The following is a 55770-nucleotide window of genomic DNA, read 5'->3' on the forward strand; positions in this document are numbered from 1 at the left end:
GGAGTCGATCAGCTTGCGCCACAACTTCTTGTCGAACCGTTGATCGAGCCCGTCCAGTTCGCGTTGATGCTCCGGTGTGCACACCGAGTCCACGATGGTGTCGACCAGCCCACCGAGGTCGATGGCCGCTTCGGTTGTCGTGAAGTCCATAGAATGTTGTCCTTTTGAAAATAAACAGTGGGGTCAGCGGTTGCGCGGCAGTCCGAGCGCGACCATGCCGATGATGTCGCGCTGGACTTCGTTGGTGCCGCCGCCGAAGGTCAGGATCAGGCACGCACGATGCATCCGCTCGACCCGGCCGCGCAGCAGCGCGCCCGGTGAATCCTGGCGCAGCGTCGCGGCGGTGCCCAGCACCTCCATCAGCAGCCGGTAGGCCTCGGTGGCCAGCTCGGTCCCGAACACCTTGGCGGCCGATGCATCGGCGGGCGAGAGGGCTTCACTCGAAGACGACGCGAGCTCCCAGTTGATCAGCTTGAGCACCTCGGCCTTGGCGTGCACCCGGGCCAGGTTCAACTGCACCCATTCCGAGTCGACGAGCCGGGCCCCGCTGGAGTCCTTGGTGTTCTGCGCCCACTCGCGCACCTCGCGCAGGGCCAAAAAGATCGGCTGCGGCGACACCAGGGCGACCCGCTCGTGGTTGAGCTGGTTGGTCACCAGTTTCCAGCCGCCGTTCTCCTCGCCGATCAGGTTGCTCACCGGGACCCGCACGTCGGAGTAATAGGTGGCGCTGGTGTCCACGCCGGCCATGGTGTGCACCGGCGTCCAGGAGAAGCCTTCGGCGGTCGTCGGCACGGTCAGCATCGAAATGCCGCGGTGCTTCTTGGCGTCCGGGTTGGTGCGCACCGCCAGCCACACCCAGTCCGCATAGGCGATCAGGCTGGTCCACATCTTCTGGCCGTTGATCACGTAGTCGTCGCCGTCGCGGACCGCGGTGGTGCGCAGGTTGGCCAGGTCGGTGCCGGCGCCGGGCTCGGAGTAGCCGATCGAGAAGTGCAATTCCCCCGCAGCAATGCGCGGCAGGAAGAACTTCTTCTGTTCCTCGGTGCCGAACGCCATGATCGTCGGCGCCACGCTGTTGATCGTCAGGAACGGTACCGGCACGCCGGCGACCGCGGCCTCGTCGGTGAAGATCAGGGAGTCCATCGGGGAACGGTCCTGGCCGCCGTACTCCTTGGGCCAGTTCAGGGTGAGCCACCCGTCCTTGCCCATCTGCGCGACGGTGTCGCGATACGCGGTGCCGGTCCCGACCTCGCCCTGCGTCGAGCTCAGTGCCTCGCGACGCTCGGGGGTCATCAGCGTGGTGAAGTACGACCGCAGCTCGCGACGCAGCTCCTCCTGTTCAGGGGTGTAACTGATGCGCATTCCAAGCCGTCCTTCGCTTAAACGTCTGTCTAAATAAGAGGCCGCGTCACGGGCCGCGGCTCGACCAACGGATACCCATTCGCCTTCCCGGTTGTAACACGTTCTAGTCTGGGAATCCAGCGACCGTTTCCCCTGAGACATCGGGGCCCTATGGTGTAGCTACATACTGACGGGGCGTGTGCTCAGGTCGAAGGCCAGGCGAGGAGGGTGCCGTGCGGGTGATCGTGGATCGTGACCGGTGCGAAGGTAACGCGGTGTGCTTGGGAATCGCACCGGACATCTTCGACCTGGACGATGAGGACTATGCCGTCGTGAAGATCGATCCGATTCCATCCGACCGAGAGCAGCTGGCCGAACAGGCGATCGCCGAATGCCCGCGCGCAGCCCTGTTGCGCAGCGACTAAACACAGACTAGAGGTATTCATAAATTGACTAGCAGCACAAACGTGACCGATCTGTCCGGGAAGGTCGCGGTGGTGACCGGTGCCGCCGCGGGGCTGGGACGAGCCGAAGCGCTCGGCTTAGCCCGGCTCGGCGCCACCATCGTCGTCAATGACATCGCCGCCGCGCTGGATGCCTCCGACGTCATCGACGAGATCAACTCGGTTTGTTCGGACGCCGGCTCCAAAGCCGTCGCGGTGGCCGGCGACATCAGCCAACGCGCGACCGCCGACGAACTGATCGCCTGCGCCGACGGCCTCGGGGGCTTGGACATCGTCGTGAACAACGCCGGGATCACTCGCGACCGGATGCTGTTCAACATGTCCGACGAGGAATGGGACCTTGTTATCGCGGTGCACCTGCGCGGCCATTTCCTGCTGACGCGCAACGCGGCCACGTACTGGCGCGCCAAAGCCAAAGACGCCAAGGACGGCGAGGGAAAGATCTTCGGCCGGCTCGTCAACACCTCGTCGGAGGCGGGACTGGTGGGCCCGGTGGGGCAGGCCAACTACGGTGCGGCCAAGGCCGGCATCATCGCACTCACCATGTCGGCCGCGCGGGCGCTGGGCCGCTATGGCGTGTGCGCCAACGCGATCTGTCCCCGGGCCCGCACGGCGATGACCGCCGACGTCTTCGGCGCGGCACCGGACACGGAAGGCGACGTCGACCCCCTGTCGCCGGAGCACGTGGTGAGTCTGGTCAAGTTCTTGTCATCGCCGGCCGCCGCGGAGGTCAACGGTCAGGTGTTCATCGTTTACGGCCCTCAGGTGACACTGGTCTCCGCGCCCACGGCGGAGCATAAATTCACGGCCGACGGGCCGGCTTGGGAGCCGGGCCGGCTCAGCGACACGCTGTATGAATACTTTGCTGGACGTGATCCAGAGCGGGGCTTTTCCGCGGTCGGACTGATGGAGCAATAGCCGGATAAAGCTACTTGACAACCAGGAATCGCCAAGTAGAACTTGTGTCAGTTTGAAGCAAAGCGGTACCGGTGAGCTGGCCAAATTAACGCTTTCGACACAGAAATGCTGTTCATTGACACGGTGTACTTTATCTGGGTTAATATGGTCCGGCTCACACCGAGCCGCTTGTGACTGAAGACCGCGTAGAGGCGACGTACAGGATTCGCCGCGAGCAGCGAAGGGGGGCACCAAGTTGATCGAACAACTTACGGTTCCCGCCCGCGCCGTCGGCGGGTTCTTCGAGATGATGATCGATACCGGCCGTGCGACTTTCCGACGGCCGTTCCAATTGGGTGAGTTCCTCGAACAGACCTGGATGATCGCTCGCGTGTCGCTGGTTCCGACGCTGCTGGTGTCGATCCCGTTCACCGTCCTGGTCGCGTTCACCCTCAACATCCTGCTCCGCGAAATCGGGGCCGCCGACTTGTCCGGCGCCGGAACGGCATTCGGCACCATCACCCAGCTGGGCCCGGTGGTGACCGTGCTCGTCGTCGCGGGCGCCGGCGCCACCGCGATCTGCGCCGACCTGGGTGCCCGCACCATCCGCGAAGAGATCGACGCGATGCGGGTGCTCGGCATCGACCCGATCCACCGGCTCGTCGTGCCACGGGTTTTGGCCTCCACGGTGGTCGCGCTGCTGCTGAACGGTTTGGTGTGCGCCATCGGTTTGTCCGGCGGCTACGTGTTCTCGGTCTTCCTGCAGGGTGTCAACCCGGGTGCGTTCATCAACGGGTTGACGGTGCTTACCGGACTGCGCGAGCTGGTTCTCGCCGAAGTCAAGGCGCTGCTGTTCGGTGTGATGGCCGGGCTGGTCGGGTGTTACCTCGGCCTGACCGTCAAGGGTGGGCCCAAGGGCGTCGGCAACGCGGTCAACGAAACCGTCGTCTACGCATTCATCTGCCTGTTCGTCATCAACGTGGTGATGACCGCCATCGGCGTGCGGATCTCGGCCAAGTGATGAGGCGGATGAGTACCCGATGAGCTACGACGTCACCTATCGGCTCCGTAACCTCGCGTCGAGGCTGCAGGGGCCGGTTGACGACTTCGGTGAGCAGGCGCTGTTCTACGGCCAGACCATGCGCTATGTCCCCAACGCGCTTACCCGGTACCGGCGGGAGACGATCCGGCTGGTGGCCGAGATGACGCTGGGCGCAGGGGCGCTCATCATGATCGGTGGCACGGTCGGCGTTGCGGCCTTTTTGACCCTGGCCTCCGGTGGAGTCATCGCCGTGCAGGGTTACTCCTCGCTGGGCAACATCGGTATCGAGGCGCTGACCGGGTTCCTGTCGGCGTTTCTGAACGTCCGTATCGTGGCGCCGGTGATTGCGGGTATCGCGTTGGCGGCCACCATCGGTGCCGGCGCGACCGCCCAGCTGGGCGCCATGCGGGTTTCCGAGGAAATCGACGCCGTCGAAAGCATGGCGGTGCACTCGGTGTCGTATCTGGTGTCAACCCGACTGATCGCGGGGCTCATCGCGATCATCCCGCTGTATTCGCTGTCGGTGCTGGCCGCGTTCTTCGCCGCCCGGTTCATCACGGTCTTCGTCAACGGCCAGTCGGCGGGCCTGTACGACCACTACTTCAATACATTCCTCATCCCGTCGGACCTCCTGTGGTCGTTCCTACAGGCCATCGTGATGTCGATCGCGGTGATGCTCGTCCATACTTACTACGGCTACAACGCATCTGGTGGTCCGGTCGGAGTCGGCATCGCGGTCGGCCAAGCCGTGCGGACCTCGCTGATCGTCGTCGTCGTCATCACCTTGTTCATCTCACTCGCCGTTTACGGCGCGTCCGGTAACTTCAATCTCTCTGGGTAAGGGGACGATGTCACAAGGCGTATCGCGACGGTCAACTGTCCGGCTGGCAGCAGCGCTGCTGGCCGCTTTGATGGTGGCATTCGCCGTCCTGACATACCTTTCCTACACGGCGGCTTTCGCCTCGATCGACACCGTCACGGTCTCCGCGCCGCGGGCCGGGCTGGTGATGGACACGGGCGCCAAGGTCAAGTACCGAGGCATCCAGATCGGCAAAGTCACCGACATCAGCTACAGCAACGACCGGGCCCGCCTGACGCTGGCCATCGACAGCGATGAGATGCACTTCATTCCCTCCAACTCGACGGTCCACATCGGGGGCAACACCATCTTCGGCGCCAAGTCGGTGGAATTCATTCCGCCCCAGGCGCCTTCGCCGACGTCGCTTCGCCCGGATGCTCTTGTGCAGGCCTCGGCGGTGCAGCTGGAAGTCAACACGCTGTTCCAGTCGCTCGTCGACCTGCTGCACAAGGTCGACCCGGTCGAGTTGAACGGGACGCTGAGCGCATTCGCCGAAGGTCTCCGTGGCCATGGGGATGATTTGGGCTCGCTGCTGTCGGGACTGAATACCCTGACGCAGCAGACCAATCCGAAGCTGCCCGCCCTGCAGGAGGACTTCCGCAAGACCGGGGTCGTCACCAACATATACGCCGACTCCGCCTCCAATTTGAATACCGTTTTCGATAATTTGCCGACGATCAACAAGACGGTCGCGGACCAGCAGAAGAATCTCAACACCACGCTGTTGGCCACCATCGGCCTCGCCAACAACGCCTATGAGACGTTGGAGCCGGGCGAGCAGAATTTCATCGACGCCATCAACAGGCTGCGGGCGCCGATCAAGGTGGCCGCCGACTACTCACCCGAGTTCGGCTGCCTGTTCGCGGGCATCGACCGAGGCATCAAGGAGTTCGGTCCGTCGCTCGGTATCCGCAAGGCGGGCCTATTCACGTCGTCGAGCTTCGTGTTGGGCTCGCCGTCGTACACGTATCCGGGGAGCCTGCCGATCGTCAACGCCTCGGGCGGCCCGAACTGTCGTGGATTGCCGGACATCCCGAGCAAGCAGAACGGCGGATCGTTCTACCGCCCGCCGTTCCTGGTCACCGACAACGCCTACATCCCCTACGAGCCGTTCACAGAGGTGCAGTTTGACGCGCCCTCGACGCTGCAGTTCTTGTTCCACGGCGCTTTCGCGGAACGGGACGACTTCTGATGGCGGCCTCGGGGATGCCCTCGCACCGGTCGATGGTGACCAAGGTCAGCATTTTCGCGGTAGCCATGCTGATCGTGGCCGCCGGTTTGGTGGTGGTCTTCGGTGACTTCCGGTTCGGTCCCGAAAGCACTTACCATGCAACCTTTATCGACGCGTCGCGGTTGAAGGCGGGCCAAAAGGTTCGCATCGCGGGGGTACCGGTGGGTTCGGTAGAGGGCGTCAAGCTCAACCCGGACAATAGCGTCGACGTGAAGTTCGGAGTCGACCGCCGCTACACGTTGTACTCGTCGACGCGCGCGGTGATCCGGTACGAGAACCTGGTCGGCGACCGGTTCCTGGAGATCACGTCGGGCCCGGGGGAGCTGCGGAAGCTGCCGCCGGGCGGGACGATCAATTCTCAGCACACCCAGCCCGCCTTGGATCTCGATGCGCTGCTGGGCGGCTTGAAGCCGGTGATCAAGGGTCTGGACGCCGACAAGGTCAACACCATCAGCAGCGCTGTCATCCAGCTGCTGCAGGGCCAGGGTGGTGCGTTGTCAAACGTGCTGGCCGACACCAGGTCGTTCTCGTCGGCGCTGGGCCAGCGCGATCAGCTCATCGGTGACGCGATCACCAGCCTCAACACGGTGCTGGGCACCATCGACCAGAGGAGCGCGCAATTCTCCACCAGCGTTGACCAGCTGCAGCAACTGATCACCGGGTTGGCGAAGAACAAGGACGCGGTTGCCGGCGCCATCCCGCCGCTGGCATCGACGACGACGGATCTGACCGAGCTGCTGAAGAACTCGCGCCGACCGCTGCAGGGCATCTTGGAAAACACGCGGCCGCTGGCCACCGAGCTGGATGACCGCAAGGCCGAGGTCAACAACGACATCGAGCAACTGGGCGAAGACTACCTGCGGTTGTCCGCGCTCGGCGCCTACGGGTCGTTCTTCAACATCTACTTCTGCTCCGTGACGATCAAGATCAATGGACCGGCCGGCGGCGACATCCTGCTGCCGCTCGGTGGCCCGGTGGATCCCAGCAAGGGGAGGTGCACTTTTGCCAAATAAAGGAGAAGTGCCGAATACAGGAGAAGTGCCAAGTACGCAACGGCGTGAACGCGATCCGCTCCGCACCGGCGTCTTCGGTCTGGTGCTGGTGGTCTGCGTGGTACTGCTGGCATTCGGCTACGCGGGGTTGCCGTTCTGGCCGCAGGGCAAAACGTACGACGCGTACTTCACCGACGCCGGCGGCATAACGCCCGGCAACCCCGTTTACGTGTCGGGCTTCAAGGTCGGCAAGGTGCGGTCGGTGGGTCTGGCCGGAGACAGCGCCAAGGTGACCTTTTCTGTCGATCGGCACGTCACCGTCGGTGACCAGTCGTTGGCCGCGATCCGTACCGATACCATCCTCGGTGAGCGCTCCATCGCGGTGAGCCCGGCCGGCGGCGGCAGGGCGACCACCATTCCGCTGAGCCGGACGACCACGCCGTACACGCTCGCCGGCGCGCTCGAGGACCTTGGTCAAAACGCGAGCAATCTGAACAAGCCGCAATTCGAACAGGCCTTGAACGTTCTCACCGACACGCTGCACGACGCCACCCCGGAGCTGCGCGGCGCGTTGGACGGGGTGACGTCGTTGTCGCGCACCCTGAATCGGCGTGACGAGGCGCTGCAAGGCCTGCTGGCACACGCGAAGTCGGTGACATCGGTGTTGTCGCAGCGCGCCGAGCAGGTCAACAAGCTGGTCGACGACGGCGACCAGTTGTTCGCCGCGCTCGACGAGCGCCGCGCCGCACTGGGTCGGCTGATCTCGGGCGTCAACGATGTCTCGGCCCAGATTTCCGGCTTCGTCGCCGACAACCGCAAGGAGTTCGGCCCGGCCCTGAGCAAGCTCAACCTGGTGCTGGACAACCTCAACGAGCACCGCGACTACATCACCGAGGCCCTCAAGCGGCTGCCCTCCTACGCCACCGAGCTGGGCGAGGTGGTTGGCTCCGGACCCGGATTCAACGTCAACGTCTTCGGTGCGATACCGGCGCCGCTGGTTGCGGCGATGTTCGACTTCTTCTACCAGCCCGGCAAGCTGCCGGCGAGCATCGCCGACTACCTGCGCGGGAATATCCAAGAACGCTGGATCATCAGGCCGAAGTCGCCATGATCACACAGACTTTTGACAGCCGACGGCTGCGTAACGTCACCATCATCGCGCTGGTCGCGGTGTTGCTGGGGGGCGTCTACATGCTGTTCTCGTCCGGCGGCAACGGCCGAAAGATCGTCGGCTACTTCACATCTGCTGTCGGGCTCTATCCCGGAGATCAGGTCCGCATTCTCGGAGTCCCGGTGGGCTCGATCGACACGATCGAGCCGCGGCCTTCCGACGTCAAGATCACCATGTCGGTATCCAGGGACGTGAAGATCCCCAATGACGTCAAGGCCGTCGTCATGTCGCCGAACCTGGTGGCGGCCCGATTCATTCAGCTCACCCCGGCCTACACCGGCGGGGCGGTGCTGCCCGCCGGGGCAAGCATCGACCTGGCTCGCACCGCGGTCCCGGTGGAATGGGACGAGGTCAAGGAGTCGCTGACCCAACTGGCCGTCCAGCTGAGTCCGGCGGCCGGAAAAATGCAGGGGCCGCTGGGCGCGGCGATCAACCAGGCCGCCGACACCCTTAACGGCAAGGGCGAATCGTTCCACAACGCGCTGCGCGAGCTTTCGCAAGCCGCTGGGCGGCTTGGGGATTCGCGCAGCGACATCTTCGGCACGGTCAAGAACCTGCAGGTCCTGGTCGACGCGCTGTCGAAGAGCAACGAACAGATCGTGCAATTCGCCGGAAACGTCGCATCGGTATCGCAGGTGCTCGCCGACAGCTCGCGCCACTTGGACACCACCCTGGGCACGCTGAACAAGGCACTCTCGGACATCCGAGGGTTCCTGCACGAAAACAACTCGACGCTGGTGGGTACGGTCGACAAGCTCAACGACTTCGCCCAGACGTTGAGTGACCAGAGCGAGAACATCGAGCAGGTGCTGCATGTGGCGGGCCCGGGTATCGCCAACTTCTACAACATCTACGACCCCGCGCAGGGCACGCTGAACGGCCTGCTATCGCTACCCGAATTCGCCAACCCCGTGCAGTTCATCTGCGGTGGGACCTTCGACACCGCCGGCGCCGGGGGGCCACGTGCTCCCGACTATTTCAAGCGCGCCGAGATCTGTCGTGAGCGACTGGGGCCAGTGCTGCGCCGGCTCACCGTCAACTATCCGCCGATCATGTTCCACCCGCTCAACACCATTACGGCGTATAAGGGTCAGGTGATTTACGACACCCCGGCCACCCAGGCCAAGGCGCAGACACCGATTCCACAGCTGACCTGGATACCGGCCAAAGGCACGCCGCCAACGCAGAACACAACGGATTTGCAGAGCCTGCTCGTCCCGCCTCCCCCGGGAGCTAGCCCCGCTTCAAGCCCGGCGCCGGCTGGCGCGAGCCCCGGTCCCGCGCCAGGTCCCATCCCGGGCTCCGCCTTCGGTCCCCCGCCGGGACCCCCGCCGGCCGCAGCGCCAGGCCCGTCGGCGCCGGCCGAGGAGGGGAGCGGCGGATGAAGCGAATCTGGTTGCGTGGCAGCGCTTTAGCGGCAGGCAGCGCGCTGCTCGCCGGGTGTCAATTCAGCGGGCTGAACTCGCTGGCGTTGCCCGGCACCGCCGGCCACGGCGGCGGTGCATACACGGTCACCGCCGAGATGCCCGATGTGGCGACCCTGCCGCAGAACTCGCCAGTGATGGTCGACGACGTCACCGTCGGCAGCGTCTCCGGCATCCAAGCCGAGCAGCGACCCGACGGAACCTTCTATGCCGCAGTCAAGTTGGCGCTGGACAAGAATGTGGTGCTGCCGGCCAACGCGACGGCGACCGTTGCCCAGACGTCGCTGCTGGGCTCGCTGCATATCGACCTGGCTGCCCCGAAGGAAAAGACGGCGACCGGCAGGCTGGTCAACGGGTCGAGAATCACCCAGTCCAGCACCGGCCGATTTCCCACCACCGAAGAGGTGCTTTCGGCCCTCGGGGTGGTGGTCAACAAGGGCAACCTCGGTGCGCTGGAAGACATTACTAATGAGACATACCAGGCCATGGCGGGCCGGCAGAGCCAGTTCGTCGACTTGGTGCCAAGACTGGCGGAATTGACGGCGGGGCTCAACCGGCAGGTCGACGACATCATCGACGCGGTCGACGGGTTGGACCGATTCTCGGCGAGCCTGGCGCACGACAAGGACAACCTGGGTCGGGCGTTGGACACGCTGCCCGAGGCGATTCGCGTGCTCAACAAGAACCGGCAGCACATCGTCGACGCGTTCGCCGCGCTGAAGAAGCTGGCCAACGTGACGTCGCACGTGCTCTCGAAAACCAAGGTGGACTTCGCCGAAGACCTTAAGGGCCTGTATTCGGTCGCCAAGGCTCTCAACGACAACCGAAAGAATTTCGTCACCTCGCTGCAGATATTGCTGACATTCCCGTTCCCCAACTTCGGCATCAAGCAGTTGGTGCGTGGTGACTACCTCAACGTGTTCACCACCTTCGATCTCACCTTGCGCCGGCTCGGCGAGACGTTCTTCACCACGTCGTATGCGCTCGATCCGAACATGATGCACATGAACGAGATCCTCAACCCGCCCGATTTCTTGACGGGTGAGCTGGCCAACCTGTCCGGACAGGCGGCCGATCCGTTCAAGATCCCGCCCGGCACGGCGTCGGGACAATAGGGGGCCGCGCGAATGCTAGACAGACTGACCAAGATCCAGCTCAGCATCTTCGCGGTGATCACCGCCGTGACGCTGATTGTGATGGCGATCTTCTACCTGCGGCTGCCCGCGACGTTCGGGCTCGGGACCTACGGCGTCAGCGCCGACTTCGTCGCCGGTGGTGGCCTCTATAAGAACGCCAATGTCACGTACCGCGGTGTGGCCGTCGGCCGGGTCGAGTCGGTGGGACTGAGCCCCAGCGGCGTTATCGCCGAAATGCGGCTGAACAGCGGGACTCCCATTCCGTCGAACGTCACCGCCTCGGTGAAGAGCGTGTCGGCCGTCGGCGAGCAATACATCGACCTCGTGCCGCCGAGCGACCCGTCATCGGCCAAGCTGCACAACGGATCCCGGATCGACCGGCAGAACACCCGGATCGGCCAGGACGTCGCCGACCTGTTGAAGAAGTCCGAGACGCTGGTCAACAGCCTCGGTGACACCCGGCTGCGGGAACTGTTGCACGAGACGTTCATCGCGGCCAACGGATCCGGTCCCGAGCTCGCCCGGCTTATCGAATCGGCCCGCTTGCTGGTGGACGAGGCCAACGCCAACTATCCGCAAGTCTCGCAGTTGATCGATCAGGCGGGTCCGTTCCTGCAAGCCCAGATTCGCGCCGGCGCCGACATCAAGTCGCTGTCCGATGGGCTGGCGCGGTTCACCTCCGAGGTGCACCAGGCCGACCCCCAGCTTCGTTCGACGCTGGCGACCGCCCCGGACGCGATCGACGAGGCCGATACCGCGTTTTCCGGCATCCGTCCCTCCTTTCCGGCGTTGGCGGCGAGCATGGCCAACCTGGGCCGGGTGGGCGTCATCTATCACAAGTCGATCGAACAGCTGCTGGTGGTCTTGCCGGCGCTATTCGCCGCGATCATCACGGCGGCGGGCGGCTCTCCCCAGGACGAGGGCGTCAAGCTGGACTTCAAGATCGACCTCGGCGACCCGCTGCCGTGCTCTGTCGGCTTCGTGCCCCCGCCGCTGATGCGCACGCCGGCCGACGAGACGCTGCGCGAGCTCCCGAAAGACATGTACTGCAAGACCGCTCAGAACGATCCCAGCGATGTTCGCGGTGCCCGCAACTATCCGTGCCAGGAGTTCCCCGGCAAGCGTGCGCCGACGATTCAGCTGTGTCGTGACCCGAAGGGCTACGTGCCGGTTGGCCGTAACCCCTGGCGCGGTCCACCGGTCCCCTACGACACACCGGTGACGAATGGGCTGAATATATTGCCGCCCAACAAGTTCCCGTACATCCCCCCGGGCGCTGATCCCGACCCGGGCACCCCGATCGTTGGGCCGCCCCCGCCCGGTGTGATACCCGGCCCGGGTCCGGTGCCGCGTCAGCCGGCGTATGTTGTTCCACCGCCCAACGACAGCGGGCCGCCGCCGGGCAACCCGTCGTGGATGCCGCCGGGACTCCCGCCGGCGCCGCCGCTTCTTCCATATCCGAAGTGGTTGCCTCCGCCAGCGCCACCGGAGGGGATCAATCCTCCGCCGGCGGGCCCGGGCCCGGAGAAGTCGTGGGGGCCGCCGCCCGGCCCGCAGCCACAGGCCAGCGGTCCGGCCTACACAACCTATGACCAGCACACCGGAGCCTTCGTGGATCCGGCAGGTGGCACTGGTGTTTTCGCGCCCGGCGCCAGCGGGGCCTCGAGTGCCGAGAATTGGGTCGACCTGATGCGTGATCCGAGGCCGATGTAGTGGCGGACGACCGAGCGACGCCACCGCGCGTTCGTCGGCGGGCATCACGTGCGGTGGGCCCGGCGAGTAGCTCGAGCGAGGCCGTGACGGTTCAGGTCGACGTTGCGGCCGAGCCGAAGCAGCCGGCGAAAACCGTCACGGCCCTCAAGCCCGTCAAGCCGCCGCCACGGCGGCCCGCCCACCGGGCTCTGGTCGGGTGGATCTCATTTGCCGCCGCGCTGTTGGCAATTGGCGCGCTGGCCGGGTGCCTGACCTTCCTGGTCACCCAGCACCGCCACGCCGAGGCCGAACAAGCCCGCGATCAGCGCTTCGTCGACACCGCCACCCAGACGGTCGTCAACATGTTCAGCTACAAGCAGGACAACATCGACGACAGCGTGAACCGGTTCTATAACGGCACCAGCGGTCCGCTGCGCGGCATGCTCGGCGCCAACAACAACATCGAGAATCTCAAGGCCCTGTTCCGCTCCACCAACGCGACATCGGAGGCAGTCGTCAACGGTGCCGCTCTCGAGGGCATCGATTCGGTTACCGACAACGCGTCAGTGCTGGTGTCGGTGCGGGTGACGGTGGCCGACATCGATGGGGTCAACAAGCCGTCCATGCCGTACCGGATGCGGGTCATCGTGCACGAGGATGACGCTGGGCACATGACCGGCTACGACATCAAATATCCGGACGGGGGTAACTGATGCGCTGGCCCCGATTTCCGAGGTGGCTGATCGCCGTCACGGGCTGCCTGGTGGTGGCGGGCATCGTCGGGTTGTCCGCGGCGGCGGGCTGGTTCTACTGGGATCGGGTGCAGGCCCGCGGCGAGCAATCGGCGCGGGCGGTGTTACCGCGGCTGGCTGTCGTGGAGATACCCGCGGTTTTCGCCTACGACTACCAGACCGTCGAACGCAGCCTCGCCGGGGCGTATCCGCTGCTGACGCCCGACTATCGCCAGGAGTTCCAGAAGAGCGCCAATGCGCAGATCATCCCGGAGGCCAAGAAGCGCGAGGTGGTCGTGCAGGCCAATGTCGTTGGTGCCGCGGTCATGTCCGCCACGCGGAATTCGGCCTCGGTGATGGTCTACTTGAACCGCACCGTGACGGACAAGTCGCGGCAGCCGCTCTACGACGGCAGCCGGTTGCGGGTGGACTTCAAGAAGATCGGCGACAAGTGGCTGATCGCCTACATCACACCGATCTAGCCCCGGCCCCATGAAGCCCTAAACCGGTAGTCACACCGGCCGCACGCCAAGCTCAGTAGCAAATCGCAATGTCGTTGCATTGCAACGGGTAACGCTGGACGGGGCTGGGCGCGGGCCCAACGAGTACCAGCGAGAACGGTTGCTTGGTCATCGAGGGTTCCAGACCGCATTCGGCGCCGTGCAGGCTGGTGTGCGTGCCACTGAGCGTCTCGTTGTCGAAAGCGTAGGTTTCGGTGGATGCGGCGGTGCCGCCGCCTGGGCATGAAACGCCCTCGGGAATCTTCGCCTGGAAGGTCCAAAGCCCGCTCACCAGCCGGGCCCTGCCGCTGAAGTTCTGCACCTTGTCCTGGTGGCCGATCTGTTCGGATGTCGCGCTCACCACATTCAAGGCACAAAAGTCCGCCATGATATCGGGGTTGGAATAGTCCTTGTAGTAGCGGCTTCCGTTTACCTGATCGCAGAGCGCCGTGACCTGCCAGGTGACCCCGGACACGCCTGCCTGGTTAAAGGAGTAATTGCCGTCCGCCGGCGGTGCGACCGCATTCGCCGGGCTACCGGATTCCAGCGCGATACCCACTGCGACCACCGAGAAGATGCCGGCGCCCGCGGCCAGTCCCCGACGAAGATTCACGACATTCCTCCATTCATGCTGCAATGAGTATCACAGCGTTTCGCCCGGAATACCATGGGATTTGCAGAGCTAAATCCGAGCTAAATCGAGTCGCGCGGATGCGACTCGGCGAGCGCATCGAGAAATGACCGCGCCCAGCGGTCGACGTCATGGGCGAGCACCTGGCGCCGCAGCGCGCGCATCCGGCGACGCCCCTCCTCGGCGGATTGGTTGAGCGCCGCCTCGATCGCGTCCTTGACCCCCTCGAGGTCGTGGGGGTTGACCAGATAGGCCTGTCGGAGTTCGGCTGCGGCCCCGGTGAATTCGGACAGGACCAGCGCGCCGCCGAGGTCGCTGCGGCAGGCCACATACTCCTTGGCCACCAGGTTCATCCCGTCGCGCAGCGGGGTGACCAGCATGACGTCGCTCGCCACGAAGAACGCGACGAGTTCTTCGCGCGGAACCGGACGGTGCAGGTAATGCACCACCGGGTGACCGACCTCGGCGTACTCGCCATTGATGTGGCCGACCTGGCGTTCGATGTCGTTGCGCAGAATCTGGTAGCTCTCCACGCGTTCGCGACTGGGTGTGGCCAGCTGCACCAGCACGGTGTCATCCCGTTTCGCGCGGCCCTCGGCGAGCAACTCGGAAAAGGCTTTCAGCCGAACGTCGATGCCCTTGGTGTAGTCGAGCCGGTCGACGCCGAGCAGGATCTTGCGGGGGTTGCCCAGCTCGGCCCGGATCTCCCGGGCGCGACGCCTGACGTCGCGATGGCGGGCAGCGTGGTCGAGGGCGGTGGAGTCGATGGAGATGGGAAAGGCGCCGACCCGAACGGTGCGGGACCCGAGCTCCACCTCACCGAACCGCGACCGCACCCCGACCGATCCCCGAGATGTGTTGACGCCGATCAACTGCCGGGACAAAAACAGGAAGTTCTGGGCACCCCCGGCCAGATGGAAGCCCACCAAATCGGCACCGAGTAGACCCTCGACGATCTCGGTGCGCCACGGCATCTGCATGAACAACTCGACCGGCGGGAACGGAATATGCAAGAAGAAGCCGATGGTCAGGTCCGGCCGTAGTTCGCGCAGCATCTTGGGGACCAGTTGCAGCTGGTAGTCCTGCACCCACACGGTCGCGCCGCGGGCCGCGGCGCTGGAGGTGGCCTCGGCGAAGCGGCGGTTGACGTCGACGTAGCGCTCCCACCATTCGCGGTGGTAGATCGGTTTGACGATGACGTCGTGGTACAGCGGCCACAGCGTGGCGTTGGAAAATCCCTCGTAGTACTCGGCGACGTCGTCGGAGCTGAGCCGCACCGGACGAAGCTCTAGGTCATCCTCGACGATGGGTTCGGCGTCCACGTCTACCGCGTCGTCATCGGACCCGTCGTCGATGACGCCCGGCCAGCCGACCCACGCCCCGCGCCGGCGACGCAACAGCGGTTCCAGGGCCGTGACCAACCCTCCGGGGCTGCGCTTCCAGGCCGTGGTGCCGTCGGGAAGCCGCTCGAGATCGACCGGCAGCCGATTGGCAACCACCACAAAGTCGGAATTACCGAAGTGCTCGGGCTTGGACGTCTTCTTCGACGACTGGCCTCGGCTGGGAGCCATTTAGGTGTCGAGTTTGGCCGGTCCAATACCGAGCATGGACAAGAAAACGCGGCACTCGTCGGCGTCGTTCGCGTACGCGGCGACGACCCGCCTGGCCTGGCTTGCGGTGCTGTCGGCCAGCGGCTCCACGTCACCGATTTCGCCAGGTTCAGATTTCGTAGGCATGACTTAACTGTAGGCGACGCTTCTATTGGCCCGCAGCCGTCTGGGACTTGCGGGCGACGATGGGCATGGGCCGGCCCAAACTGTCAGCGGTGTGCGATCCCGCACCTGAACGGCGGCCGGCGTTCATGCACGCGTCCGAATTTGTTCACGAAATGTCAAATATCCCGGCCGCCGGGAAGGAGATAATTTCAGCAGAATTAGAGCCCGATTACCTCGGCGCGCCCGCCGAAGTTTGCGCAATCCGGATCGGCGGCCGGACGGGGCCACCGGCGCGCCGCGGCGGCACCGATCACCCCCGCGACGTGGTAAAACCTCGCCACGTTGCTGATGCTCGGCTGATTCAGTTGCGCAAGGGCAAAGTAAGGCGTCGTCACAACAAAGGCATTATCCTGGGCCGACGGCCTTTTTTGGCATTCCCCTGACGTCCGAGACTCCGGGACAGGAACAATGGCTCTCACTCCGGCTGATGTCCACAATGTCGCGTTTTCGAGGCCGCGAATCGGCAAGCGTGGTTATGACGAGCAAGAGGTCGATCTCTTCATCGACCTGGTCGAACAAGAGCTGCTTCGGCACATCGCGGAGGACACCCGACTTCGCAATCTGTACGCCGAACTCCGCGATCGGGGCCCTGATCAAATCGGCCGCGGCCGTCCTGGCGGCCGCATTGGATCGGCCATAGTTCGGCTCTCGGCGGACAACCCACCGGCGACCCGCTTACACACTCGCCGTAATGTGTAAACACGGCGGATCCGACAACAAACGAGGTGGGCGGAATGACACTCTCCGACCAAGCCGGCGCCCGGGCCGGTTCCAAGTCGACCGACGCCGACGAGCTGGTGGCCTACGAAACCCTCGATGAGGGCCGTATCGCCCGGATCTGGCTCAATCGGCCCGAGGCCCATAACGCGCAAAACCGCGGTCTGCTGGTCCAGCTCGACGAGGCGTTCTTGCGCGCCGAGGCCGACGACACGGTGCGCGTGGTGATCCTGGCGGCGCGCGGCAAGAACTTCTCCGCCGGTCACGACCTGGGCTCGGAGCTGGCGCTCGCGGAGCGGCAGCCCGGACCGGGGCAGCTCCCGAGCTTTCGCATCAACGGCGCGACCCGCGATCCGGTCGCGGAGAAGACCTATCTGCAGGAGTGGCATTACTTCTTCCAAAACACTTGCCGCTGGCGTGATTTGCGCAAGATCACCATCGCCCAGGTGCAGGGCAACGCGATCTCGGCGGGCCTGATGCTGATCTGGGCGTGCGACCTGATCGTCGCCGCCGACAATGCCAAGTTCAGCGACGTGGTGGGCGTGCGCATGGGGATGCCGGGCGTCGAATACTACGCTCACCCTTGGGAATTCGGGCCCCGCAAGGCCAAGGAGCTGTTGTTGACCGGTGATGCGCTCGATGCCGAGGAGGCCTACCGGCTTGGCATGGTGTCCAAGGTTTTCCCGGTTGACGAGCTGGCCGACAAGACGCTGGAGTTCGCGCGGCGCATCGCCGAGCGTCCCACGATGGCGGCCCTGTTGATCAAGGACTCGGTCAACGCCGCCTCCGACGCGATGGGATTCACCGAGGCGCTGCGGCACGCGTTCCACATTCACGAGCTGGGGCACGCACACTGGGCGGCCCACAACGAGAACAGATACCCGATCGGCCTGCCGCCCGACGTCGAGGACTGGCGCAACGCCAAGCCGACGAAGCTGGCCCGCCGCGACACGCCCTAACACCTGCCGTCCCGCCGGGCACGTCCGCGGCGACCAAACCCCTTCTCGGCAGAGGCCAATGTGGCTGGTGTGACCGCTGGCCTACACTAGAGCCCGTTTCAGTTTCGGCGTAAGGGGCTCGGGGTGCAGCTTTCTTTCGAAGACCGGACGTACCTGGTCACCGGTGGCGGCAGCGGGATCGGCAAGGGTGTGGCCACCGGGCTGGTCGCGGCCGGGGCCGCCGTGATGATCGTCGGCCGCAATCCCGACCGGCTGGCGACCGCCGTCAAAGACATCGAGGTGCTCAAGGCCGACGGCTCGATCCGCTATGAGCCCGCCGACATCACCAACGAGGAGGAGGCAGCCCGCGCCGTGGACGCCGCGACGGCGTGGCACGGGCGGCTGCACGGCGTGGTGCACTGCGCGGGTGGCTCGGAGACCATCGGCCCGATCACCCAGATCGACTCCGACGCCTGGCGACGCACGGTCGACCTCAACGTCAACGGCACCATGTACGTGCTCAAGCACGCCGCGCGTGAACTGGTGCGGGGCGGCGGCGGCTCGTTCGTCGGGATCTCGTCGATCGCGGCCAGCAACACCCACCGCTGGTTCGGCGCCTACGGGGTCACCAAGTCGGCCGTCGACCACATGATGATGTTGGCCGCCGACGAGCTCGGCCCCTCGTGGGTTCGGGTCAACAGCATCCGCCCGGGCCTGATTCGGACGGATCTCGTTGTGCCCATTACGGAGTCGCCGGAGCTGAGCGCGGACTACCGCCATTGCACGCCGCTGCCGCGGCCGGGTGAGGTGGAGGACGTCGCCAACCTGGCGATGTTTTTGCTCAGCGATGCGGCCAGCTGGATCACCGGACAGTGCATCAACGTCGACGGCGGCCACATCTTGCGGCGCGGCCCCGACTTCTCGGCGATGCTGGAACCCGCGTTCGGTGCCGACGGGCTACGCGGGGTGGTTTAGGAGCACAGGAGCGGCAGATGAAGCGACTCGAGGGCAAGCGGATCCTGGTGACGGGCGCCGCTTCGGGGATCGGCCAGGCCACCGCGCTGCGGTTGCTCGACGAGGGCGCCACCGTGGTGGCGTCCGACGTCGCGGAAGACGGCCTGGCCGCTACCCGGGCGCGGGCGCAGGAGGCCGCGACGGCCGACCGCCTCGCCACGATGCCGATGGACGTCGGCGACGAGGATTCGGTGATCGACGGCGTGCGCGGGGCCGTCGAGACGCTCGGCGGCCTGGATTCCCTGGTCAACGCGGCCGGCATTCTGCGCGCCGCCCACACCCACGAGACCAGCCTCGAACTGTGGAACCGGATCGTCGGCATCAACCTGACCGGAACGTTTCTGGTGGTGCGCGAGGCGCTCCCATCGCTGTTGGCGAATCCGCGCAGCGCGATCGTCAACTTCAGCTCCACGTCGGCGTCCTTCGCCCACCCCTACATGGCGGCCTACGCGGCGAGCAAGGGCGGAATCCAGGCCTTCACCCATTCGCTGGCACTCGAGTACGCCAAGGAGGGCCTGCGCGCGGCGTGCGTGGCGCCCGGCAGCATCAAGTCCGGAATCACCGATGCCACAGGCGGATACATCCCGAAAGACGCCGACTGGTCGTTGTTCCCCAGGCTCATGCCGATCCTGCCCACGACCGTCGAGTCCAGCGGAGCCGGGATGGCCGAGCCCAGCGCGATCGCCGGTGTCATCGCCATGCTGGTGTCCGACGACGGGGCCTGGATCACCGGCACCGAAATCCGCATCGACGGCGGCACGCACGCCTGAGTCGACTCGGTGCGCTTACGGGTAATGGGTCCGATTTGAATCAATCAATTTGAGCCGCGATGGCGATCTCCAAGCGCTGCTCGGGCGTGAGCCTTGGGGCCCATCATTCACATTCACATGGATCGCTTCGTGCTCATTGCCTGGTCGTCACACTCTCTGTCGAGTGGATAAAAGCCAGTTCAGGGGCATGTACCTCGACACCTTCACCGTGCCTGTGCGAAAATCACACACATGGACCACGCAACGCTTGGACGTCGGGTTGCCCAGGCGCGTGAGGAAGAGGGCATCTCTCAAGGAAGGTTGGGGGAACTCGTGGGCCTCGACCGCACGGCCATCAATCGTGCCGAAAGCGGTGACCGCAAGCTCACCATGACCGAGATGGTCGCGATTGCCGAAGCCTTGGAGCGCCCACTTGGATTCTTCGTCAACGATCCGCTTCCGGCCGTCGTCAATCGAAGAAGGGACCTCGTTAACGCACCTGACGATGCACGTCACGATACGACCCAGGCGCTTGATGCCGAAATCGAGTTGTTCGCATCCGATGCCCTCATGCTTTTAGAGATGGATCTCATCGCACCGGTGAAACGCGACCAGGACGCTAGGACACCGCAAAACCACGACGAGGCCGAACATTTGGCGGCCGCAACCCGTCACCGTCTGGGTTCAGCGAATGAGCCAATACTCAATCTTGGGGCGGCTTGCGAGCAGCTCGGGCTGTATACCTACGCCGCCCCCTTAGGAGTCAATGGCCCAGACGGTGGATGCGTCGAGGTCACTAGTGATGTGGAAAGCATCGCTGTTGCCGTGATCAACGGCGACATGGAATCAGGTCGCCGTCGAATGACGCTTGCTCACGAATTGGGCCACTGGCTTTGTGGTGACGCCTACGACGCGATGGCCGGGGTGGAGTGCGAGAAGATGCTTTTCTCGTTCGCCATTCACTTCCTCGCCCCACGCTCCGGCGTGACGAGCGTGTGGTACAACCACCGCGATTGGAATAACCGTGACCGAGCGCTTGAGGTGGCCGCGACGTACCACCTGAGCTGGTCAGCGGCTGTGAACCAACTGCGTAATCTTGGCTTGATCGACTGGAGAGATGCCGAGACGCTACTCCATCAAGAGCCGCGAACAGGCGACTATGTTCACCTCAAGCTAACTTGGGCAAGAGAACCCGAGAGCCCCTACCTTTCCCCCAGCTTCGCTGCGGCATGCATCGAGGGCTACACCTCGGGTCGACTAACGGCGGCCCGGACCGTTGAACTGCTGCGCGGCACGATGACGCGGGATGACCTCCCGGAGCGACCACCCAAAACGTTGGACGATTTGCGAAGGTCATTCGCGGGCAATGTCTTTCAAACTGGCGCACTACCCGCTTGCGCGCCTAGTTAACGCACGGCACGCCGCCGCCGTCGATCGGTTTCCCTTGGTCAGGCGTCGGATAGGTGGTCGTGGTGCCGTTGTAGTAATGCGTGTTGGACTTGCTGGACGTCGTCGTGGTCGTCGTTTCGTCCATGGTGGTTTCGTCCGGTGCGGGCATCGAGAAGTTGGTATCCACGGTCACCCGGATGTGTCCGGGTGAGATGCTGGGGTCGGGTTGGCTGGGGGCGTCGAGGCCGAGCAGGCTGGCGACGTTGTGCGCGTCGGTTTCCGCGCCGACGCCGTATTGGACCGTGGTCGCGGTCGGCTCGCCCGAATCGCGGTCACGGACCTGCCCCGCGGTGTAGCCACGCTTTTTCAGGGCGCGGGATACCTCGGTGGCCAGCCCACTCATGCTGCCGGCGTTGACCACGTCGACGACGGTGGACGGACTCGGTTTGGCGGCCGTGGTCGCGGGCGTGGTCGTCGGCGGCGGGGCGCCGATCGCCGCGGCCACCTCGGCCTTGATCGCCGCCGGGTCGATGATGTTGACGTCCTGGCCGTCGATGTTGTCGTAGCGCACCACGGGCAGCGTCCGGAACTCGACGTTACCGCCGGCCAGCGCGCCGAGCCGTTGGATCAGGTCCTCGTCCCATCCGGATGACAGCACGACATCCTTACGCGCCACCGCCATCAGGCTCTTGAGCTTGTCCAGGTTGGTGAAGGTGCCGGAAGCCTGCAGTTCCTGCATGACCGACGAAATGAATGCTTGCTGCCGGTGCGTGCGGTCCAGGTCCCCGTTATCCAGCTCGTGACGCTGCCGGACAAAGGACAGCGCCTGCGACGCATCCAGCCGCTGGCGCCCGGCCGGGAAGTCGGCGCCCGAATACGAGTCGTACACGGGGTGATTCAGGCACACCTCCACGCCGCCCAAGGTCTGGGCCAGGTCGTAGAAACCGGCCAGGTTGATCTCGGCGAAGTAGTCGATCGGGACGCCGGTCAGGCTTCGCACCGCGCGCAAGGTCGCGGCCCGGCCCGCTTCCCGGCCCTTCGTCTCGAGTTCTTTTTGGCTGCTGGCGCCCTGGTTGGCGAGTTTCTGGGCGACGTATTGCTTGGTGAGCCCGTATGCCTCTTTGATCTTGATGTGGTTGTATCCGGGAACGCCGTTGAAGGGCACCCAGTCGTCGCGGGGAATCGAAAAGGCGACGACCTTCTCGTCGGCCCCGACGTGCACGAGTATCAGGGTGTTGGTGTTGTAGCCGCCGTCGTCGGAATCGCCGGCGTGCAAATGCTTCAGGATCGACCACGGCAGGTCGTTGCCGTCCTGGTCTTTGCGCGAGTCCAGGCCTATCAGCAGGATGTTCATGTTGTCGCCGCTGGATCGCGGGTCCTCCGGCGACAGCGCCTGCGAAACGGTGATGCCGCCCAGCGCGCCGTGGGCCACGTAATAGCCCCCGCCGGTCATCAACACCGCCGCCAACGAGACCAGCGCCATGAAGCCGCGCGTCAGCCCCTTGTGCAGACGCGATGACCGCCGAACGGCGCGATGGCGATGATGTGCACCGCCAGAACGTGCCATCAAAGGCCTGGTCCCCGTACCAGCGCACCACCCATTGCCGCAATAGAGGTTTGCGGTGATGTCGCTTGCGGCATGCCGTCAAGTATGCGGCAGCTTGCTGTGAAGCCTCCAATCAAGCGTGTCGATGTAAGCAGGTTCACGCGCTCGAAGGGCCGAACGCGACGGGCCCGAACCGCTGGCTACCAGTGGCTTTGGCCACGGCCGGGCACGCGGACGGGGTGGTACCGGCCGCCCGATCGTGGACCCGTCGCGGTCACGTTCGGCGGTCGTTGAGTGTCGTGTCGCATTTCCGGAGCGGGCCCGGCGCGCTGACATACTGGGACGGTGGCCACACTGAGGACCAAGCCCTGGCTGCGCGTCGGGTCGATGGAAGTTCTGGTGGGGGTCCTGGTGGCTTGCGCGTTGTCGGCGACGGTGCTGCGCAACGCGGTCTTCGACAGTGCGGCGTTGTCGACGGCGGGCACCGTGTTCTGTGGGGTGTTCGTGCAGGCGGTTCCCTTCCTCGTGCTCGGGGTGGTGGTCAGCGGGTTGATCGCGGTCTTCGTCTCGCCCGACCGGTTGGCGCGCTGGCTGCCGCGACGTCCCGCGGTGGCGGTATTGGCCGCGGGCGTGGGCGGGGCGGCGCTGCCGGGTTGTGAGTGCGCGTCGGTGCCGGTGGCGCGGCGCTTGTTCGGCGAAGGAGGGGCCACGGGGGCCGCGGCGTTGACGTTCATGCTGGCCGCGCCGGCGATCAACCCGGTGGTGCTGGTGGCCACCGCGGTGGCCTTTCCCGGTGCCCCCCGGATGGTCCTTGCCCGGATGGGCGCGTCGCTGCTGACCGCGGTGATCATGGGTTGGGCGTGGGCGCGGTGGGGCCGCGCGGAGTGGGTTACCCGCCGGCTGCCCCCTGCGGGCGCCCGGACCGGGTCGCGGCGGGTGGTGTTCACCGAGGCGGTCCGGCACGACTTCCTTCAAGCGGGGTCCTACCTGGTGTTGGGCGCCGCCGCGGCGGCGATGCTCCATGTGGTGGTGCCGCGGTGGGTGTTCGCGCACCTGGCGGCGGACCCGATCCTCAGCGTCGCCCTGATGGCCGCCCTGGCGGTGGTGCTGGCCTTGTGTTCGGAGGCCGACGCGTTCGTGGCCGCCAGCATGACGATGGTGCCGCTGCTGCCCCGGCTCGTGTTCCTGGTCGTGGGCCCGGCCGTCGATGTGAAACTCTTCGCGATGCAGGCCGGCATGTTCGGCCGGGCTTTCGCGGCGCGCTTCGCCCCCGGCACGTTCCTGGTCGCGACGGCGAGCGCCTGCGCGGTCGGGCTGCTTCTTCTCGGCGGTGGCAGTTGAGCCGCGAAACCGAGAACACGGTTTTGCTGCTGGTCGGCATCAGCGTCGCCATGATCGTGTGGTCAGGTGCGTTCACCCGATACGTCAAGCCTGGGCTGCTGCCCTGGCTGGTCGCGTCCGCGGTGCTGCTCGTCGCCTTTGCGCTATTTGTGATCGTCGGCGACATTCGCAGGGGCGGACCGCGGGTCACCGATCGGGCGGATGATCACGGCGACGAGCACTCGCACAGGGCCGGCATAGCGTGGCTGCTCGTCATCCCGATCCTGGTGCTGTGCTTCGTGGCTCCGCCGGCACTGCGGTCCTCGGCCGCCGCGCCCTCGGTGACGTCGGTATCCAACGACGTTCTGAACCGGGCATTTCCGCCGCTGCCGCCCGGGCGGGCCCCCGAAGTGTCGCTGCCCGACGTGCTGATGCGCGAGGCTCACGACACCACCGGTTCGTTGACCAATCGGCCGATCACCATGACCGGCTTTGTCCTCAACGAGGCGCACGGCGTGGACCTTGGCCGCATCGTCATCATCTGCTGCGCGGCCGACGCCCAACTGGCCCGCATCCATGTCGGTGGCCCGGCCGCGGACCAGGCCGCCGGCCTGCCGGACAACACGTGGCTGCGGGTCGAGGGCAAAGTTATACCCGCGCAACCTAATTCCGGTGCAACTCCGACGTTGCAGGCCACCACCGTCGCCCGCATCGATGCGCCCGCGAACCCCTACGCCTACCCCCATTGACGGGGCCGCTTCCTTCTCTCAATTGCTTCGACTGGCGCCGCGGGTCCAGAGCTGATGCCGGCCGAGTTGTCTTGGCAATGGCGCGTTTTCCCACTGCCCGAGCTCGAGCCAATCACGCAGGGCCGCGGCGTCGCCGTCGTCGATGATGGGCCCGACCCAATGGGGCGGTCCGCAGGCGACCCGGTCGTTCGTGCACGGCTGGACCACGGCCATCACGCCGCACCCGGTCGGGCGGGACGCGCAGGTGAGTGGTCCGAGCATGCACGCGGTGGCCACGAGCATGGAATGCGGGCAGCGCCGGATCGTCGGACGTAGCTCGTCGATCACCGAGAGGTCATGGTCGGCCGCGCAGGCCGCACAGACGACGACGGTGAACGGGCGGTCGGTACCGCCGGGCCGGGACGTCACCGCGCCGTGCTCCGGGCCGGGCCGGGTGCCACCCTCATTCCTGCGTTCCAATCGTGTTGCGCCTCAAGGCTCGACGCCTATCGATGGCCGGCGGACTGTCCGGGATAGGGCAGCAGCGCCATTTCGCGCGCGTTCTTGATCGCCGTTTCGACCTGCCGCTGCTGTTGGACCGTCAGACCGGTGACGTGACGGGAGCGAATTTTGCCGCGCTCGGAGATGAACACCCGCAGCGCCGCGGTGTCCTTGTAGTCGACGACGGTGAGCCCGAGGCTGGCGAGAAGGTTCTTCTTCTTGGCGGACCTGACGCCTGGTTGGGCGGCATGCCGAGCCCGCCGGGTTTTGTCGGCCGTCACCAGCTGGCCTTCCGAACGCCGGGTAGCTGGCCGGCGTGCGCCAATTCGCGAAGCCGCACCCTCGACACCCCGAACTTGCGCAGGTGCCCGCGCGGACGCCCGTCGACCGCGTCGCGGTTGCGCAACCGCACGGCGCTGGCATCGCGAGGCTGGCGCGCCAACTCCCGTTGCGCCGCCGCCCGTTGCTCACCGGTGCTCGACGGTGACCGGATGATCTCTTTGAGCTCGGCGCGGCGTTGGGCGTAGCGCGCCACGATCACGCGGCGGCGGTCGTTCTTGACGATCTTGGACTTCTTCGCCATGTTCAGCGCTCCTCCCGGAAGTCGACGTGGCGGCGAATCACCGGGTCGTATTTGCGCAGCACCAGCCGGTCGGGGTCGTTGCGCCGGTTCTTGCGGGTCACGTAGGTGTAGCCGGTGCCCGCCGTCGACCGGAGTTTGACGATGAGGCGGATTTCGTTGCGCGCCATCAGATTCGCTGCCCTTCGCGGCGCAGCCGTGCCACGACGGCCTCGATGCCGTCGCGGTCGATGACCTTGATCCCCTTGGCGCTGACCCGCAGCCGAATGCGGCGGCCCTCCGACGGCAGGTAGTACGTCTTGAGCTGGATGTTGGGCGACCAGCGCCGAGCGGTCCGGCGATGCGAATGCGACACCGCGTTACCGAAACCCGGCGCGCGGCCGGTGACTTGGCACTGGGCAGACACTATGCACACTCCTCCGCGCGCTCGCGCTTATTGAAAATCATTTTCGACAAGCTTCGCCGAAGACGGTACCGTAGCGACAGCTCTAATGAAAATGATTGCCGATAAGGAGCGCGATGCGGACGCCCGTCATCCTGGTGGCCGGCCAGAACGACACCGCCCCGGTCGTGGGGGCATTGCTACGCGCACCCGGGACGCTGGTCGTCGAGCACCGCTTCGACGGTCACGTGGTGCGGCGGACGATGATGATCCTGCAACGCGGGGTGGTGACGACCGCGGAGGCGGGCCTCGAACTCGCGCACGGGTGCGTGTCGTGCACCATCCGCAACGACCTGTTGGTGCTGTTGCGTCAGCTGCACCGCCGCGACGACGTCGACCGCGTCGTGGTGCATCTGGCGCCATGGCTGGAACCCGAGCCGATTTGCCTGGCCATCAACGGGGTTCGGGTGCGCGTGGCCCCCGGCTACGTCGATGGTCCCGCGGCCCTCGATGTGTCGATCGCTGCGGTGGTGACCTGTGTCGATTCATCGGTGTGGCTCGGCCAGGCGCTCGGTGACGCCGGGCTCGACGACGGGCGCACCCAGGCCCAGGTGGTGGTCGGGCAGGCCGAATTCGCCGACATGGCCGTGTTGAACCGCGCCGACCCGTTCGTGGCCGCGGTGCTGCGCCGCCTGTCACCGCGGGCGCGTGTGATCGTGGGCGCCGACGGCATCGAGCACGCTCTGGACAACCTGGTCCGCGACGCGCGGTGCGGCCGGAGCGACGATCCGCACGGTCCGCTGCTGGCCGGACAGCCGCCCCTGGAGTCTCGGGGCCCGATCAACCTGGTCGAGTTCAATGCCCGACGCCCTTTCCATCCCGCCCGTTTGCACGCGTGCCTGGACCTGCTGTTGGAGGGCGTCATCCGCACCAGGGGACGGCTTTGGCTCGCCAGCCAGCCCGAGCAGGCGATGTGGTTGGAATCGGCCGGCGGCGGGCTGCGGGTCAGTTCGGCGGGCAAGTGGCTGGCCGCGCTGACGGCCTCGGAGCTGGCCGGCATCGACGTGGAGCGACGCGCCTTCGCCGAGCTCGCCTGGGACGACGAATACGGGGATCGGCATACGGCGATGACCGTCCTGGCGTGCGGCGCCGACACCGCCGAAGTCCTCGACGCCCTGGACGGCGCGTTGCTCACCGACGAGGAGCTTCGCGATCCCCGGGGCTGGATTCGCTACGACGATCCGTTCGGCGACTGGCACGAAGACCCCTGCGCCGCCCTCGCGGAAACCTCCCAGAACGCGCCCGCCCACCAAGCCCAGGACAAGGACCGCTGATGAAGCCCGGCATCCACCCCGATTACCACCCCGTCGTCTTCCAGGATGCGGCGACCGGCGCCACGTTCTTGACCCGATCGACCATACAAAGTTCGCGCACCATCGAGTGGCAGACGCCGCACGGCGTACGGAGCTATCCGCTTGTCGTCGTCGATGTCACGTCCGATTCACACCCGTTCTGGACCGGCGGACGCCGGATCGTCGACACCGCCGGGCAAGTGGAGAAATTCCACCGCCGCTACGGCAGCCGCCGAGGACCCGCGCTCGAGCGCGGTGACGACGCGGCTGAGTGAGACGGACCCCTCGCCTAGTTATGTTGAAAACGGTTATCGTTCTCCGCGTGAGTGTGCTGCGCCCCGACGTTTACCGGGCATCCATCGCGGCGGCCGCCGCGCTGGCACTCGCCGTGGCGGGCTGTTCTACGAGCCGGACCGGGAACCCGACGGCTTCCGGTGCCGCCACCCGGTCGGCACCCACCGGCGGCGCCGCCGCGGCGTCCTGCCCGACCGGCCCGGTAGCCGCCGTGGTCAGCGTCGATCAGTGGGGCGACATCGTGTCCGAGCTCGGCGGCGCGTGCGCGAACGTCAAAACCGTGCTGGCCGGCTCGTCCGTCGACCCGCACGACTACGAGCCGTCGCCGGCCGATGCGGCTTGCTTCACGGGCGCCAGGCTTGTCGTGGTCAACGGCGCCGGCTACGACGCGTGGGCATCCAAGCTGGCCGCCAGCTCCGCCGTCGGCGCCCACCTGGTGAGCGCCGCGGCGGTCACGAAGACACCGGATGGTGCCAACCCGCACCTGTGGTACCTGCCGTCGGCCGTGACCGAGGTCGCCGACGCGGTGACCGGAGAGTTCAGCAAGCTCGACCCGCAGGCCACTGACTACTTCACGCAGCGCCGGGCCCAGTTCGCCGCCGCGATAGCCCCGTATACCGGGCTGATCGCCAAGATCAAGGCCGGGGCGGCGGGCAAGTCCTACGCGGCCACCGAAACGATCTTTGACTACCAGGCGCAGGCACTGGGCCTGGTCAACAAGACCCCGGAGGGTTACCGGCGGGCCTCCGCCAGCGAGTCCGACCCGTCGCCGGGCGACATCGATTCCTTCCGCAGCGCGCTGGCCGGCCGGCGGATCGACGTCTTGATCTACAACACCCAGACCGAGGGTTCGATCCCCGAGCAGATTCGCACGGCCGCCGAACAGGCGGGGGTGCCCGTCGTCGACGTGACCGAGACCGTCGCTCCCGGGCAGACCTCGTTCGAGGGCTGGCAGTACACCCAGCTCGTCGCATTGGGCAAGGCGCTCGGTGTCCCCGCCTGAGGTCGCCGCCACTCCCGCCGCGCTGGCGTTCACCGACGTCAGTGCGATCCGCGGCGGACGGCTCGTCTGGTCACACGCCACCTTCACCGTGCCCGCCGGCGGCATCGTTGCCGTCATCGGATCCAACGGATCGGGCAAGACCACCCTCTTGCAGATGGTCCTCGGCCTGATCCCGGCCGCCCGCGGCAAGATCGAGGTGTTCGGCGGCCGCCCCGGCCAGGCCAATGACCGCATCGGCTACGTGCCGCAGCACTATGCCGAAACCTCGGGGGAGGCCGTCCGCGCGATCGATGTGGTGCTGCTCGGACTCACCGGGCGGCGGTGGGCGTTCGGGCGCAGCACCGAGGCCCAACGCAGGCAGGTCGACCGGGCGTTGGCCGCCGTCGAGGCCACCGACATCGCCGGCCGGCGCCTGTCGACGCTCTCCGGGGGGCAGCGCCAACGCGTCGCGCTCGCCGCGGCTCTGGTGGCGGAACCACAAATGCTGATCCTCGACGAACCGCTGGCGTCGTTGGATCTGCATAGCCAGCGTGACATCGTCGCCCTGCTGGCCCGGCTGCACGCGCAGCTGGGGGTGACGATCCTGGTGGTGGCCCACGACCTCAACCCACTGCTGCCCATCCTCGACAGCGCGATCTATCTGCTCGACGGGCAGCCGCGCTACGCACCCATCGACGATGTGGTGGACGATGCGCTGCTCACCCATTTGTACGGCATTCCGATCCAAGTCGCGCATAACCTGCGCGGGGAGCGGTATATGAGGAGCACATTGTGACCACTCACTTGGAAGCGCTTGCCTACCAACCCAATTGGTGGCCGATTCTCACGTCGGCGTTCATGGGCAACGCGCTGGTGGGCGGTACCATCGTGGCGCTGGCGGCGGGGTTGATCGGCTACTTCGTCGTGGTGCGGCACACCGCCTTCGCCGCGCATGCCTTGGCGCACATCGGATTTCCCGGCGCGACGGGCGCGGTCCTGTTGGGCGTGCCCGTCGTCGCCGGGCTCGGCGTGTTCTGCATCGGCGGGGCGCTGGTGATCGGAGTATTGGGCAAGCGTGCCGCCGATCGGGAGGTGGTCACCGGCACCGTCTTGGCCATGGCGAGCGGTCTCGGCTTGTTCTTCAACTCGCTGGCCACCAAGAGCTCGAGCACCATCACCAACGTGTTGTTCGGCAATCTGCTCGCTGTCTCTCACGATCAACTGGTCAGCTTCGCGATCCTGCTGGCGGTGTTGGGGCTCGGCGTCGGGATCATCTACCGGCCCCTTCTGTTCAGCTCGGTCAACGCCGTGGTCGCCGAGGCCAAAGGCGTGCCCGTTCGCGCGTTATCCATGATCTTCATGGCGCTGCTCGGACTTACCGTCACCATGGCCGTCCAAGCCGTCGGCACGTTGCTGTTGTTCGCCCTGGTGGTCACTCCCGCCGCGACCGCAATCATGCTGACTCCCCGCCCCGTCGTGGCCATGGTGGTCTCGACGGCGATCAGCTTGAGCGCGGTGTGGCTTGGGCTTGGTGCGTCGGCGATGCTGAACCTGCCACCAAGCTTCCCCATCGTCACCGTCGCCTGCGTGATCTGGTTGACGGTCTGGCTGGTCAACCGCCACGGAAGGGCTGCCGCCCAGGGATTGGACGCATCGCCGGGGGCGTCGCTCACGCTCGCCTCGGTGTCGACGGGACCCGGATCGGCTTCGGGGCGTCTTACGATCTCCTGATGACCTCGACGCCGACGGCACCGGAAACGTTCTCGACCCAGGTGACCGGTGGCGTTCGCATCGTCGCCGACCGCCTGGGCGATCCGGAAGCGCGCGCCGTGGTGTTCCTGCATGGCGGCGGGCAGACCCGCCGCTCGTGGGCCAAGGCCGCGGCCGCCGTCGCTCGGCGCGGGTGGCAGGCCGTGACGATCGACCTGCGCGGTCATGGAGAATCCGACTGGTCCAGCGACGGCGACTACCGCGTCGTCAGCTTCGCCGGTGACGTCCAAGACGTGCTGCGCAACCTACCCGCGCGACCCGTGCTGGTGGGCGCGTCCCTGGGTGGATTCACCTCGATGCTGCTGGCGGGGGAACTCGCGCCGGGCATTGCCAGCGCCGTCGTTTTGGTCGACATCGTGCCGAACATGGAGCAGTCCGGCGCGAATCGGATCCATGCCTTCATGGCCGACCGGGTGGAGTCGGGGTTCGGTTCACTGGAAGAGGTCGCCGACGCGATCGCCGAATACAACCCGCATCGGCCCCGACCCACCGATCTGGAAGGTCTGACCACCAACCTGCGCCGCCGCGGGGATCGCTGGTACTGGCATTGGGATCCGCAGTTCATCAGCGGCACCGCGGCGCTTCCCCCTCTCGAGGTCACCGACGCCCATCGCATGCACGCGGCCGTCGACGCGATACTGCGTAGCGGCGTGCCGATGCTTTTGATCCGGGGTCAGATGAGTGACCTCGTCAGCCAACAGCGCGCCGACGAGTTTCTCGCGCTATTCCCGCAGGTCGAGTTCGCCGACGTGCGTGGCGCGGGGCACATGGTCGCCGGCGATCGCAACGACATTTTCGCCGAGGCCGTCCTGGATTTCCTCGCCCGGCACGTCGACGGCCGGTGACCCGCTTGCCCGTGTGGACAGCGGAAGCGCCTGCCGACCAACCACATTCGTAGCGGCGGGTGCATCATCGAGAATTCGTCGAGCCGCCACGTCGTTTTACCCGACAGGTGGTCGCGCTGTTACCATGCTGCCCGACACAAGAAGAGAGGCGGCGTGACCATGCGTTGGTTGCAGGGGTCGGGGCTGGTCGGTGCCGTGGTCATGGCCGCGACGGCGTTAGCGAACCCGGTGCAGGCGCATCCGGGCGTTACGCCGGGCATCAAGGTCGAGGCCGAAAAGAGCGCGTGCACAGCGGGTTTCGCCGCCCAAGGCGACGACGGCAGCTACTACCTCATGACCAGCGGACACTGCGACCCGCATGACGACTCGGCCTGGACCTACGGGAACAACGTCCCCCTCGGGAGGATCACCGCCAGCGAGCAGGAGGGTGATGCGAGGGACGCCGCGATCATCCTCCTCGACCCGAGCGTCGGCGCGCCCACGGGCCACATCGGTGGCAAATATTTGGTCCGGGATGTGTTGAGCGCCACACAGATTCAGCTCGGCATGCCGTTCTGCAAGATCGGTGCGGTCACCGGCGAGACCTGTGGCGTCGTCAAGGACGTGGAGGGAGACGTCGTCGAAGCCAGCGTGTTAAGCCTCAACGGTGACAGCGGCAGCCCCGGGTTTGTGAAGAATCCGGACGGAACCGTGAGCGCGGTCGGCCTGTTGATGTCTTCGCCTGATGGTGACGACAACACGACGTATTTCGCGCTGGTGAACCCACTGCTCGGCAGGTGGGGCTTGCGCATTCTGCCCTGAGGCACGCAGACCGCCGGTCAGCAAACCCACGTCCCGCCGGCCGCTCGAGAACCGACGTTTGCGAATTGCTATAACGGGTATCCGGCCGAGCGGCGTTGTGAGCGTCCGCCCTGAGGCCGGTGGGGTCGCGCTGCGTTGACGAGGCCAAGCTGTAGAGGTAGCGCGGCACCAGCGACACGAAGGAGAGCAAGCAGTGAAGCGTGGGATCGTGGTCGGCGTGGCGGGCGTGGCCGTCATGGTCGCGGCTTGTGCCGGCTGTTCGAGCAACAAATCCAACACGGGCGCGTCGAGTTCGGCGCCGGCGCCGGCCGGCCCGCAGATCATCGTCGACGGTCAGAGCCAGAACGTCACCGGCCAGGTCACTTGCAACTCGGCCAACGGCGTCACCACCATTGGCATCGGTGACGCGACGGCCGGAATCGGGGCCGTGGTCAGCAACGACAACCCGCCCATCGTCCATTCGGTCGGACTGGGCGGCGTCAACGGAGTCACGCTCGGTTTCTCCGACGCCGCTCCCAACCAGGGCAGCAACGCAGGGGCCGCGGTCAACGGCAAGTCCTACGCGATCAAGGGCACCGCGTCGGGTGTCGACATGAGCAATCCGCAGCAGCCGCAACCGGTGACCAAGTCGTTCGAGATGGACGTGACCTGCCCGTAGCGCAGGCGATCGATACCCGAGAGAGGGGACACAGCTATGTCTATGAAACGTGTCGTCGGTGCGGCGGCGGTCGCGGCGGGCGTGGGCATCTCGGCAATGACGCTGAACCCGGGCTTCGCCAACTCCGCCCCGCTGGACCCACCGCCGCCGTGCCCGAACTGCCACGGCGGCGGTGGCGGTGGCGGTGGCAACCCGGGCAGTCCCGGCGGCGCGCCGGGAGGCGGATCGCAGGCCCCGCAAAGCCCCCCGCAGACCCACGAGCCGCCGAGTACCCAAAGCACGGCGCCCCCGGCGACCCAAAGCACGGCGCCGCCCGCGACGCACAGCACGCAGCCGCCGGCGACCCAGAGCACGGCGCCGCCGGCGACCCAAAGCACGCAGCCGCCGGCCACCCATAGCACGCAGCCGCCGGTCACCCAGACCACCCAGCCGTCGTGGACACGGGGCAGCGAGCCGTCGAGGACGGAAACCACCGCACCGGGCGCGCAAACCACGCCGCCGAGTGCCCAAACCACCGCGCCGGCGAACGGCCACACCCCGCCGTCCAATCCCGGGGCGCGCCCGGCCCTCAATCCGCCGGCCACCCAGCCCCCTCACCCGCCCTACATTCCGCGTGGAACGTACGTCAGTGCCAACGCGCAAATAGGCGGTCCCGGGGATGTGACTACGGGCTTCAGCATCGTGGGCCACGGCGCGCCACCTCCGCCGCCACCGCGTGGGTTCGGTTGGAACGACGGCCCGGCTCCTGGCCATCCGCCACCCCACTGGGTCGGCCCGCCGCCTCCGGGTGGGTGGGGCGGCCCGCCACCCGCAGGTGGGTGGAACCGCCCGTGGAGCGGGCCGCCGCGTGACGTGGCAGTGGCCCGGGCAGATTTCGGCCCCTTCAACTACAACACCTTCACCGTCCTCCCGGTCTTCAACTGGCAGTTCGGCGGTTGGGGTTACTGGTTCTTCGGTGTGTGGGTCCCGCTTTACTGACAACGATCCGCTGTTGAGCCCTTTGTGAAAGCCGCCCCGGTTCGCCCGGGGCGGCTTTCACTAGCTTCCTCGGCTACCTTGTAAATCTCGGTCCTCCCACGGGTCGGCGGCCGCCGCCAGGATGGTGCCATCGCAGCTGCGGACTCGGCGCAGCTGATTCCCTTGGGGCGGGCGCGAGGCGCCTTGGCGGCATAGGGAGCCACAGAGGAGGAAGCCCATGAGGACTGTCACGGCCATCGTCGCGGGCGGCCTGGCGAGCGTAGCGCTACTCGGCTCGGGCATCGCCCATGCCGACGCAAACCAGGAAAAGGAGGCATGCCAGCTGATGGATGATCCAGCGGGGCGCGACCTGGGCTACGAGCCGGTCGGATACGCCTTCATGCAGTTGCGCGCCAAGATGTCGGCCGAGGACGCGAGAAATGTCATTGCTCTGGCGACCCAGGACTACTGCCCTAATCACATCACCGACCTACCGACTGCCTGGCGGTAACCGGCGGTCCTTGACGTGCCGCTCAGCAGTGAGCGGCCCAGCACCGCTGGTTGGGGCAATAGGTCGAATGTGCGAGGCTCACCATCGACCCGACCTCTCCGAACGTGACGTTTCTGGGGTCCAGGGTGGAATGGATGTGCTGGGCGATCTGGTCATACGTCCAACCCCATCCGAGATCGTCGCAGATGAGGCGCGCCATCCCGGTCAGGGCGGCGTCGTGGTCCGGCTGCCAGGCGAAGCCGAGGGTGCGCAGTTGAGCGAGGTATGCGTCATCGGCGGGATCGGCGGTCGCGACCGCAGCGCTGGTAAGCAGGGCAGCGCCAGCCGCAATGGGGATGGTCAGTCTGGCCAGCCAGTGAGGTGAGGGCATTTGAGGCGCTTCCTTTCGTTGACGGCGCCGTCAGTGTCCGGGTCCACGGCGGCACGAATGCGAAGAATAGAGAAAGCTGGGAAAAAGCAGCTTATGGAGAGCTGAATAGTCGGGTTTTGGGGGCGACTATCCCGCGGAGCCCTGCGGCCGGTATGCCTAACGCCGCGGAAATCCCTGCGTGCGGCGTCGTAAGCGCCACCGGGTGGCTGTCATGTGGGCGCCGTTGTGAGTGGGTGGTCGTTAGTGGTCACGCCACTTGCAGGGTGCGGACATCGTTGGCCCGACCGTGGCCGCCGATGACGATGCGTGCCGTATCCCCGACGCTACGTGAGTTGGTTCGTCGTCTTCGCGTGGTTCGTCGAGCACCTGTGGTTCGCGGTGGAGGGGGTGCCCGGGCGGCTGGGCATGCGATGCGAGCCCGGTGTGGAGTCGAGGTCGGGCAGGCCGGTGAGCTGGACATACCCGTGGAGAACTTAAGCCCGCGGCGTTTTCGAGGGGCCTTGGGGGATCGCTTCAGGAACGCGTGGCCCCGCAACTGATATCGGCTTGGAAATCTCCTGGTAGATGCCTGCTAAGATCCAGCTTAGCAAACGACAACCACCGGCATAATACTTGAAATCGAAATTACTTGTCGGTAGCGTAAGGCCTGCATTCGCACGCGCACTTACGATAGCTATCGCTCCGGCAATACAATTGTTCGCCAGGTCGTACAGGATGATATCGTATTTGCTGAGCGATAGTGCTTCACCACCGCCGCCGCAGCCAAGCCATGCTCGTCGCCGAGCCGCTGTGGTCTGCAGCGGCACGCAGCGCACGACGACATCGCGATGCCCCTCGATCTGCGGCCCCCCATGGTCTGCGCCCGGTGTCAGCCGGGGAGGAGAACCCCTCCCGCACCCGCTGGGCCCACCGCTGCTTTGAGGTGGCAGACCCATGCGGTGATCACCTCGCCGTCACCGCCCGTGGCCACCTTCGTGCGCGCGGTTTTACCCATCCACCCACAAGGGGTGTGCCCGGCCTTGTCGGAAGCGGAGCGCTTGTGGTGAGTCACCGGCATGATCGGTATTGGCTTGCGCCACAAGCGCACAACGACGCCATCCGGCCTCGGTGTGCGCCGACCGCTTGTTGGTTGCCTCTGACTTCCACCGACGGTGATCTCCTCGTGTCGTCGCGGTACCGGACATGCCGCACGACCGTTTTCGCGGCCCGCTCGCGTTCTCCTGCTGGGTGCTGCGCGGTGAAATCCGCCGGCACGTTGAGGGGAGTGACCTGCCTGATGTGAGCGGATCGAGACGCTCGCATCATGGCGTTGTCGACACCCAGCGACCACGTTGTGTCACGCTCTTGTTGACTAATTCGGATGCCGCCCATAAATGATTTTGGAGTGGACGTCAATGTGTTGAGCCGGTCATCATTTTTCTGCGCATGTCGCGGCGGGTTTTGCTGCATGGATATATCGCCACAGTGAATTGCCTATTCCATTGTCACAATTCGTCCACCATATTCCACGGGTACGTTTAACGCGTCGTTATCCAGAATTGTATAAAGGAGATGGTCGTGGACCTCGCAGCCCGCCCCCACATCACCGCTGGAGTCGCCCTGGCCAGCGCCGCTATCCTCGCCGCCGGCCCCATGGCCCAGCACCTACCCAACCTTCACCTGGCCCAACACCTCCCCCAGGTGAGCGTGTCGAACATCAATCTCACCGGCGCCGACAGCGTGTTGGACTTGTTCTCCGGCGTGGAAAACGAACTCGCCTCCCTGGCCAGCGGGGCAGCCGCGGCCACGGTGCCCGCCAGCTTGGCCAGCGCAGCCTTCGACCCAACGCAAAACCTCATCGCCCAGACCTGGATCAACACGTTCCAGACCGCTGGCGCCAACCTACAAACGATTTTCAACACTTGGAGCCAGCTCCCTGTGCCGGCCCTGCAGCAGGTCGCCGCCAACGGGATCTCCTACGGCAATCTCTACGTGTCGACGTACCAAACCGCCGCAAACGCCGCGGTTAAGTACTTCACATCGGCTACTGGCAATAACTTTCAGCCCCTCCTGCAAATGGCGGTGAACGACTTCTCGACCGGCAAGATCTCGACCGGGGTGACTCTACTGTGGGAAGCGCTGTATTACTTGCCGCTCGAAAATATCGCGTTGCCGATGGAAAAGATTTTGAATATTCCTGCCTACATAACGCAGAACTTCGCGAACGCGACTAGTCAACTAACAAGTACGTTTGTGAACGGTGCTGGTCTTTATGGTTTGATCAACACCTCCGCCGCTGCGGCGGGGGCCCTCGGTACAAGCCTGCAAGCGGTGTACAACGCGTGGAATGCCGGGGACACGCTCGGTGCGGTGACCAACTTGCTCAACACCCCCGGCGCGGTGACGAACTTGTTCCTCAACGGATCAAAGCCATCTGGTGGAGGTCTGTTCAGCAGCCCCTACATCGCTAAGAACGCCACTGGCCTGCTGAATTGGTTGTTGAACACGTTCAGCCCGGGCTTCGCGAAGGACATCGTTGCTCCCAACGCGGCCAATATTGCGACCGGCGGGAGTTTAGCGGGCGCGTTCCAAGGGTTCGCCAATCAGCTGATTAACGGCTGGCCATCGCTGAGTCCGGTCATCGGCGACATTAGTGCTGGATTGACTCAACTGCTGCAAAACCTCCCCTCGGTGTTGTCGAACCTCCCGTCGATCTTAGGCAATGTCGCATCCCAGGTCGGGACGGTCATCATCAGGCTCCTCGGGCTGCTCTGAGACCGGTGGCGGTCGCCGATGCGAGCCGGTGACCACCAAACGGCAATTGGCCCCCTCCGCACGTTATCGGGCGGAGGGGGCCAATTGTTGGTGATTTCGGTTGTCGCGCACGGGGATTGGCTTTCCGTGGCCGGTGGTGTCTAGCTCAGCGAGACGCCACCCGTGATCAGATCGATGATCGCTTACCCGGCGGGTATGCCCCGCTGAGTGACGCCATGATGTGCCCGTAGTCCACCAGCAGTGCGATCCCGTTGATGCCGAACGCGGCGGCGCTGTTGAGGAACGCCATCGCGTCGCCCGGCCAGCCACCCGCCCCGCCGCCATTGTGAAAGACATTGCACAACATAGACATTCACATCATCCAAACCATCGACCGGGCCCGCCACCTGCGAATACACGGATGCTCAATCGAGCGGACGCGGTACCGGTCGCGTGCCCTCGGAGTTCGCCCGCCCGTGTCTCAGCTCAGCCTTCGTGTGGATCAGTCCCGCCTGCGAGCTTCCCGCTGCGTACATGCCCGAAACGAATCATGACCTCAAACTTGAAAACTGAGCGTCCGGCCGCGCGCCGCGGCAGATACCCGCGTTCTGGGCGCAGGCCGTGACTCACACGAAAGCAGTTGATGTCGCGTCTGGGGGCAGATCACACATCGATTGATTGGCCCGCGTTACTACGCGATCCACGTTAGGTTTCCATGTACCGACCACATGCTGAACAATCCGCTCGGCCATCCGCGCCGCCTCAACCTCGACAGTCGACGGCAGCGACCGTACGGCGCGTTCGAACGCGCCGGGGAGCTCGGCCCGGAGTTCGTCCACCCAGGCCACTCCTTCATCCCCTGGTATCCCCAGCCGGCGTCCAATCTTGCGCCAATCGGAACTGGTGACGTCCAGCATTTTCCAGTGATCGCCGATCTTCATCGAGGACCCAAGGCGCTCATGGTGGTCGTACGGCGCAGCGGAGGCGACGTCATACAAAGGCGATACCTGCGCGCGCGACCCGATGAGGACGAGCGAATAGTTCTTCGCATGGGCGTCCGTTCCGCCGATGAGGACGTTGTAGGCCAGGGCCTTGAAAAAGCGCTTGGCGTTGACGTCTCGGTCCTCAATCGGCAGCCTGTTCAGCAAATCTGCGATATCGCCGACCCCGGGCCGGCCATCGGATTGATATTTCAGGCTCGGGTGTACCGGTAGCGACTGACACATGTCCTCTTGGTGGACTCGGTGCCATCCCGTCTCGTCGTGGAGACGGTCGTAACGAGTCGATACCAACACCTGGGTGTCACCGATCTGCATCAGCTCGGATTCAGCGGCGAGCAGACCAGCCTCACGAGCGGCATGCAGGCACAGCGCCTCGTTGATGTGGTGCTGTGCGTAGCGGACAAGGGCGGGCTTGAGGATGACGGTTGTCGGTGTGGAGTCACGCGGGATTCCGAACTGTCCGGATGCAGGATCGCGGAACAATGCGACCTTCGGTTGCGCGCCCGCGAGGCTCCACTGGCCCCCGAACCTGCCGGGATCCCAATCGTTTTGATGGACGGCGAGCTCCTCGACGAGGTCCGCCAAATCGGCCTCACTCAGCCACTGGATATCGCCGCTTCGAGACCGCGCGTCGGTAGCGTCGACGTCCGGTGGCAGTATCTGGACCGCACCCGCTGCGTCCCGGCCGACATGAGCAAGCAGGGCGAAGGGATTGTTGGGGGACGCGTGGTACTGACGTCCCCACCGCTGTCGCACGCCTTCACTATCCGGGAGCAAGCCTTCGAGGTACGTCCGAATTGCCTTGTCGCGGTGCCGATTCGCTTGGATGGGTAACGACAGCGACAGCGGGGTCGGCTCGACCGCGCCGACGTACGTGTCGTCGTAGGAGAATCCCAGAGTGCCCTGACTGGATTGAGTCACCGTTCCAGCCGGCGTCCCGTCGAGGTAGACCTGCAGCTCCCTGCTCGCCATCAGGCGTCCTTCGTTCCGAACAGCGCGACGAATGGATCAGTCGTCCGCGTGGACTCAGACTTTTCGGGCGCAGCCTCTCGCTGACGTTTGGCGCGATCATTCGATTGAGCCTCGGGCGCAGTCGCTTCGAGGTTCACCCCCAGGACCCGCAGTGCATCGAGTACCCGTTGCGCCTCGAGTCGTGGGTGCCCCTTCTCGAGGCGAACGACCCAGTCACGGCCTGTTTTCAGTTGTGCGGCGAGGTCGGCTTGCGTCATCCCGCGGGCAGTTCGTGCGGAACGAACGAGTACACCGAGATCGCCCATCGTCTTGATCTGCATCTTGGGCACCTCTTGTAGTCGTTCGGCAACTTTTCAAAGTGTAGCCGTTCGGCAACTTTATAAAAAGTCGGCGTTCTGCCACTTTCTGCACGTGGGAGTCGCACCGTGCAGGAATATCGCGGCGCCCCAGCGATTGCTGTTCAACGACCGATACGGACTGAACCGACGACAAGTAGATGACACTGGCGATCCGCACGCTAAGGTCTTCCAGTCTCGATTACTGCGCCCAACTCGACGGCGATCTCGTCCACGAGCAGTCGACCTGGACCCTGGTAAAGATTCTGCGAACCCGGCGGGAAGCGCTCCCAGCTACCTCGCTCCGATTGATATCGCTCGCCAAATAGGACGATGACTTCCTGTGGCCCTTTCCCCGCGAGCTCCGCTTGTCGGGAGTGCCAAATAAGTCCCTGCAACGGTGCGGTGTGCGACTGCGCAAGGGCTGCGATTGCTAATCGGCGTGTGCAGGGGTAGTGCTCCGCTGGACTCGATACGATCTCGGCGCGTTGTAAACCGAGGGCCGCTAGCTGTGAATCGCGAAGGTCTCCAAGCGTCGCATCAACCGGTACTCGAACGTGGGCGAGGAGCTTTTCGCTCAAATGGTGTTCGTAGATAACGTTACTTCCGGATGGATGGACGTCATGGAAGATCGTTTCGAGCAAAACGGTGGGCGGCGTCTCACCTAAATACATGCTCGGCAGCCTTCTCCCGGTCGTGGGGTCGTCAATCGGAGCGAACCGCGTGTCGCCTAATCCAGGGTTGTGTTCGTCGTAGCCCCACGTCCCGTCATAAACGCGATAGAGGGGCGTACCCCTCGTCAACCTGAATGTCTGCAGATTTGGCAGTACCGCGGCCGCGCCGCAACCGCGGGGGCCGGGGCAATCGATGACCTGCGGTGGGAGAAGCATTATGGGCCGTCGGTTGCCCTACGCAATGGGCCCTGCGGCGAAGCGTTCAGCGGCGCGCAATGCTCGTGCCGGATCGGTCCGTGCCACTTCCTCCGGAACACTGCCGGATAGGAAGCTGGTGGGCTTGGTAAGCCACGTCCAAAGTGACCATCCCTGGACGCCGCCCTGGTGGAGTGCCGACAGGATTGGCCGCAGCTCGGGGCGCGGCTCTCCCCGCGCATCCAATTGGAAAGCCGGGATCAGCGTCCTGCCCGTGTAGTTGACGGTAAATAAAGCATGATCGTCCCTGCGTCTGGCTAGCCAAGTTCTAGTGCTTGACACACTCTTGTCCCCTCGCAGCTCGCTCAGCGTTTCGTACGTAAGAACAGGTGTCGCGAGGAGGGCATCGCGATGAGTTGCCAATCGCTGCGCTTGCGTAAGCGTGGCGGGCGGGGTGAGCGTGACTTCCCTGCTCATCAAGACTTGTAGCAAGTCACCTCGAATAGCCTCAACATGTTCAGCCTGGAGGGCGTGGACCAATTCGAGTAGCTGCCCTAGCGCCTCGGTGAGCCGCTCAAGTTCGACACCGCGGCTCACGACGTATTCAGCTTGCAAGCTCCGGACCAGTTCGAGTTGCTCTAATGTCTCATCGAGTTCGCGGCGGCTCAGGCCCCGAATCTCAAGGTGATTGCGGCGCTCGGTGATGACGTAGTCTGCGGAACGCATGTAGCAAGTGTAGCGCGCTTGAACACGTGCTACACCTGCTACGAGACCGCCGTCGCCAGCAACGACGAGCCCTGAGAAGGTGAGCCCCCTGTCAGGATTGAACTGACGACCGCTCGCTTACAAGGCGAGTGCTCTACCACTGAGCTAAGGAGGCCGGTAAATCGGGTGCAAGCCTATCCGGTCATTCGTCTCTGTCGATGATGCGCGTTGAGCGCACCGACCGTGACGACGGGCGCCGTCCCGGGCGCCGGCCGGGCAGCGGGATGCGGTCGGCGATGGAGCTCAGCGGGTTCACCACCATCGTGAGCGAGACGACCGCATCTTGCAGGGTGGCAATCGCGGGCTCCAAGGCCTCCATCCCCGGTGTCAGCCGGGCCAGGGTGTCGGCGACGTCCGCGAGCTGGTCCAGCGGACCATGCTTGGTGGTCAACTTGTCGATCAGTCCGCCCTCGGCGAGCAGCCGCTCGGCCAGCCCGTCCTCGGACAGCACCCGATCGATCAACCCGTCTTCGGCGAGCAGCTGATCGGCCAGTCCGCCGGGCTGCAGCGCGCGCTGCAACCCGCCGCCCTCCGCGGTGAGGCGGTCGAGCAAGCCGCCCTCCGACGTCAGCAGGTCGACGACCCCGCCGGGGCGCAGCAATCGGTCCAACGGCCCGTCGGGCGCCACGGCGCGCCCCAGCGGCGCGTCATCGTCCAGCAGCCGGGCCAGCCGGTTGGCGCGAAGGATCGCGTCGTCGATGCCGAGCATGGACGCCACCGCATTCGTCCCGGAGCCGCCTTCGGCGTCGCCCAAGACGCGCTTCGCCACACCCACGGCCGCCGAAGCGACGTTCAAGCTCGCGTCCGCCGCGGCAAGCCCGACGCGCGCCGGCGCGGTCGCAAGCGACACGATGCCTTTGGCGAAGTCCATGTCTGCAGAGTCTATTCGTGACGCGCCCCGGTAAACCCGCATGGTTCCAAGCCGATGCGATGATTCCTGGCAGACTGTTAGCAGATGACTGGCATCTAGCTTTCAGGAACTACACAATAATCGGGAAGGCAACGTTCAAACAAAGGACGGAAGTACCTCATGACAGCGGCTACCCCAGGCGAAACCAAACCGGAGGCTCGTGTCCTCGTGGTCGACGACGAGGCCAACATCGTCGAACTGCTCTCAGTCAGCCTCAAGTTCCAGGGCTTTGAGGTGTACACCGCAACCAACGGCGCCCAGGCTCTCGATCGCGCCCGTGACGCCCGCCCCGACGCGGTGATCCTCGACGTGATGATGCCCGGGATGGACGGCTTCGGGGTACTGCGGCGGCTGCGCGCCGACGGCATCGATGCCCCGGCGTTGTTCCTGACGGCCCGCGACTCCCTGCAGGACAAGATCGCGGGCCTGACCCTGGGCGGCGACGACTACGTGACGAAACCGTTCAGCCTGGAGGAGGTCGTCGCCCGGCTGCGGGTCATATTGCGGCGCGCCGGCAAGGGCGGGGCCGAACCGCGCAACGCCCGCCTGACGTTCGCCGACATCGAACTCGACGAAGAGACCCACGAGGTGTGGAAGGCCGGGCAACCCGTGTCGCTGTCGCCGACCGAGTTCACGTTGCTGCGCTACTTCGTGATCAACGCGGGCACGGTGCTGAGCAAACCGAAGATCCTTGATCACGTCTGGCGCTACGACTTCGGTGGCGACGTCAACGTCGTCGAGTCCTACGTGTCGTATCTGCGCCGCAAGATCGACACGGGGGAGAAGCGGCTGTTGCACACCCTGCGCGGGGTGGGCTATGTATTGCGGGAGCCGCGCTGAGTTGCCCGGAAAAGCTGAGTTGCCCGGAAAAGTAGCGAGAAGACGAGGATGGCCAAACAGGTTCGACGCGGATTGCCGCTACGGGTAGGCCTCGTGGCCGCCACCCTGATACTGGTGGCCTGTGGTCTGGCGGTTTCGGGGGTCGCCGTCACCTCGATCCTGCGCCACAGTCTGATCAGCCGGATCGATCAGACACTGCTCGACGCCTCCCGCGGCTGGGCACAGGCGCCGCGGCGGCAGTCACCGCCCCCGTACGAAGGCCCCGACCCGGGCCGGCCGCCGTCAAAGTTCTACGTGCGGGGCGTCGGCACCGACGGCACCCCGTTTACCGCCATCAACGACCGCAACGCCGAACCGGCACTGCCGCCGGACAATGACGTGGGCCCCAATCCGACGACGCTGCCCTCGATCAACGGCTCCAACATCCATTGGCGAGCCGTATCGGTGCGCGGCCCACACGGCCTGACAACGGTCGCGATCGACCTGTCCGACGTCCAGCACACCGTCAACTCCCTGGTCTGGCTGCAGATCGGCATCGGGGTGGCCGTGCTGGTCGTCGTCGGGATCGCCAGTTTCGTGGTGGTGCACCGCAGCTTGCGGCCGTTGGGCGAGGTCGAACAAACCGCCGCGGCGATCGCCGCGGGCCAGCTGGATCGCCGGGTTCCCGAACGCGATCCCCGAACCGAGGTCGGCCGACTTTCGTTGGCGCTCAACGGGATGCTCGCCCAAATCCAGCAGGCGTTGGCTTCCTCGGAATCCTCGGCGGAGAAGGCCCGCAGTTCCGAGGAGCGGATGCGACGGTTCATCACCGACGCCAGCCACGAACTGCGCACGCCGCTGACGACCATCCGCGGCTTCGCGGAACTGTATCGCCAGGGCGCCGCGCGCGACGTGTCCATGCTGTTGTCGCGGATCGAAAGCGAAGCCGGCCGGATGGGCCTGCTCGTGGACGACTTGCTGCTGCTGGCCCGGCTGGATGTGCAACGACCGCTCGAACACAACCGGGTGGACCTGCTGGCGCTGGCCAGCGATGCGGTGCACGACGCGCAGGCGATCGACCCCAGGCGCACCACCACGATGGAGGTTCTCGACGGCCCGGGCACCCCGGAGGTGCTCGGTGACGAACCGCGGATTCGGCAGGTGCTGAGCAACCTCGTCGCCAATGCCCTGCAGCACACGCCCGCAAGCGCCGACGTCATCGTTCGGGTCGGCACCGAAGGCGCCGACGCGGTGCTCGAAGTGGCCGACACGGGTCCCGGCATGAGTCAGCAGGACGCGTCGCGGGTGTTCGAGCGGTTCTACCGCACCGACTCGTCGCGGGCGCGGGCCAGCGGTGGGACCGGACTGGGGTTGTCCATCGTCGACTCGTTGGTGCGCGCGCACGGCGGTGCCGTCAGCGTGACGACCGCGCCCGGCGCGGGGTGCTGCTTCCGCGTCACGCTGCCCCGCGTCAGCGACGTCCCGGCGGCCGTCTAAGACTCACGCCAGTTGCGCCAGCGCTGCCTTGATCTTGGCTTGCGCCGCGTCGAGTGATTCCGGCGAGGGATTGCGGTCCACGTTGGCAAAACCGAAGTCGCTCAGGCTGCGGGTGGGGAAGACGTGGACGTGCAGGTGGGGCACTTCGAGACCGGCGATGATCATCCCGGCACGCTCGGTCCTGAACGCCTTGCAGACGGCCCTGCCGATCAGCTGGCTCACCGCCATGACGCGCGCGAACACCGCGCCGTCGACGTCCTGCCATTGATCGATCTCGGCGCGCGGCACCACGAGCGTGTGGCCCTGCGTCATCGGCTCGATCGTCAGGAACGCGACGATGTCGTCGTCCTCGTAGACGAAACGGCCAGGCAGTTCACGGTTGATGATCTTGGTGAAGATCGACGCCATGGCCCCAGCATAGGTTCGGCGGTCAAACGATCCCGCGTCACTCCTCCTTGCCGAACTCCATGGCGTCGAGGTTCCAGTAGCCGCGCATGTTGGTGATCAGGCCCGCGTCGTTGACCTTGTACGTGAACACGCCCCGCACCGTGCTGGTGAACCCGCCCTCAAACTTGCTGTGCAGCACCAGGATATGGGCGATCTCGTCGGGCGAGCTGGACGGGAACGTCTCCTCGCAGGTGATCCTGAGCTGATTGGCCGCGATGTTGGAGTCGAAAAAGGCGCCGACGGCCTCCTTGCCCCGCACCCCGGTGCCGTCCGGATTCGTGACGGACTTGCCGATCGGGTCCTCGATGACGACGTCGTCGGCCATCAGCGCCAGCCAGCCCTCGCGATCATGGGCCTGCACGCACCGCCACGAGGATTGTGACGCGGTCAGCGCCGGGGAGGCCTGAGTCGCCTGAGATTCCGAGGTTTCGGTCATGATTTTCTCCTGTCCCTAGATTGCACACGCGGCGCCGGGCATGGCGGCCCCCCGGCGCCAACAGATGTGGGAAGCCGGCGGCCACCGGCAGACCTATGGTCGGCTTACCGATCGGCGTCCGTGTAGCGGATGACGCCGCGAATGTTCTTGCCCTCCAACATGTCCTGGTAGCCGTCGTTGATCTGCTCGAGCCGGTATTGGCGAGTGATCATGTCGTCCAGGTTGAGCTTGCCCGCCTTGTACATCGACAGCAGTTGCGGGATGTCGTACTGCGGGTTGCCGCCGCCGAAGATGGTGCCCTGCAGGTTCTTCTGCATCAGGGTCAGCATCGCCAGGTTCAGGGTCACGTTGGTGTCGAGCAGGCTGCCGATGGCGGTCAGCACGCAGGTGCCGCCCTTTTGGGTGATGTTGAGGTAGCTGTCGACGTCGGCGCCCTGCAGCTCGCCGACCGTGACCACCACCTTGTGGGCCATCAGGCCGTAGGTGACCTCGGCGATGCCCGCCAGCGCGGCGTTGATGTCGGGGTAGACGTGGGTGGCGCCGAACTTCAGGGCCTGATCGCGCTTCCACTCGATCGGGTCGATCGCGAAGACGTAGCGGGCGCCGGCGTTCACGGCACCCTGCAGCGCCGCCATGCCGACCCCGCCGACACCGACGATGGCCACGTCGTTACCCGGCCGGATGTCGGCGGTGCGGACCGCCGAACCGTAGCCGGTGGTGACGCCGCAACCCACCAGCGCGGCCACCTCGAAGGGCACCGACGGATCGATCTTCACCACCGAGCTGCGGTGCACCACCATGTACGGCGAGAACGTGCCCAGCAGCGTCATGGGGTAGACGTTTTGGCCGCGGGCCTGGACGCGGAACGTGCCGTCGGAAACCGCCGCACCACCCAGCAGGCCGGCCCCCAGGTCGCACAGGTTGCGCAGGCCCGCCTGACATGTCGGACAGGTCCCACAGGACGGGATGAACGACAGCACGACATGATCGCCCGGCGCGATGTCTTCCACGCCCGGCCCAACTTCGGTGACGATGCCCGCGCCCTCGTGCCCGCCGAGCACCGGGAAGCCCGCCATCGGGATGCCGCCGGTGACCAGGTGATGGTCGGAGTGGCACATGCCCGCCGCTTCCATCTGGATCTTGACCTCGTGCGCTTGCGGGTCGCCGATCTCGATGTCCTCGATGGACCACGGCTGGTTGAACTCCCAGATCAGTGCGCCTTTTGTCTTCACGATGGTCCTGACCCCATTTCGCCTTTGAATTGAGACTGCCTGACCCGTCTTGCCTGGCAGCGGTAGTGACGAGTGCCACAGGGCACTCCCGTGGCGTCAGCATAGCGCGTGCCACAAATCAAATGCTTGGTTGGTCCCGCCGCCATTGGCTCGCTCACCAGATCGGGACGGGTGCCTCGCCGAGCGGGTAGTAGCCGGGCAGCTTCTCGCCGGCGAGGCTGCGCTCGATCCGCTTCTGCATGCCGGAGCTGAGATCGCCGGATTCGATCAGCGCCCCGAACATCTTTGCGACGTGACCGAAGTCGAAGAAGTCACGCTGCCACTCGATGAGCTGGTCGCCGTTGAGGCGGAACCAGCTGCCGCCGATCCCGTAGATCTCGCCCCGGGTGCCGTCGGACTTGTTGACGATCTGCTTCCAGAAGCCGACGATCTCGCCCTGCTTCTCGTCGATGAGCACCTTCTGGTACTCGTACACCCAGTTCTCCAGGCCCTCCATTTCCAGGCCGAGGGCGATGTCGCGGATCTCGTCGACGCCGACGCACATCACATCTTCCTTGGGGCCGATGTTCCAGCCGTAGGTGGCGTCTTTGGTGTAGAAATCTGCCAGTGGCCGCCAGTCACCGGCCTTTTCGCAGTCCTTGTTGGCCTGCAGCCAGCGGTCGACCCATGCCTCGAGTTGCTCACGGGAGTGTGACGCCTGTGCATTCATGGGTCAGTCTTCTTTCTCTTTGATGAACAGTGCATGGGTTGGGCACATATCGACCGCGCGCTCGACTTCATCGCGGGCGTCGTCGGGCGGTTCGGGGTCGATGATCTCGACCTTGCCCCGCTTGGGCACCCGAAAGTAGTCCGGCGCCTCCAGTTCGCACATGGCGTGGCCCTGGCACAGATCGAGATCCGCTTCGATTCTGAATCCACCCGAGGTTTCCCGGCCCATGGGCCTCAACTCCTTACGCGCTGCGCTTGCGGTAGCGCACCTTCGCCGGCCTGGCGAGCTGCACCACCATCTTGGAGTGGTCGTTGTGATAGCTATCGGCCGGCTGCGCCATCTCAAAATCGTACTCGCGCAACAGAACCGAGAAGATTGCCTTGATCTGCATCTGCGCGAAAGCGGCGCCGACGCAACGGTGCCGGCCCGCACCGAACGGAATCCAGGTCCACCGGTTGACGATGTCGGCCTGCTCGGGCTTGTTGTAGCGATCGGGCTTGAACGCGTCCGGGTCGGGAAAGTCCTCGGGAATCCGGTTCGAGATCGCGGGGGAGGCCGCGACGTAGTCACCGGCGTGAATCGGGAAGCCCTCAACCTCGAACTCCCCCTTGGCGACCCGCATCAGGATGATCAGCGGGGGATGCAGGCGCAGGGTCTCCTTGACCACGTTGTCCAGCTTCGGAATCGAGCGCAGCGCATGGAAACTCACCTCCTGGCCGTCGGCGTAGAGCTCCTCGAGCTCGGCCAGCACCTCGGCGTAGACATCGGGATGGCGGATCAACTCGATCAGCGTCCACGCCGAGGTCCCCGAACTGGTGTGGTGCCCCGCGAACATCAGCGAGATGAACATCCCGGTGACCTCGTCGGCCGAGAATCGGGGGTTGCCCTCCTCGTCCCTGATCGAGACCAGCACGTCGAGCATGTCGCGGTCGGCCTTGTCCTTCGGCGGATTGGCCAGCCGCTGGTCCATGATCTCCTGCACCAGCGCGACGAGCTTGACGCGCGCCTCGTCGCGAAGACGGAAGCTCTCGATCGGCAGGTACGGGTCGACGTAGCACAAGGGGTCGGTGCCCCGTTCCAGCATGTGGTAGTACTCGGCGAACCGGTGGTCGAGCTGCTCGCGGAACTTCAGCCCGATAAGGCAGGCCGTCGAGGTGTAGATAGTCAGCTCGGCGAAGAAGTCGAGCAGCTCGATCTCGCCCTCCTCGCCCCAGTTGGCGATCATCTTCTTGACTTCGCCCTCGATGGTGGCGGCGTGGCCCTTCATCTGCTCGCCGCGCAGCGCCGAGTTGTGCAGCATCTCCTTGCGCCGCTCGGGGCTGGCGTCAAATACCACGCCCTTGCCGAAGATCGGCGTCATGAACGGGTAGGCCTCGGCCTGGTCGAGATCCTCGTCCGCGGAGCGGAAGAAGAACTCGTTGGCCTCCGCACCGGACAACAGGATGACGTGTTTGTCGACCAGCTGGAACCAGCCGACGTCACCGCACTCCTCGCGGACGCGTTTCATCAAACCGATTGGGTCGGTGCGGAATTCCTCGAGGTGACCGTGCTCCTCCTCGCCGCCGGAAACCCGCGGCACGATGGCAGTGGTCATTTGCTCACTCTCCCCCGCAAGCGGGAGGTGCCCCCACCTCGGCTGGTGCCTCGCGCCGCATCGTCGATTCGCGAAGTCATGACGGCATCCCCTCTTCGCCGAGTGCGAGCTTCTGGCGATCTTTCTTGTCGGCCAACGGGGCTTCGGGCTGAAGCTCCATGTTCGCGATGAAGCCACCGCGCGGTGTCTCGGCGACGAACGTGATGGCTCGTGCCAGGTCCGCCGCCCGCAGGAAGTAGTCGTGGCGGGCCTGGCCCCACTTGGCCCAATCCTCAAGCGCGGGGCCGATCTTCTCGGCCGGCAGGCTCCAGCCCATCGACGTCTTCGTCGGGCCGGGGTGCACGATCGAGGCCCGCACGCCGGTGCCCTCGAGCTCCATCTGGAAGTTGGTGACCATCGCGACCAGCGCGGCCTTGGCCGCGCCGTAGGCGCCCATGTGCGGCCGCTGGCGCAGCGCGACATCGGAACCCACGAAAATCAGGTCGCCACGCTGCCGGTCGAGCATGCCCGGCAGCACCGCGGTGGCCAGCCGGTTGGCGCCGACGAGGTGAATCTGCAGCTGCGACTCGAACTCGTCGGTGGTGATCTCGGCGAGCTTGCCGAAATAGGTGTCGCCCGCACCGGCCACCAGCACCTCGATGTCGCCGAGCGCGTCGACCGACTGTGCGACAAAGGATTTCACCGAGTTCGGGTCGGTGACGTCAAGGTGGAATCCGACCGCCTCACCGCCGTCGGCGTTGATCTTGCCGACGATGTCGTCGAGCTTCTCGACCCGGCGGGCGCCCAGGGCGACCGGGAAGCCGTGCGCGGCGAGCTGGATGGCGGTGGCCTCTCCGATGCCGGAGGAGGCGCCGGCCACGATCGCCGGCCGGCGTTCGGGCAGGGGGTCAAAGCGGGGCATTCAGCGGACCTCCACGCTCATTGGTAGGTGAGCGAATCCGCGGACATTGCTCGAGTGGACGCGGACGGCGTTGGCCTCGTCCACTTCGTAACCGCGGATTCGCTTGAACAGCTCGGTGAGCGCGACCCGGGCTTCCATCCGCGCCAGATGCGCGCCCAGGCAGAAGTGTGCGCCGCTACCGAAACTCAATAGTTTGGGCCCGATCTCGCGCCCGATCAGGTAGTCGTCAGGATTGTCGAAGACCCGCTCATCGCGATGCCCCGAACCGGGCAACAGCAGCAGGACATCGCCCTCGGGAATGGTGGTGTCGTAGAGGGTGAGCTCGCCGGACACGGTGCGCGCGAGGATCTGGCTGGAGGTGTCGTAGCGCAGTGTCTCCTCGACCCACAGCGGCACCCGCGACAGGTCGGCGTAGACCGGTGCCAGCTGATCGGGGTTCTTGTGGCCCCAAAATGCCGCATTCGCAAGGAGTTTGGTGGTGGTCTCGTTCCCGGCGATCACCATGAGGAACATGAAGCCCAGGACTTCCTCGTCGGTGAGCCGGTCGCCGTCGATCTCGGCTTCCAACAGCGCCGAGGTCAGGTCATCCGTCAGTTTCTTGCGCCGCTCGGCCACCATCTCCTGGTAGTAGACGATCAGGTTGAGGGAGGCCTCGATGGCCTCCGGCGGCACGTCGGTGATGCCCTCCTCGCGGTGCATCACGCCGTCGGCCCAGGCCCGGACTCGAACTCGATCCGGCTCGGGGACGCCCATCAGCTCGGAGATCACGTCCATGGGCAGCTTCCCGGCGAACTCGTCGACATAGTCGACATAGTTGCCGGGGCCGTCCTTCGCCTTTTCCAGCATGGCGTCGAGGTGCTGTGTCGCGATCTCGGTGACGCGAGGCTCGAGTTCCCGAATCCGGCGCGGGGTGAAGCCTTTCGAGACCAGCGTCCGCAGCCGCAGATGGGCCGGATCGTCCATCGCCAGAAACGACATCGTCTTGCTGGCGTGCGGGCCGCGCGACGCCGGATCCAGCGAGACGCCGTACTTGTTGGACAGGGTCGTGCTGTTGCGAAATCCCTGCAGCACGTCCTGGTGGCGCGACAGCGCCCAGAACTTCAGCTCCTCATTGCGATACAGCGGAGCCTCGTCACGCAACCGCTTGTAGTACGGGTACGGATCTTCGTGGAAGTCGTAATCGTAGGGATCGAGGACCGGTTCGCGGTCGCGGACATGGACGGTCATTCGGCTCTCGTCTCCTGATTTGTCTCTCCGGTGCCGGTGAGGATGAGCCGCACCACATAGGCCAGCCGGTCGGCGATCTCGCGGTAGCTGAATTCACCGCTGCCGCCCTGAACCAGCGCGCCGAAGAACGACATCTCCAACGCGGACACCGTGGTGGGATCGGCGTTGGGTCCCATCGCGGACGTGATGCGGCGGTGAATTTCCACACCGATCCGGTCGCGCGCGGCACGCACCGCGGGATCGGCGCCGCCGCTGAGCAACGCCGTCGTGCAGGCCGCGCTGACCTCGGGTTCATCAGCGACCACCAAAGCCAGATGGCGCAACACCCGCTCCACCCGGGCGGGCATGGGGTCGTTGACGTCGGTGAAGTAGGGGACCTGCCGCACCAGGTCCAGGTAGACCTCGGCGATCAGGTGATTCTTCGACGAGAAGTACGTGTACGCGGTGGCCGGGGCGACTTTGGCGCGGGCGGCCACCGCGCGCACCGTCAGGTCGGCGTAGGACTTCTCGCGCAGCGTTTCGATGCCGGCCACGAGCACCTTGCGGAAGGTCTCCTCTTGGCGGCGGTTGCGCGGCGGCTGACCGGTCTGCTGCTCGGCTTGGGATGTGATCGTAACCAGTGCATCGCTGGACACATGTCCAGGCTATCGGATAGCTTCGGCACGAGGCAAGCCCGATCCAAGAATCTCCTGTTTAATGCGCTTTTTCTCGACGCAATCGCGCGGCCTTGGCGATCGGCTCTTGCACCGCTGAGGGCGGGGCGGCTATTGTTCGATCGGGCAATATCGGACAACTGTCCACTGGATTGGCATGCTGCGTTTGGCCGCGCAGAGACGGGAGTGGGACATGGCCTTGTTGGCCGATGGCGTTAGCGAACTCTTCATCGACGGCAAGATGTCGGCCGGCAGCGCCGGTACCTTCCCGACCATCAATCCGGCGACCGAAGAGGTACTGGGCGTCGCCGCCAACGCCGACGCCGGGGACATGGACCGCGCCATCGATGCCGCGCGGCGTGCCTTCGACGAAACGGACTGGTCCCGCAACACCGAATTGCGGGTGCGTTGCGTGCGGCAACTGCGCGACGCGATGCGCGAACACATTGAGGAATTACGTGACATCACCATCGCCGAGGCCGGTGCGCCGCGGATGCTCACCTCGGCTGCCCAGCTGGAGGGACCGGTCGGCGACCTGAGCTTTGCGGCCGACACCGCCGAGTCCTACGAGTGGAATCAGGATCTCGGCCAGGCGTCGCCGATGGGCATCCCCACCCGGCGCACCATCGCGCGCGAAGCCGTCGGCGTCGTCGGCGCCATCACCCCGTGGAATTTCCCGCACCAGATCAATCTCGCCAAACTGGGTCCCGCGCTGGCCGCCGGCAACACCGTGGTGTTGAAGCCGGCGCCGGACACCCCGTGGTGTGCGGCGGTGCTCGGGGAAATCATCGCCGAGCACACCGATTTCCCGCCCGGCGTCGTCAACATCGTCACCTCCAACGACCACGGTGTGGGAGCGCTGCTGTCGAAAGACCCCCGGGTGGACATGGTTTCGTTCACCGGCTCGACCGCCACCGGCCGCAGTGTGATGGGCGATGCCGCCGCGACGATCAAGCGGGTGTTCCTGGAGCTGGGGGGCAAGTCGGCGTTCGTCGTGCTCGACGATGCCGACCTGCGCGGGGCGTGCTCGATGTCGGCGTTCACGGCGTCCATGCACGCCGGGCAGGGCTGCGCGATCACGACCAGGCTGGTGGTGCCGCGGGCCCGCTACGACGAGGCCGTCGCCTTCGCGGCGGGCACCATGGGCTCGATCAAGCCCGGCGATCCCAACGACTCCGGAACCGTTTGCGGGCCGGTGATTTCCGCTCGGCAGCGGGATCGGGTGCAGGGCTACCTCGACCTGGCGATCGCCGAGGGCGGGACGTTCGCCTGCGGCGGCGGCCGCCCGGCGGACAAGGACGCCGGCTTCTTCGTCGAGCCCACCGTGATCGCGGGCCTGACCAATGACGCCCGGCCCGCCCGTGAGGAGATCTTCGGGCCGGTGCTCACCGTGATCGCCTACGACGGCGAAGACGACGCGCTGCGCATCGCCAACGACTCGCCATATGGCTTGTCGGGCACCGTGTTCGGTGCCGACCCGGAACGCGCCGCCACGTTCGCCGCGCGGATGAGGGTGGGCACCGTCAATGTCAATGGCGGTGTGTGGTATTCCGCCGATGCGCCGTTCGGCGGATACAAGCAATCCGGCAACGGACGCGAGATGGGACTGGCCGGCTTCGAGGAGTACCTGGAAGTCAAAACCATTGCCACAGCAGTCCAGTGACCGCGCCACGTGGGCGACCGAGAGGAAAACATGCGATTCGAGAATAAAGTCGGCATCGTCACCGGGTCCGGTGGCGGCATCGGACAGGCGTACGCCGAGGCGCTGGCCCGGGAGGGCGCGGCGGTGGTGGTCGCCGATATCAACGCCGAGGCGGCCGAGGCGGTGGCCAAGCAGATCGTGGTGGACGGCGGAACGGCCATCAGCATTCCGGTCGACGTTTCCGATCCCGCGTCGGCCAAGGCGATGGCCGACCGCACGCTGGCCGAATTCGGCGGTATCGACTACCTGGTCAACAACGCCGCCATCTTCGGGGGCATGAAGCTGGACTTCTTGCTCACCGTCGACCCCGAGTACTACAAGAGGTTCATGAGCGTGAACCTCGACGGGGCGCTGTGGTGCACGCGCGCGGTGTACAGGAAGATGGCCAAGCGCGGCGGCGGGGCGATCGTCAACCAGTCGTCCACCGCCGCCTGGCTCTACGCTAACTACTACGGCCTGGCCAAGGTGGGCATCAACGGCCTGACCCAACAGCTCTCGCGTGAACTGGGCGGCCAGAAGATCCGGATCAACGCGATAGCACCCGGCCCCATCGACACCGAGGCCAACCGGACCACCACCCCGAAGGAGATCGTCGACGATATCGTTAGGGGACTGCCGTTGTCGCGCATGGGAACTCCCGAGGATCTGGTCGGCCTGTGCCTGTTCCTGCTGTCCGACGAGGCGTCGTGGATCACCGGGCAGATTTTCAACGTCGACGGCGGGCAGATAATCAGGTCATGACCCACGACGTGAAGCTCGGATACATCGGCCTGGGCAACATGGGTGCGCCCATGGCCAAACGGCTGGTCGACTGGCCCGGCGGGGTAATCGTTTACGACATCCGCGCCGAGGCGATGACACCGCTGGCCGAGGTCGGCGCCACGCTGGCCGACAGCGTCGCCGACGTGGCCGCCGCCGACATCATCAGCGTCACCGTCCTCGACGACGCGCAGGTTCGTGAGGTCGTCGCCGAGCTGGCGGCCAACGCAAAACCCGGCACGATCATCGCGATCCACTCCACCATCAGCGACACAACCGCGGTGGAGCTGGCGGCCCAATTCAAACAGCAAGGCATTCACGTCGTCGACGCGCCGGTCAGTGGGGGCGCCGGTGCCGCCGAGAAGGGCGAGCTCGCCACCATGGTGGGCGCCGAGCGCGAGGTCTACGAGAAGATCAAGCCGGCGTTCAAGCAATGGGCGTCGGTGGTCATTCACGCCGGCGAGCCGGGCGCGGGGACTCGAATGAAGCTGGCCCGCAACATGTTGACGTTCACCTCCTACGCCGCGGCGTGCGAAGCCATGAAGCTGGCCGAGGCCGCCGGGCTGGACCTGCAGGCGCTGGGCCGGGTGGTGCGTCACACCGATGCGCTCACCGGCGGGCCGGGGGCGATCATGGTGCGCGACGACATGAAAGACCTTGAGCCGGAACACTTCCTGTACCAGCCCTTCCTGCACACCCGGGGCCTGGGCGAGAAGGATCTGAGCCTGGCGCTGGCTCTGGGTGAGGCGGTGTCGGTCGAGCTGCCGCTCGCCCGGGCGGCATTCGACCGGCTGGCCGCCGGCCTCGGGGTTCCGCACACACAGAAAGAGGCGTAAATGGACGAGCTGCGCCGCAAGGGCCTCGAGAAGATGAACGAGGTCTACGGCTGGGAGATGCCCAACATCGAGGGCGACGCGTACTTCGACCTGACCGTCGATCACCTGTTCGGCAGCATCTGGACCCGACCGGGGCTGTCGATGCGCGACAAGCGCATCATGACGCTGACGGCGGTGACCGCGGTCGGAAATCGCGACCTGGCCGAGATCCAGATCAACGCCGCACTGCTCAACGGGGAACTCACCGAGACCGAATTGAAGGAAATGGCGGTCTTCCTTACCCACTATCTCGGGTTCCCCCTGGGTTCGGCGCTCAACGGCGCGGTCGAGACCGTCGTGGCCAAGCGCAAGAAGGCCGCGGCAAAGGGCGCCGGGGAGGACAAGAAGGCCAACGTGGACGCCGCGCTGAAGATGCACTCGGGCAAGGCGCGCGACTAAGTTTGCCGAGCAGACGCAGACTCGCATATTTCAGTACCGAGACGTGCGATTCCGCGTCTGCTCGGCATCAGTGCCTGACCGGCCGCTAAAGTGACGTTCCGTGCGCGTCCTGGTGATCGGTTCCGGTGCCCGTGAGCATGCGCTGCTGCTGGCGCTTCGCCGTGACCCGCAGGTCACCGGCCTGGCCGTGGCCCCGGGCAACGCCGGCACCGCCCGCGTGGCCGAGCAGCACGACGTCGACATCACGTCCGGAGAGGACGTCGTCGCCCTGGCGCGCGAGGTCCGGGCGGACTTGGTGGTCATCGGTCCCGAGGTGCCGCTGGTGCTCGGGGTGGCCGACGCCGTGCGCGCCGCCGGCATCGTCTGCTTCGGACCCAGCAAGGACGCCGCCCGCATCGAGGGCTCCAAGGCGTTCGCCAAGGAGGTCATGGCCGCCGCGGGCGTGCGCACCGCGACCAGCGAAACCATCGACAGTCCAGCGCGTTTGGACGCCACCCTGGACCGTTTCGGACCCCCGGCAGGTGACCCGGCCTGGGTGGTGAAAGACGACCGTCTGGCCGCCGGCAAGGGTGTGGTCGTGACCCCCGACCGCGAGGTGGCGCGCGCGCACGCCGCCGGGCTGCTGGAGGCGGGGCACCCGGTGCT

63 protein-coding genes, 1 tRNA gene and 3 pseudogenes (2 of these 67 running past the window's edge) are annotated in these 55770 nt (G+C 65.6%); 39 read left to right on the forward strand and 28 right to left on the reverse strand.

Going from position 1 to position 55770, the window contains the following annotated elements:
• Nucleotides 1–150 carry the start of an acyl-CoA dehydrogenase family protein gene (locus G6N25_RS12590; protein ID WP_083072344.1) on the reverse strand. The gene continues 948 nt to the left of window position 1, outside the view, so the window shows 150 of its 1098 coding nt (coding positions 1–150); it begins with the start codon at nt 148–150; its stop codon lies beyond the left edge, outside the window.
• Between the two features lie 33 nt (nt 151–183).
• On the reverse strand, nt 184–1362 hold the full coding sequence (locus tag G6N25_RS12595; RefSeq protein ID WP_083072343.1) for an acyl-CoA dehydrogenase: 1179 nt from the start codon (nt 1360–1362) through the stop codon (nt 184–186).
• A gap of 212 nt (nt 1363–1574) precedes the next feature.
• Between G6N25_RS12595 and G6N25_RS12600 the strand changes: the two genes are divergently transcribed.
• From G6N25_RS12600 to G6N25_RS12655, 12 genes are all read left to right on the forward strand, one after another.
• On the forward strand, nt 1575–1766 hold the full coding sequence (locus tag G6N25_RS12600) for a ferredoxin (protein ID WP_083072342.1): 192 nt from the start codon (nt 1575–1577) through the stop codon (nt 1764–1766).
• A gap of 24 nt (nt 1767–1790) precedes the next feature.
• Nucleotides 1791–2723: a 3-oxoacyl-ACP reductase gene (locus tag G6N25_RS12605; RefSeq protein ID WP_083072341.1), complete on the forward strand. Its 933-nt coding sequence runs from the start codon at nt 1791–1793 to the stop codon at nt 2721–2723.
• A 235-nt stretch (nt 2724–2958) separates the two neighbouring features.
• Nucleotides 2959–3723: an MlaE family ABC transporter permease gene (locus G6N25_RS12610; protein ID WP_083072340.1), complete on the forward strand. Its 765-nt coding sequence runs from the start codon at nt 2959–2961 to the stop codon at nt 3721–3723.
• Between the two features lie 19 nt (nt 3724–3742).
• Nucleotides 3743–4585 carry an MlaE family ABC transporter permease gene (locus tag G6N25_RS12615; protein ID WP_083072339.1) on the forward strand — a complete coding sequence of 281 codons (843 nt, stop codon included), beginning with the start codon at nt 3743–3745 and terminating at the stop codon, nt 4583–4585.
• A 7-nt stretch (nt 4586–4592) separates the two neighbouring features.
• Nucleotides 4593–5795, forward strand: coding sequence for an MCE family protein (locus tag G6N25_RS12620; RefSeq protein WP_083072338.1), 1203 nt, complete (start codon nt 4593–4595; stop codon nt 5793–5795).
• Complete coding sequence (locus tag G6N25_RS12625) at nt 5795–6847, forward strand: virulence factor Mce family protein (protein ID WP_083072337.1); 1053 nt, start codon at nt 5795–5797, stop codon at nt 6845–6847. Before G6N25_RS12620 ends, G6N25_RS12625 begins: the two co-directional genes overlap by 1 nt.
• Nucleotides 6801–7937: a virulence factor Mce family protein gene (locus tag G6N25_RS12630; RefSeq protein WP_372506956.1), complete on the forward strand. Its 1137-nt coding sequence runs from the start codon at nt 6801–6803 to the stop codon at nt 7935–7937. Before G6N25_RS12625 ends, G6N25_RS12630 begins: the two co-directional genes overlap by 47 nt.
• Complete coding sequence (locus tag G6N25_RS12635) at nt 7934–9382, forward strand: virulence factor Mce family protein (protein ID WP_083072335.1); 1449 nt, start codon at nt 7934–7936, stop codon at nt 9380–9382. The genes G6N25_RS12630 and G6N25_RS12635 overlap by 4 nt, the downstream gene beginning before the upstream one ends.
• Nucleotides 9379–10536 carry an MCE family protein gene (locus G6N25_RS12640; RefSeq protein ID WP_083072334.1) on the forward strand — a complete coding sequence of 386 codons (1158 nt, stop codon included), beginning with the start codon at nt 9379–9381 and terminating at the stop codon, nt 10534–10536. Before G6N25_RS12635 ends, G6N25_RS12640 begins: the two co-directional genes overlap by 4 nt.
• Nucleotides 10537–10548: 12 nt before the next feature.
• Nucleotides 10549–12270, forward strand: coding sequence for a virulence factor Mce family protein (locus tag G6N25_RS12645; protein ID WP_083072333.1), 1722 nt, complete (start codon nt 10549–10551; stop codon nt 12268–12270).
• Nucleotides 12270–12962 carry a mammalian cell entry protein gene (locus tag G6N25_RS12650; RefSeq protein ID WP_179961668.1) on the forward strand — a complete coding sequence of 231 codons (693 nt, stop codon included), beginning with the start codon at nt 12270–12272 and terminating at the stop codon, nt 12960–12962. The genes G6N25_RS12645 and G6N25_RS12650 overlap by 1 nt, the downstream gene beginning before the upstream one ends.
• The gene (locus G6N25_RS12655) at nt 12962–13462 is read left to right on the forward strand and encodes a mammalian cell entry protein (protein WP_083072332.1); all 501 of its coding nucleotides are present in this window, start codon (nt 12962–12964) and stop codon (nt 13460–13462) included. The genes G6N25_RS12650 and G6N25_RS12655 overlap by 1 nt, the downstream gene beginning before the upstream one ends.
• A gap of 52 nt (nt 13463–13514) precedes the next feature.
• On the opposite strand, the gene G6N25_RS12660 is transcribed toward G6N25_RS12655, so the two are convergent.
• From G6N25_RS12660 to G6N25_RS12670, 3 genes are all read right to left on the reverse strand, one after another.
• Nucleotides 13515–14093 carry a hypothetical protein gene (locus G6N25_RS12660; RefSeq protein WP_083072331.1) on the reverse strand — a complete coding sequence of 193 codons (579 nt, stop codon included), beginning with the start codon at nt 14091–14093 and terminating at the stop codon, nt 13515–13517.
• 80 nt (nt 14094–14173) lie between these two features.
• Nucleotides 14174–15682, reverse strand: coding sequence for an alpha,alpha-trehalose-phosphate synthase (UDP-forming) (locus G6N25_RS12665; RefSeq protein ID WP_083072330.1), 1509 nt, complete (start codon nt 15680–15682; stop codon nt 14174–14176).
• Nucleotides 15683–15847, reverse strand: a complete 165-nt coding sequence (locus tag G6N25_RS12670; protein WP_142272461.1) for a hypothetical protein — start codon at nt 15845–15847, stop codon at nt 15683–15685. It lies immediately after the preceding gene.
• Nucleotides 15848–15936: 89 nt separating this feature from the next.
• On the opposite strand from G6N25_RS12670, the gene G6N25_RS12675 reads away from it, so the two are divergent.
• From G6N25_RS12675 to G6N25_RS12700, 6 genes and pseudogenes are all read left to right on the forward strand, one after another.
• On the forward strand, nt 15937–16269 hold the full coding sequence (locus G6N25_RS12675) for a hypothetical protein (RefSeq protein WP_142272460.1): 333 nt from the start codon (nt 15937–15939) through the stop codon (nt 16267–16269).
• 25 nt (nt 16270–16294) lie between these two features.
• A pseudogene (locus tag G6N25_RS12680) lies at nt 16295–16466 on the forward strand (DivIVA domain-containing protein); the annotation flags it as partial.
• Nucleotides 16467–16620: 154 nt separating this feature from the next.
• Nucleotides 16621–17562: an enoyl-CoA hydratase gene (locus G6N25_RS12685; protein WP_083072328.1), complete on the forward strand. Its 942-nt coding sequence runs from the start codon at nt 16621–16623 to the stop codon at nt 17560–17562.
• 123 nt (nt 17563–17685) lie between these two features.
• Nucleotides 17686–18516 carry an SDR family oxidoreductase gene (locus tag G6N25_RS12690; protein ID WP_083072327.1) on the forward strand — a complete coding sequence of 277 codons (831 nt, stop codon included), beginning with the start codon at nt 17686–17688 and terminating at the stop codon, nt 18514–18516.
• Between the two features lie 17 nt (nt 18517–18533).
• Nucleotides 18534–19325, forward strand: coding sequence for an SDR family NAD(P)-dependent oxidoreductase (locus tag G6N25_RS12695; RefSeq protein WP_083072326.1), 792 nt, complete (start codon nt 18534–18536; stop codon nt 19323–19325).
• Between the two features lie 231 nt (nt 19326–19556).
• Nucleotides 19557–20714, forward strand: a complete 1158-nt coding sequence (locus tag G6N25_RS12700) for a helix-turn-helix domain-containing protein (protein WP_083072325.1) — start codon at nt 19557–19559, stop codon at nt 20712–20714.
• Here G6N25_RS12700 and G6N25_RS12705 read toward each other — a convergent pair.
• Nucleotides 20707–22260: an LCP family protein gene (locus tag G6N25_RS12705; protein ID WP_083072324.1), complete on the reverse strand. Its 1554-nt coding sequence runs from the start codon at nt 22258–22260 to the stop codon at nt 20707–20709. The two genes, G6N25_RS12700 and G6N25_RS12705, sit on opposite strands and share 8 nt — an antisense overlap.
• A 324-nt stretch (nt 22261–22584) precedes the next feature.
• Here G6N25_RS12705 and G6N25_RS12710 point away from each other — a divergent pair, with 324 nt between their 5' ends.
• Both G6N25_RS12710 and G6N25_RS12715 read left to right on the forward strand, forming a co-directional pair.
• The gene (locus G6N25_RS12710) at nt 22585–23580 is read left to right on the forward strand and encodes a permease (RefSeq protein ID WP_232065786.1); all 996 of its coding nucleotides are present in this window, start codon (nt 22585–22587) and stop codon (nt 23578–23580) included.
• Nucleotides 23577–24308, forward strand: a complete 732-nt coding sequence (locus tag G6N25_RS12715; RefSeq protein WP_083072322.1) for a TIGR03943 family putative permease subunit — start codon at nt 23577–23579, stop codon at nt 24306–24308. Before G6N25_RS12710 ends, G6N25_RS12715 begins: the two co-directional genes overlap by 4 nt.
• A gap of 18 nt (nt 24309–24326) precedes the next feature.
• Here the strand turns inward: G6N25_RS12715 and G6N25_RS12720 are convergent, their stop codons facing one another.
• The 5 genes from G6N25_RS12720 to rpmB are packed head-to-tail and all read right to left on the reverse strand — an operon-like array spanning nt 24327 to nt 25774.
• Complete coding sequence (locus G6N25_RS12720; protein ID WP_232065787.1) at nt 24327–24767, reverse strand: hypothetical protein; 441 nt, start codon at nt 24765–24767, stop codon at nt 24327–24329.
• 26 nt (nt 24768–24793) lie between these two features.
• Nucleotides 24794–25072: a 30S ribosomal protein S18 gene (gene rpsR, locus G6N25_RS12725; protein ID WP_372506959.1), complete on the reverse strand. Its 279-nt coding sequence runs from the start codon at nt 25070–25072 to the stop codon at nt 24794–24796.
• The gene (gene rpsN, locus G6N25_RS12730) at nt 25066–25371 is read right to left on the reverse strand and encodes a 30S ribosomal protein S14 (protein WP_083072320.1); all 306 of its coding nucleotides are present in this window, start codon (nt 25369–25371) and stop codon (nt 25066–25068) included. Before rpsN ends, rpsR begins: the two co-directional genes overlap by 7 nt.
• Nucleotides 25372–25373: 2 nt before the next feature.
• Nucleotides 25374–25538, reverse strand: a complete 165-nt coding sequence (gene rpmG, locus G6N25_RS12735; RefSeq protein ID WP_083072319.1) for a 50S ribosomal protein L33 — start codon at nt 25536–25538, stop codon at nt 25374–25376.
• On the reverse strand, nt 25538–25774 hold the full coding sequence (gene rpmB / locus G6N25_RS12740; RefSeq protein WP_083072318.1) for a 50S ribosomal protein L28: 237 nt from the start codon (nt 25772–25774) through the stop codon (nt 25538–25540). Before rpmB ends, rpmG begins: the two co-directional genes overlap by 1 nt.
• Nucleotides 25775–25887: 113 nt before the next feature.
• Here rpmB and mrf point away from each other — a divergent pair, with 113 nt between their 5' ends.
• The 10 genes from mrf (at nt 25888) to G6N25_RS12790 (ending at nt 33920) form a co-directional block, all read left to right on the forward strand.
• Complete coding sequence (gene mrf, locus G6N25_RS12745) at nt 25888–27084, forward strand: ribosome hibernation factor-recruiting GTPase MRF (RefSeq protein ID WP_083072317.1); 1197 nt, start codon at nt 25888–25890, stop codon at nt 27082–27084.
• Entirely contained in the window at nt 27084–27377 is a 294-nt protein-coding gene (locus G6N25_RS12750; protein ID WP_083072316.1) for a type B 50S ribosomal protein L31, read from the forward strand. Before mrf ends, G6N25_RS12750 begins: the two co-directional genes overlap by 1 nt.
• 230 nt (nt 27378–27607) lie before the next feature.
• The gene (locus G6N25_RS12755) at nt 27608–28399 is read left to right on the forward strand and encodes a metal ABC transporter solute-binding protein, Zn/Mn family (protein ID WP_083072386.1); all 792 of its coding nucleotides are present in this window, start codon (nt 27608–27610) and stop codon (nt 28397–28399) included.
• Nucleotides 28386–29174 (forward strand): metal ABC transporter ATP-binding protein, encoded by a 789-nt coding sequence (locus G6N25_RS12760; protein WP_083072315.1) that lies wholly within the window; start codon nt 28386–28388, stop codon nt 29172–29174. Before G6N25_RS12755 ends, G6N25_RS12760 begins: the two co-directional genes overlap by 14 nt.
• Before the next feature lie 62 nt (nt 29175–29236).
• On the forward strand, nt 29237–30109 hold the full coding sequence (locus G6N25_RS12765) for a metal ABC transporter permease (protein ID WP_083072385.1): 873 nt from the start codon (nt 29237–29239) through the stop codon (nt 30107–30109).
• Nucleotides 30109–30993, forward strand: a complete 885-nt coding sequence (locus tag G6N25_RS12770; protein WP_179961669.1) for an alpha/beta fold hydrolase — start codon at nt 30109–30111, stop codon at nt 30991–30993. The genes G6N25_RS12765 and G6N25_RS12770 overlap by 1 nt, the downstream gene beginning before the upstream one ends.
• A 153-nt stretch (nt 30994–31146) precedes the next feature.
• The gene (locus G6N25_RS12775) at nt 31147–31794 is read left to right on the forward strand and encodes a S1 family peptidase (RefSeq protein WP_083072314.1); all 648 of its coding nucleotides are present in this window, start codon (nt 31147–31149) and stop codon (nt 31792–31794) included.
• Nucleotides 31795–31987: 193 nt separating this feature from the next.
• Nucleotides 31988–32452 (forward strand): lipoprotein LpqH, encoded by a 465-nt coding sequence (locus G6N25_RS12780; protein ID WP_083072313.1) that lies wholly within the window; start codon nt 31988–31990, stop codon nt 32450–32452.
• Nucleotides 32453–32494: 42 nt separating this feature from the next.
• The gene (locus G6N25_RS23520; RefSeq protein WP_169924603.1) at nt 32495–33430 is read left to right on the forward strand and encodes an MAP_0585 family protein; all 936 of its coding nucleotides are present in this window, start codon (nt 32495–32497) and stop codon (nt 33428–33430) included.
• Between the two features lie 217 nt (nt 33431–33647).
• Nucleotides 33648–33920: a hypothetical protein gene (locus G6N25_RS12790; protein WP_083072312.1), complete on the forward strand. Its 273-nt coding sequence runs from the start codon at nt 33648–33650 to the stop codon at nt 33918–33920.
• Nucleotides 33921–33942: 22 nt separating this feature from the next.
• Here the strand turns inward: G6N25_RS12790 and G6N25_RS12795 are convergent, their stop codons facing one another.
• A complete protein-coding gene (locus G6N25_RS12795) occupies nt 33943–34290 on the reverse strand; it encodes a DUF732 domain-containing protein (RefSeq protein ID WP_083072311.1) in 348 nt (115 codons plus the stop codon).
• Nucleotides 34291–34596: 306 nt separating this feature from the next.
• Here G6N25_RS12795 and G6N25_RS12800 point away from each other — a divergent pair, with 306 nt between their 5' ends.
• Both G6N25_RS12800 and G6N25_RS12805 read left to right on the forward strand, forming a co-directional pair.
• Nucleotides 34597–34767, forward strand: a complete 171-nt coding sequence (locus G6N25_RS12800; protein ID WP_163672443.1) for a hypothetical protein — start codon at nt 34597–34599, stop codon at nt 34765–34767.
• Between the two features lie 1080 nt (nt 34768–35847).
• Nucleotides 35848–37044, forward strand: coding sequence for a hypothetical protein (locus G6N25_RS12805; RefSeq protein WP_142272459.1), 1197 nt, complete (start codon nt 35848–35850; stop codon nt 37042–37044).
• 140 nt (nt 37045–37184) lie between these two features.
• Here G6N25_RS12805 and G6N25_RS12810 read toward each other — a convergent pair.
• The 7 genes and pseudogenes from G6N25_RS12810 to G6N25_RS12840 all read right to left on the reverse strand — a co-directional run.
• Nucleotides 37185–37342: pseudogene (locus G6N25_RS12810) on the reverse strand (SDR family oxidoreductase); the annotation flags it as partial.
• 307 nt (nt 37343–37649) lie between these two features.
• Nucleotides 37650–38996: a type II toxin-antitoxin system HipA family toxin gene (locus G6N25_RS12815; protein WP_083072309.1), complete on the reverse strand. Its 1347-nt coding sequence runs from the start codon at nt 38994–38996 to the stop codon at nt 37650–37652.
• Nucleotides 38996–39316, reverse strand: coding sequence for a helix-turn-helix domain-containing protein (locus tag G6N25_RS12820; protein WP_142272458.1), 321 nt, complete (start codon nt 39314–39316; stop codon nt 38996–38998). Before G6N25_RS12820 ends, G6N25_RS12815 begins: the two co-directional genes overlap by 1 nt.
• A gap of 197 nt (nt 39317–39513) precedes the next feature.
• Nucleotides 39514–40221: an RES domain-containing protein gene (locus G6N25_RS24470; RefSeq protein WP_083072307.1), complete on the reverse strand. Its 708-nt coding sequence runs from the start codon at nt 40219–40221 to the stop codon at nt 39514–39516.
• Between the two features lie 18 nt (nt 40222–40239).
• The gene (locus tag G6N25_RS12830) at nt 40240–40926 is read right to left on the reverse strand and encodes a hypothetical protein (RefSeq protein WP_083072306.1); all 687 of its coding nucleotides are present in this window, start codon (nt 40924–40926) and stop codon (nt 40240–40242) included.
• Between the two features lie 82 nt (nt 40927–41008).
• Nucleotides 41009–41080: transfer RNA gene (locus G6N25_RS12835), tRNA-Thr, on the reverse strand.
• A gap of 27 nt (nt 41081–41107) precedes the next feature.
• The gene (locus tag G6N25_RS12840) at nt 41108–41836 is read right to left on the reverse strand and encodes a hypothetical protein (RefSeq protein WP_083072305.1); all 729 of its coding nucleotides are present in this window, start codon (nt 41834–41836) and stop codon (nt 41108–41110) included.
• 159 nt (nt 41837–41995) lie between these two features.
• Between G6N25_RS12840 and phoP the strand changes: the two genes are divergently transcribed.
• The gene (phoP, locus tag G6N25_RS12845) at nt 41996–42715 is read left to right on the forward strand and encodes a two-component system response regulator PhoP (RefSeq protein WP_071510567.1); all 720 of its coding nucleotides are present in this window, start codon (nt 41996–41998) and stop codon (nt 42713–42715) included.
• Nucleotides 42716–42763: 48 nt separating this feature from the next.
• Nucleotides 42764–44223, forward strand: a pseudogene (locus G6N25_RS12850) (sensor histidine kinase).
• On the opposite strand, the gene G6N25_RS12855 reads toward G6N25_RS12850, so the two are convergent.
• From G6N25_RS12855 to G6N25_RS12895, 9 genes are all read right to left on the reverse strand, one after another.
• The gene (locus G6N25_RS12855) at nt 44195–44599 is read right to left on the reverse strand and encodes an HIT family protein (protein ID WP_083072303.1); all 405 of its coding nucleotides are present in this window, start codon (nt 44597–44599) and stop codon (nt 44195–44197) included. The pseudogene G6N25_RS12850 and the gene G6N25_RS12855 overlap by 29 nt on opposite strands.
• A 37-nt stretch (nt 44600–44636) precedes the next feature.
• A complete protein-coding gene (locus tag G6N25_RS12860) occupies nt 44637–45074 on the reverse strand; it encodes a ketosteroid isomerase family protein (RefSeq protein WP_083072302.1) in 438 nt (145 codons plus the stop codon).
• Nucleotides 45075–45178: 104 nt separating this feature from the next.
• A complete protein-coding gene (locus tag G6N25_RS12865) occupies nt 45179–46306 on the reverse strand; it encodes an NDMA-dependent alcohol dehydrogenase (protein ID WP_083072301.1) in 1128 nt (375 codons plus the stop codon).
• A gap of 154 nt (nt 46307–46460) precedes the next feature.
• On the reverse strand, nt 46461–47015 hold the full coding sequence (locus G6N25_RS12870) for a nuclear transport factor 2-like protein (RefSeq protein ID WP_083072300.1): 555 nt from the start codon (nt 47013–47015) through the stop codon (nt 46461–46463).
• A 3-nt stretch (nt 47016–47018) separates the two neighbouring features.
• On the reverse strand, nt 47019–47243 hold the full coding sequence (locus G6N25_RS12875) for a ferredoxin (RefSeq protein ID WP_083072299.1): 225 nt from the start codon (nt 47241–47243) through the stop codon (nt 47019–47021).
• A 13-nt stretch (nt 47244–47256) separates the two neighbouring features.
• A complete protein-coding gene (locus G6N25_RS12880) occupies nt 47257–48609 on the reverse strand; it encodes a cytochrome P450 (protein WP_083072298.1) in 1353 nt (450 codons plus the stop codon).
• Between the two features lie 76 nt (nt 48610–48685).
• Nucleotides 48686–49510 carry an SDR family oxidoreductase gene (locus tag G6N25_RS12885; RefSeq protein ID WP_083072297.1) on the reverse strand — a complete coding sequence of 275 codons (825 nt, stop codon included), beginning with the start codon at nt 49508–49510 and terminating at the stop codon, nt 48686–48688.
• A complete protein-coding gene (locus tag G6N25_RS12890) occupies nt 49511–50737 on the reverse strand; it encodes a cytochrome P450 (protein ID WP_083072296.1) in 1227 nt (408 codons plus the stop codon).
• Nucleotides 50734–51372 carry a TetR/AcrR family transcriptional regulator gene (locus G6N25_RS12895; protein WP_083072295.1) on the reverse strand — a complete coding sequence of 213 codons (639 nt, stop codon included), beginning with the start codon at nt 51370–51372 and terminating at the stop codon, nt 50734–50736. Before G6N25_RS12895 ends, G6N25_RS12890 begins: the two co-directional genes overlap by 4 nt.
• A 211-nt stretch (nt 51373–51583) precedes the next feature.
• On the opposite strand from G6N25_RS12895, the gene G6N25_RS12900 reads away from it, so the two are divergent.
• From G6N25_RS12900 to purD, 5 genes are all read left to right on the forward strand, one after another.
• Nucleotides 51584–53053, forward strand: a complete 1470-nt coding sequence (locus G6N25_RS12900; RefSeq protein WP_083072382.1) for an aldehyde dehydrogenase — start codon at nt 51584–51586, stop codon at nt 53051–53053.
• Nucleotides 53054–53083: 30 nt separating this feature from the next.
• Nucleotides 53084–53833, forward strand: a complete 750-nt coding sequence (locus tag G6N25_RS12905) for an SDR family oxidoreductase (protein WP_083072381.1) — start codon at nt 53084–53086, stop codon at nt 53831–53833.
• Nucleotides 53830–54687: an NAD(P)-dependent oxidoreductase gene (locus G6N25_RS12910; protein WP_083072294.1), complete on the forward strand. Its 858-nt coding sequence runs from the start codon at nt 53830–53832 to the stop codon at nt 54685–54687. Before G6N25_RS12905 ends, G6N25_RS12910 begins: the two co-directional genes overlap by 4 nt.
• Nucleotides 54688–55125 (forward strand): carboxymuconolactone decarboxylase family protein, encoded by a 438-nt coding sequence (locus G6N25_RS12915; protein WP_083072293.1) that lies wholly within the window; start codon nt 54688–54690, stop codon nt 55123–55125.
• A gap of 100 nt (nt 55126–55225) precedes the next feature.
• Nucleotides 55226–55770, forward strand: partial view of a phosphoribosylamine--glycine ligase gene (gene purD, locus G6N25_RS12920; RefSeq protein WP_083072292.1) — the 5' end (the start) only. 724 nt of this gene lie beyond the right edge of the window; only the first 545 of its 1269 coding nucleotides appear in the window; the start codon lies at nt 55226–55228; its stop codon lies off the right edge, out of view.

The sequence above is a fragment of the Mycobacterium heidelbergense genome, from assembly GCF_010730745.1.
GTDB classification, from domain to species: Bacteria; Actinomycetota; Actinomycetes; order Mycobacteriales; family Mycobacteriaceae; genus Mycobacterium; species Mycobacterium heidelbergense.

Excerpts from the sequence above, each read along its gene's own strand:
- G6N25_RS12910 (WP_083072294.1), top strand. The coding sequence starts at position 53,830 with ATGACCCACGACGTGAAGCTCGGATACATCGGCCTGGGCAACATGGGT.
- G6N25_RS12750 (WP_083072316.1), top strand. The coding sequence starts at position 27,084 with ATGAAGCCCGGCATCCACCCCGATTACCACCCCGTCGTCTTCCAGGAT.
- G6N25_RS12885 (WP_083072297.1), bottom strand. The coding sequence starts at position 49,510 with ATGCCCCGCTTTGACCCCCTGCCCGAACGCCGGCCGGCGATCGTGGCC.
- G6N25_RS12830 (WP_083072306.1), bottom strand. The coding sequence starts at position 40,926 with ATGCGTTCCGCAGACTACGTCATCACCGAGCGCCGCAATCACCTTGAG.
- G6N25_RS12640 (WP_083072334.1), top strand. The coding sequence starts at position 9,379 with ATGAAGCGAATCTGGTTGCGTGGCAGCGCTTTAGCGGCAGGCAGCGCG.
- G6N25_RS12915 (WP_083072293.1), top strand. The coding sequence starts at position 54,688 with ATGGACGAGCTGCGCCGCAAGGGCCTCGAGAAGATGAACGAGGTCTAC.
- G6N25_RS12840 (WP_083072305.1), bottom strand. The coding sequence starts at position 41,836 with ATGGACTTCGCCAAAGGCATCGTGTCGCTTGCGACCGCGCCGGCGCGC.
- G6N25_RS12900 (WP_083072382.1), top strand. The coding sequence starts at position 51,584 with ATGGCCTTGTTGGCCGATGGCGTTAGCGAACTCTTCATCGACGGCAAG.
- G6N25_RS12890 (WP_083072296.1), bottom strand. The coding sequence starts at position 50,737 with ATGACCGTCCATGTCCGCGACCGCGAACCGGTCCTCGATCCCTACGAT.
- phoP (WP_071510567.1), top strand. The coding sequence starts at position 41,996 with ATGACAGCGGCTACCCCAGGCGAAACCAAACCGGAGGCTCGTGTCCTC.
- G6N25_RS12770 (WP_179961669.1), top strand. The coding sequence starts at position 30,109 with ATGACCTCGACGCCGACGGCACCGGAAACGTTCTCGACCCAGGTGACC.
- G6N25_RS12635 (WP_083072335.1), top strand. The coding sequence starts at position 7,934 with ATGATCACACAGACTTTTGACAGCCGACGGCTGCGTAACGTCACCATC.
- G6N25_RS12875 (WP_083072299.1), bottom strand. The coding sequence starts at position 47,243 with ATGGGCCGGGAAACCTCGGGTGGATTCAGAATCGAAGCGGATCTCGAT.
- G6N25_RS12665 (WP_083072330.1), bottom strand. The coding sequence starts at position 15,682 with ATGGCTCCCAGCCGAGGCCAGTCGTCGAAGAAGACGTCCAAGCCCGAG.
- G6N25_RS23520 (WP_169924603.1), top strand. The coding sequence starts at position 32,495 with ATGAAACGTGTCGTCGGTGCGGCGGCGGTCGCGGCGGGCGTGGGCATC.
- G6N25_RS12645 (WP_083072333.1), top strand. The coding sequence starts at position 10,549 with ATGCTAGACAGACTGACCAAGATCCAGCTCAGCATCTTCGCGGTGATC.
- rpmG (WP_083072319.1), bottom strand. The coding sequence starts at position 25,538 with ATGGCGCGCAACGAAATCCGCCTCATCGTCAAACTCCGGTCGACGGCG.
- G6N25_RS12790 (WP_083072312.1), top strand. The coding sequence starts at position 33,648 with ATGAGGACTGTCACGGCCATCGTCGCGGGCGGCCTGGCGAGCGTAGCG.
- G6N25_RS12620 (WP_083072338.1), top strand. The coding sequence starts at position 4,593 with ATGTCACAAGGCGTATCGCGACGGTCAACTGTCCGGCTGGCAGCAGCG.
- G6N25_RS12870 (WP_083072300.1), bottom strand. The coding sequence starts at position 47,015 with ATGAATGCACAGGCGTCACACTCCCGTGAGCAACTCGAGGCATGGGTC.
- G6N25_RS12855 (WP_083072303.1), bottom strand. The coding sequence starts at position 44,599 with ATGGCGTCGATCTTCACCAAGATCATCAACCGTGAACTGCCTGGCCGT.
- G6N25_RS12815 (WP_083072309.1), bottom strand. The coding sequence starts at position 38,996 with ATGGCGAGCAGGGAGCTGCAGGTCTACCTCGACGGGACGCCGGCTGGA.
- G6N25_RS12695 (WP_083072326.1), top strand. The coding sequence starts at position 18,534 with ATGAAGCGACTCGAGGGCAAGCGGATCCTGGTGACGGGCGCCGCTTCG.
- mrf (WP_083072317.1), top strand. The coding sequence starts at position 25,888 with ATGCGGACGCCCGTCATCCTGGTGGCCGGCCAGAACGACACCGCCCCG.
- G6N25_RS12705 (WP_083072324.1), bottom strand. The coding sequence starts at position 22,260 with ATGGCACGTTCTGGCGGTGCACATCATCGCCATCGCGCCGTTCGGCGG.
- G6N25_RS12765 (WP_083072385.1), top strand. The coding sequence starts at position 29,237 with ATGGGCAACGCGCTGGTGGGCGGTACCATCGTGGCGCTGGCGGCGGGG.
- G6N25_RS12795 (WP_083072311.1), bottom strand. The coding sequence starts at position 34,290 with ATGCCCTCACCTCACTGGCTGGCCAGACTGACCATCCCCATTGCGGCT.
- G6N25_RS12700 (WP_083072325.1), top strand. The coding sequence starts at position 19,557 with ATGGACCACGCAACGCTTGGACGTCGGGTTGCCCAGGCGCGTGAGGAA.
- rpsN (WP_083072320.1), bottom strand. The coding sequence starts at position 25,371 with ATGGCGAAGAAGTCCAAGATCGTCAAGAACGACCGCCGCCGCGTGATC.
- G6N25_RS12595 (WP_083072343.1), bottom strand. The coding sequence starts at position 1,362 with ATGCGCATCAGTTACACCCCTGAACAGGAGGAGCTGCGTCGCGAGCTG.
- G6N25_RS12905 (WP_083072381.1), top strand. The coding sequence starts at position 53,084 with ATGCGATTCGAGAATAAAGTCGGCATCGTCACCGGGTCCGGTGGCGGC.
- G6N25_RS12880 (WP_083072298.1), bottom strand. The coding sequence starts at position 48,609 with ATGACCACTGCCATCGTGCCGCGGGTTTCCGGCGGCGAGGAGGAGCAC.
- G6N25_RS12670 (WP_142272461.1), bottom strand. The coding sequence starts at position 15,847 with ATGCCTACGAAATCTGAACCTGGCGAAATCGGTGACGTGGAGCCGCTG.
- G6N25_RS12655 (WP_083072332.1), top strand. The coding sequence starts at position 12,962 with ATGCGCTGGCCCCGATTTCCGAGGTGGCTGATCGCCGTCACGGGCTGC.
- G6N25_RS12615 (WP_083072339.1), top strand. The coding sequence starts at position 3,743 with ATGAGCTACGACGTCACCTATCGGCTCCGTAACCTCGCGTCGAGGCTG.
- G6N25_RS12685 (WP_083072328.1), top strand. The coding sequence starts at position 16,621 with ATGACACTCTCCGACCAAGCCGGCGCCCGGGCCGGTTCCAAGTCGACC.
- G6N25_RS24470 (WP_083072307.1), bottom strand. The coding sequence starts at position 40,221 with ATGCTTCTCCCACCGCAGGTCATCGATTGCCCCGGCCCCCGCGGTTGC.
- G6N25_RS12860 (WP_083072302.1), bottom strand. The coding sequence starts at position 45,074 with ATGACCGAAACCTCGGAATCTCAGGCGACTCAGGCCTCCCCGGCGCTG.
- G6N25_RS12820 (WP_142272458.1), bottom strand. The coding sequence starts at position 39,316 with ATGCAGATCAAGACGATGGGCGATCTCGGTGTACTCGTTCGTTCCGCA.
- G6N25_RS12625 (WP_083072337.1), top strand. The coding sequence starts at position 5,795 with ATGGCGGCCTCGGGGATGCCCTCGCACCGGTCGATGGTGACCAAGGTC.